Source organism: Microbacterium sp. Beta (assembly GCF_005502545.1).
Lineage (GTDB): Bacteria > Actinomycetota > Actinomycetes > Actinomycetales > Microbacteriaceae > Microbacterium > Microbacterium oxydans.
This window is the reverse complement of sequence record NZ_SCOG01000021.1, coordinates 1-56,268: the sequence shown is the minus strand read 5'-3', so window position 1 is coordinate 56,268 and position 56,268 is coordinate 1. Positions and strand designations below refer to the sequence as shown.

At 68.6% G+C, this 56,268-nt stretch carries 52 protein-coding genes, 1 tRNA gene and 1 pseudogene (1 of these 54 only partly in view); 28 read left to right on the top strand and 26 right to left on the bottom strand.

The genetic code is table 11. The features are described from left to right. The 4 genes in view from FFS56_RS16325 to sdhC are tightly spaced (at most 17 nt apart) and all read right to left on the bottom strand, a layout consistent with a single transcriptional unit that may run on beyond the window. On the bottom strand, positions 1-381 hold the start of the coding sequence (locus FFS56_RS16325; protein ID WP_058631793.1) for a succinate dehydrogenase iron-sulfur subunit. It extends 387 nt beyond the left edge of the window; 381 of the gene's 768 nt are visible here — the first part of the coding sequence; its start codon is at positions 379-381; the stop codon falls past the left edge of the window. Positions 382-383: 2 nt separating this feature from the next. Continuing rightward, a complete protein-coding gene (sdhA, locus tag FFS56_RS16320; RefSeq protein ID WP_046748937.1) occupies positions 384-2,210 on the bottom strand; it encodes a succinate dehydrogenase flavoprotein subunit in 1,827 nt (608 codons plus the stop codon). Positions 2,211-2,227: 17 nt separating this feature from the next. Continuing rightward, complete coding sequence (locus tag FFS56_RS16315) at positions 2,228-2,677, bottom strand: succinate dehydrogenase hydrophobic membrane anchor subunit (protein ID WP_046748938.1); 450 nt, start codon at positions 2,675-2,677, stop codon at positions 2,228-2,230. Continuing rightward, a complete protein-coding gene (sdhC, locus tag FFS56_RS16310; protein ID WP_072591539.1) occupies positions 2,677-3,111 on the bottom strand; it encodes a succinate dehydrogenase, cytochrome b556 subunit in 435 nt (144 codons plus the stop codon). Before sdhC ends, FFS56_RS16315 begins: the two co-directional genes overlap by 1 nt. Positions 3,112-3,262: 151 nt before the next feature. Here sdhC and FFS56_RS16305 point away from each other — a divergent pair, with 151 nt between their 5' ends. From FFS56_RS16305 to FFS56_RS16260, 10 genes are all read left to right on the top strand, one after another. Continuing rightward, positions 3,263-4,378: a mannose-1-phosphate guanylyltransferase gene (locus tag FFS56_RS16305; RefSeq protein ID WP_127011952.1), complete on the top strand. Its 1,116-nt coding sequence runs from the start codon at positions 3,263-3,265 to the stop codon at positions 4,376-4,378. Positions 4,379-4,538: 160 nt separating this feature from the next. Beyond that, on the top strand, positions 4,539-5,660 hold the full coding sequence (locus FFS56_RS16300) for a BMP family ABC transporter substrate-binding protein (protein ID WP_058631796.1): 1,122 nt from the start codon (positions 4,539-4,541) through the stop codon (positions 5,658-5,660). A gap of 131 nt (positions 5,661-5,791) precedes the next feature. Next, on the top strand, positions 5,792-7,306 hold the full coding sequence (locus FFS56_RS16295; RefSeq protein WP_046748941.1) for an ABC transporter ATP-binding protein: 1,515 nt from the start codon (positions 5,792-5,794) through the stop codon (positions 7,304-7,306). Then, positions 7,303-8,622, top strand: a complete 1,320-nt coding sequence (locus tag FFS56_RS16290; protein ID WP_046748942.1) for an ABC transporter permease — start codon at positions 7,303-7,305, stop codon at positions 8,620-8,622. The genes FFS56_RS16295 and FFS56_RS16290 overlap by 4 nt, the downstream gene beginning before the upstream one ends. After that, positions 8,619-9,905 carry an ABC transporter permease gene (locus FFS56_RS16285; protein WP_046748943.1) on the top strand — a complete coding sequence of 429 codons (1,287 nt, stop codon included), beginning with the start codon at positions 8,619-8,621 and terminating at the stop codon, positions 9,903-9,905. Before FFS56_RS16290 ends, FFS56_RS16285 begins: the two co-directional genes overlap by 4 nt. A gap of 27 nt (positions 9,906-9,932) precedes the next feature. Continuing rightward, positions 9,933-10,331 (top strand): cytidine deaminase, encoded by a 399-nt coding sequence (locus FFS56_RS16280; RefSeq protein ID WP_029262551.1) that lies wholly within the window; start codon positions 9,933-9,935, stop codon positions 10,329-10,331. Continuing rightward, the gene (locus FFS56_RS16275; protein WP_046748944.1) at positions 10,328-11,641 is read left to right on the top strand and encodes a thymidine phosphorylase; all 1,314 of its coding nucleotides are present in this window, start codon (positions 10,328-10,330) and stop codon (positions 11,639-11,641) included. The genes FFS56_RS16280 and FFS56_RS16275 overlap by 4 nt, the downstream gene beginning before the upstream one ends. 50 nt (positions 11,642-11,691) lie before the next feature. After that, complete coding sequence (locus tag FFS56_RS16270) at positions 11,692-12,807, top strand: adenosine deaminase (RefSeq protein ID WP_127011953.1); 1,116 nt, start codon at positions 11,692-11,694, stop codon at positions 12,805-12,807. Between the two features lie 2 nt (positions 12,808-12,809). After that, the gene (locus FFS56_RS16265; protein ID WP_046748946.1) at positions 12,810-13,919 is read left to right on the top strand and encodes a polysaccharide deacetylase family protein; all 1,110 of its coding nucleotides are present in this window, start codon (positions 12,810-12,812) and stop codon (positions 13,917-13,919) included. Positions 13,920-13,946: 27 nt separating this feature from the next. Next, the gene (locus tag FFS56_RS16260; protein WP_127011954.1) at positions 13,947-14,852 is read left to right on the top strand and encodes a PfkB family carbohydrate kinase; all 906 of its coding nucleotides are present in this window, start codon (positions 13,947-13,949) and stop codon (positions 14,850-14,852) included. Between the two features lie 3 nt (positions 14,853-14,855). Here the strand turns inward: FFS56_RS16260 and FFS56_RS16255 are convergent, their stop codons facing one another. The 8 genes from FFS56_RS16255 to FFS56_RS16220 all read right to left on the bottom strand — a co-directional run bounded on the left by FFS56_RS16255 (position 14,856) and on the right by FFS56_RS16220 (position 22,562). Then, positions 14,856-15,545, bottom strand: coding sequence for an alpha/beta hydrolase (locus FFS56_RS16255; RefSeq protein WP_113681707.1), 690 nt, complete (start codon positions 15,543-15,545; stop codon positions 14,856-14,858). A 133-nt stretch (positions 15,546-15,678) separates the two neighbouring features. Continuing rightward, positions 15,679-16,971 carry an NAD(P)/FAD-dependent oxidoreductase gene (locus FFS56_RS16250; protein ID WP_046748949.1) on the bottom strand — a complete coding sequence of 431 codons (1,293 nt, stop codon included), beginning with the start codon at positions 16,969-16,971 and terminating at the stop codon, positions 15,679-15,681. A gap of 100 nt (positions 16,972-17,071) precedes the next feature. Then, complete coding sequence (locus FFS56_RS16245) at positions 17,072-18,229, bottom strand: mannitol-1-phosphate 5-dehydrogenase (RefSeq protein WP_046748950.1); 1,158 nt, start codon at positions 18,227-18,229, stop codon at positions 17,072-17,074. Further along, on the bottom strand, positions 18,226-18,660 hold the full coding sequence (locus tag FFS56_RS16240; protein WP_127011955.1) for a PTS sugar transporter subunit IIA: 435 nt from the start codon (positions 18,658-18,660) through the stop codon (positions 18,226-18,228). Before FFS56_RS16240 ends, FFS56_RS16245 begins: the two co-directional genes overlap by 4 nt. Next, on the bottom strand, positions 18,657-20,288 hold the full coding sequence (locus FFS56_RS16235; protein ID WP_046748952.1) for a PTS mannitol transporter subunit IICB: 1,632 nt from the start codon (positions 20,286-20,288) through the stop codon (positions 18,657-18,659). The genes FFS56_RS16240 and FFS56_RS16235 overlap by 4 nt, the downstream gene beginning before the upstream one ends. Beyond that, positions 20,285-21,970, bottom strand: a complete 1,686-nt coding sequence (ptsP, locus tag FFS56_RS16230; protein ID WP_046748953.1) for a phosphoenolpyruvate--protein phosphotransferase — start codon at positions 21,968-21,970, stop codon at positions 20,285-20,287. Before ptsP ends, FFS56_RS16235 begins: the two co-directional genes overlap by 4 nt. Continuing rightward, a complete protein-coding gene (locus FFS56_RS16225; RefSeq protein ID WP_046748954.1) occupies positions 21,967-22,248 on the bottom strand; it encodes an HPr family phosphocarrier protein in 282 nt (93 codons plus the stop codon). The genes ptsP and FFS56_RS16225 overlap by 4 nt, the downstream gene beginning before the upstream one ends. Further along, the gene (locus tag FFS56_RS16220) at positions 22,245-22,562 is read right to left on the bottom strand and encodes a hypothetical protein (protein WP_046748955.1); all 318 of its coding nucleotides are present in this window, start codon (positions 22,560-22,562) and stop codon (positions 22,245-22,247) included. The genes FFS56_RS16225 and FFS56_RS16220 overlap by 4 nt, the downstream gene beginning before the upstream one ends. Positions 22,563-22,730: 168 nt before the next feature. Here FFS56_RS16220 and FFS56_RS16215 point away from each other — a divergent pair, with 168 nt between their 5' ends. After that, the gene (locus tag FFS56_RS16215) at positions 22,731-24,653 is read left to right on the top strand and encodes a PRD domain-containing protein (protein ID WP_046748956.1); all 1,923 of its coding nucleotides are present in this window, start codon (positions 22,731-22,733) and stop codon (positions 24,651-24,653) included. 9 nt (positions 24,654-24,662) lie between these two features. On the opposite strand, the gene FFS56_RS16210 is transcribed toward FFS56_RS16215, so the two are convergent. The 3 genes from FFS56_RS16210 to FFS56_RS16200 are packed head-to-tail and all read right to left on the bottom strand — an operon-like array spanning position 24,663 to position 27,444. Beyond that, positions 24,663-24,926 carry an HPr family phosphocarrier protein gene (locus FFS56_RS16210; RefSeq protein WP_046748957.1) on the bottom strand — a complete coding sequence of 88 codons (264 nt, stop codon included), beginning with the start codon at positions 24,924-24,926 and terminating at the stop codon, positions 24,663-24,665. A 2-nt stretch (positions 24,927-24,928) separates the two neighbouring features. Next, a complete protein-coding gene (locus FFS56_RS16205) occupies positions 24,929-26,614 on the bottom strand; it encodes a phospho-sugar mutase (RefSeq protein ID WP_127011956.1) in 1,686 nt (561 codons plus the stop codon). Continuing rightward, the gene (locus FFS56_RS16200) at positions 26,611-27,444 is read right to left on the bottom strand and encodes a purine-nucleoside phosphorylase (RefSeq protein WP_046748959.1); all 834 of its coding nucleotides are present in this window, start codon (positions 27,442-27,444) and stop codon (positions 26,611-26,613) included. Before FFS56_RS16200 ends, FFS56_RS16205 begins: the two co-directional genes overlap by 4 nt. A 48-nt stretch (positions 27,445-27,492) precedes the next feature. Here FFS56_RS16200 and FFS56_RS16195 point away from each other — a divergent pair, with 48 nt between their 5' ends. Then, complete coding sequence (locus FFS56_RS16195; protein WP_046748960.1) at positions 27,493-28,941, top strand: NAD(P)H-quinone dehydrogenase; 1,449 nt, start codon at positions 27,493-27,495, stop codon at positions 28,939-28,941. 64 nt (positions 28,942-29,005) lie between these two features. On the opposite strand, the gene FFS56_RS16190 is transcribed toward FFS56_RS16195, so the two are convergent. Further along, the gene (locus FFS56_RS16190; protein ID WP_046748961.1) at positions 29,006-30,772 is read right to left on the bottom strand and encodes a biotin carboxylase N-terminal domain-containing protein; all 1,767 of its coding nucleotides are present in this window, start codon (positions 30,770-30,772) and stop codon (positions 29,006-29,008) included. A gap of 78 nt (positions 30,773-30,850) precedes the next feature. Continuing rightward, complete coding sequence (locus tag FFS56_RS16185) at positions 30,851-31,489, bottom strand: Maf family protein (RefSeq protein ID WP_046749078.1); 639 nt, start codon at positions 31,487-31,489, stop codon at positions 30,851-30,853. 23 nt (positions 31,490-31,512) lie between these two features. Between FFS56_RS16185 and FFS56_RS16180 the strand changes: the two genes are divergently transcribed. From FFS56_RS16180 to FFS56_RS16160, 5 genes are all read left to right on the top strand, one after another. Next, complete coding sequence (locus tag FFS56_RS16180; RefSeq protein ID WP_137772196.1) at positions 31,513-32,760, top strand: TRAM domain-containing protein; 1,248 nt, start codon at positions 31,513-31,515, stop codon at positions 32,758-32,760. Positions 32,761-32,801: 41 nt separating this feature from the next. Then, positions 32,802-33,461 (top strand): response regulator transcription factor, encoded by a 660-nt coding sequence (locus FFS56_RS16175; protein WP_046748963.1) that lies wholly within the window; start codon positions 32,802-32,804, stop codon positions 33,459-33,461. Next, positions 33,451-34,686, top strand: a complete 1,236-nt coding sequence (locus FFS56_RS16170; protein ID WP_127011958.1) for an ATP-binding protein — start codon at positions 33,451-33,453, stop codon at positions 34,684-34,686. Before FFS56_RS16175 ends, FFS56_RS16170 begins: the two co-directional genes overlap by 11 nt. After that, positions 34,683-35,675, top strand: a complete 993-nt coding sequence (locus FFS56_RS16165) for a hypothetical protein (protein WP_233437392.1) — start codon at positions 34,683-34,685, stop codon at positions 35,673-35,675. The genes FFS56_RS16170 and FFS56_RS16165 overlap by 4 nt, the downstream gene beginning before the upstream one ends. Before the next feature lie 357 nt (positions 35,676-36,032). Continuing rightward, a complete protein-coding gene (locus FFS56_RS16160) occupies positions 36,033-37,232 on the top strand; it encodes an ROK family transcriptional regulator (RefSeq protein WP_061018229.1) in 1,200 nt (399 codons plus the stop codon). 328 nt (positions 37,233-37,560) lie between these two features. Here FFS56_RS16160 and FFS56_RS16155 read toward each other — a convergent pair whose 3' ends face one another. The 5 genes from FFS56_RS16155 to FFS56_RS16135 all read right to left on the bottom strand — a co-directional run bounded on the left by FFS56_RS16155 (position 37,561) and on the right by FFS56_RS16135 (position 42,318). After that, positions 37,561-37,800, bottom strand: coding sequence for an acyl-CoA carboxylase subunit epsilon (locus FFS56_RS16155; RefSeq protein ID WP_061018231.1), 240 nt, complete (start codon positions 37,798-37,800; stop codon positions 37,561-37,563). Then, positions 37,797-39,395 (bottom strand): acyl-CoA carboxylase subunit beta, encoded by a 1,599-nt coding sequence (locus FFS56_RS16150; protein ID WP_046748966.1) that lies wholly within the window; start codon positions 39,393-39,395, stop codon positions 37,797-37,799. The genes FFS56_RS16155 and FFS56_RS16150 overlap by 4 nt, the downstream gene beginning before the upstream one ends. Positions 39,396-39,467: 72 nt before the next feature. Next, a complete protein-coding gene (locus FFS56_RS16145; RefSeq protein WP_046748967.1) occupies positions 39,468-40,451 on the bottom strand; it encodes a hypothetical protein in 984 nt (327 codons plus the stop codon). Positions 40,452-40,531: 80 nt separating this feature from the next. Next, positions 40,532-41,224: an NTP transferase domain-containing protein gene (locus tag FFS56_RS16140; protein ID WP_046748968.1), complete on the bottom strand. Its 693-nt coding sequence runs from the start codon at positions 41,222-41,224 to the stop codon at positions 40,532-40,534. Positions 41,225-41,403: 179 nt separating this feature from the next. Then, complete coding sequence (locus FFS56_RS16135; protein WP_127011960.1) at positions 41,404-42,318, bottom strand: hypothetical protein; 915 nt, start codon at positions 42,316-42,318, stop codon at positions 41,404-41,406. Between FFS56_RS16135 and FFS56_RS16130 the strand changes: the two genes are divergently transcribed. The 3 genes from FFS56_RS16130 to FFS56_RS16120 are packed head-to-tail and all read left to right on the top strand — an operon-like array spanning position 42,308 to position 45,229. After that, a complete protein-coding gene (locus FFS56_RS16130) occupies positions 42,308-43,381 on the top strand; it encodes an ABC transporter ATP-binding protein (RefSeq protein WP_137772195.1) in 1,074 nt (357 codons plus the stop codon). The genes FFS56_RS16135 and FFS56_RS16130 overlap by 11 nt on opposite strands. After that, complete coding sequence (locus FFS56_RS16125) at positions 43,357-44,922, top strand: hypothetical protein (protein ID WP_113681220.1); 1,566 nt, start codon at positions 43,357-43,359, stop codon at positions 44,920-44,922. The genes FFS56_RS16130 and FFS56_RS16125 overlap by 25 nt, the downstream gene beginning before the upstream one ends. 40 nt (positions 44,923-44,962) lie before the next feature. Then, on the top strand, positions 44,963-45,229 hold the full coding sequence (locus tag FFS56_RS16120; RefSeq protein WP_026049764.1) for a DUF3039 domain-containing protein: 267 nt from the start codon (positions 44,963-44,965) through the stop codon (positions 45,227-45,229). Between the two features lie 2 nt (positions 45,230-45,231). On the opposite strand, the gene FFS56_RS16115 is transcribed toward FFS56_RS16120, so the two are convergent. Continuing rightward, entirely contained in the window at positions 45,232-46,557 is a 1,326-nt protein-coding gene (locus FFS56_RS16115) for a nicotinate phosphoribosyltransferase (RefSeq protein ID WP_127011962.1), read from the bottom strand. Between the two features lie 63 nt (positions 46,558-46,620). Between FFS56_RS16115 and murI the strand changes: the two genes are divergently transcribed. From murI to FFS56_RS16095, 4 genes are all read left to right on the top strand, one after another. Continuing rightward, the gene (murI, locus tag FFS56_RS16110) at positions 46,621-47,451 is read left to right on the top strand and encodes a glutamate racemase (RefSeq protein WP_046748971.1); all 831 of its coding nucleotides are present in this window, start codon (positions 46,621-46,623) and stop codon (positions 47,449-47,451) included. A 52-nt stretch (positions 47,452-47,503) separates the two neighbouring features. Then, on the top strand, positions 47,504-48,241 hold the full coding sequence (gene rph, locus FFS56_RS16105; protein WP_046748972.1) for a ribonuclease PH: 738 nt from the start codon (positions 47,504-47,506) through the stop codon (positions 48,239-48,241). A 2-nt stretch (positions 48,242-48,243) separates the two neighbouring features. Next, entirely contained in the window at positions 48,244-48,837 is a 594-nt protein-coding gene (gene rdgB, locus FFS56_RS16100; RefSeq protein ID WP_046748973.1) for an RdgB/HAM1 family non-canonical purine NTP pyrophosphatase, read from the top strand. Between the two features lie 102 nt (positions 48,838-48,939). After that, positions 48,940-49,860 carry a cation diffusion facilitator family transporter gene (locus FFS56_RS16095; RefSeq protein WP_046748974.1) on the top strand — a complete coding sequence of 307 codons (921 nt, stop codon included), beginning with the start codon at positions 48,940-48,942 and terminating at the stop codon, positions 49,858-49,860. Positions 49,861-49,880: 20 nt separating this feature from the next. On the opposite strand, the gene ligD is transcribed toward FFS56_RS16095, so the two are convergent. Continuing rightward, positions 49,881-51,899 carry a non-homologous end-joining DNA ligase gene (gene ligD, locus FFS56_RS16090; RefSeq protein WP_127011963.1) on the bottom strand — a complete coding sequence of 673 codons (2,019 nt, stop codon included), beginning with the start codon at positions 51,897-51,899 and terminating at the stop codon, positions 49,881-49,883. A gap of 57 nt (positions 51,900-51,956) precedes the next feature. Here ligD and FFS56_RS16085 point away from each other — a divergent pair, with 57 nt between their 5' ends. Then, positions 51,957-52,766, top strand: a complete 810-nt coding sequence (locus FFS56_RS16085) for a Ku protein (RefSeq protein ID WP_046748976.1) — start codon at positions 51,957-51,959, stop codon at positions 52,764-52,766. A 10-nt stretch (positions 52,767-52,776) separates the two neighbouring features. On the opposite strand, the gene FFS56_RS16080 is transcribed toward FFS56_RS16085, so the two are convergent. Then, on the bottom strand, positions 52,777-53,556 hold the full coding sequence (locus FFS56_RS16080) for a VTT domain-containing protein (RefSeq protein WP_164734143.1): 780 nt from the start codon (positions 53,554-53,556) through the stop codon (positions 52,777-52,779). Positions 53,557-53,652: 96 nt separating this feature from the next. Then, positions 53,653-53,734: transfer RNA gene (locus FFS56_RS16075), tRNA-Leu, on the bottom strand. A 153-nt stretch (positions 53,735-53,887) separates the two neighbouring features. Here FFS56_RS16075 and FFS56_RS16070 point away from each other — a divergent pair. The 3 genes and pseudogenes from FFS56_RS16070 to FFS56_RS20700 all read left to right on the top strand — a co-directional run. After that, positions 53,888-55,078 (top strand): ATPase, T2SS/T4P/T4SS family, encoded by a 1,191-nt coding sequence (locus FFS56_RS16070; protein ID WP_046748978.1) that lies wholly within the window; start codon positions 53,888-53,890, stop codon positions 55,076-55,078. Further along, positions 55,075-55,932: a type II secretion system F family protein gene (locus FFS56_RS16065; RefSeq protein WP_046748979.1), complete on the top strand. Its 858-nt coding sequence runs from the start codon at positions 55,075-55,077 to the stop codon at positions 55,930-55,932. Before FFS56_RS16070 ends, FFS56_RS16065 begins: the two co-directional genes overlap by 4 nt. Then, positions 55,929-56,268 (top strand): annotated as a pseudogene (locus FFS56_RS20700) (type II secretion protein F); the annotation flags it as partial. The gene FFS56_RS16065 and the pseudogene FFS56_RS20700, both read left to right, overlap by 4 nt.

The following is a 56,268-nucleotide window of genomic DNA, read 5'->3' as shown; positions in this document are numbered from 1 at the left end:
CGGCTCCATGTCGACGACGAGGTCCTTCTCCAGCGGCAGACCCTTGATGGCCTCGACGTAGATCGGCTTCGAGATGTCGAGGTCCTTGATCAGCGTCTTGCAGGCCAGACGGTTGCGTCCGTTGATGCGCATGGCGTCGGAGCCGCAGATGCCGTGGGCACAGGAGCGGCGGAAGGTCAGCGAGCCGTCGACCTCCCACTTGATCTTGTGCAGGGCGTCCAGCACGCGGTCGGTGGAGTAGAGCTCCACGTCGTAGTCGACCCAGTGCGGCTCGGAGTCGACCTCGGGGTTGAACCGGCGGATGTTGAAGGTGACGATGAAGGACTGGATGCCGGTCTCTTCGGTGGTGTCGGCAGGTGCCTCTGCGATGGCGGTCGACATGCTCAGTACTTCCTCTCCATCGGCGGGTAGTTGAACTCGCCCTGCTCGTTCTTCGTGAAGACGACGGGCTTCCAGTCGAGCTTGATGTGATCGCTCGGCGTGGACGAGTGCGGGTCGCCGGTCAGGTAGGCCATGGTGTGCTTCATGTACTTCTCGTCGTCGCGCGTCGGGAAGTCGTCGCGCATGTGTCCGCCGCGGCTCTCCTGGCGGTTCTGCGCGGCGTAGACCACGACCTCGGCGATGTCGAGCAGGAAGCCCAGCTCGACGGCCTCGAGCAGATCGGTGTTGAACCGCTTGCCCTTGTCGTCGACGTGGACGTTGAGGTAGCGATCGCGCAGTTCCTTGATGACGCCGAGCACGTGCTCGAGCGACTCGTGCGTGCGGAACACCTGCGCGCCCTTGTCCATCTCGTCCTGCAGCGTCTTGCGCAGCACCGCGATGCGTTCGGTGCCCTGGTTGTTGCGCAGACCCTCGATCATGCCGGACACGAAACCGGCCGGGTCCTCCGGCAGCGGCACGAACTCGGCGGTCTTCACATACTCGACGGCCTTGCGACCAGCGCGCTTGCCGAACACATTGATGTCGAGCAGCGAGTTGGTGCCGAGGCGGTTGGCGCCGTGCACCGAGACGCAGGCACATTCGCCGGCGGCGTACAGGCCGGGAACGACGGTGTCGTTGTCGGCGAGTACTTCGGCGTCGTTGTTCGTCGGGATGCCGCCCATCGCGTAGTGCGCGGTCGGCATCACGGGGACCGGCTCGACGACGGGGTCGACGCCCAGGTAGGTGCGGGCGAACTCGGTGATGTCCGGCAGCTTGGTCTCGAGCACCTCGGCACCGAGGTGCGTGCAGTCCAGCAGCACGTAGTCCTTGTGGGGACCGGCGCCGCGGCCCTCCGCGACCTCCTGGACCATGCAGCGCGCGACGATGTCACGTGGGGCGAGGTCCTTGATCGTCGGGGCGTAGCGCTCCATGAAGCGCTCGCCCGAGGCGTTGCGGAGGATGGCGCCTTCTCCTCGCGCTCCCTCGGTGAGGAGGATGCCGAGTCCGGCGAGGCCGGTCGGATGGAACTGGAAGAACTCCAGGTCCTCGAGCGGGAGGCCCTTGCGCCATACGATGCCGACGCCGTCGCCCGTGAGGGTGTGCGCGTTCGAGGTGGTCTTGAAGATCTTGCCGAAGCCGCCGGTCGCGAAGATCACGGCCTTGGCCTGGAAGACGTGCAGCTCGCCCGTGGCGAGGTCGTAGGCGACGACACCGGAGACCTGCGTCTTGCCGTCGGCGTCCTTCACCGTGAGGAGGTCGAGCACGTAGAACTCGTTGAAGAAGTTGATGCCGAGCTTCACGCAGTTCTGGAACAGCGTCTGCAGGATCATGTGGCCGGTGCGGTCGGCGGCGTAGCACGCGCGGCGGACCGGGGTCTTGCCGTGCTCGGCCGTGTGACCGCCGAAACGGCGCTGGTCGATCTTGCCCTCGGGGGTGCGGTTGAAGGGGAGGCCCATGTTCTCGAGGTCGATGACCGCGTCGATGGCCTCCTTCGCGAGGATCTCGGCTGCGTCCTGGTCGACGAGGTAGTCGCCGCCCTTGACGGTGTCGAAGGTGTGCCACTCCCAGGAGTCCTCCTCGACGTTCGCGAGGGCCGCCGCCATGCCGCCCTGCGCCGCACCGGTGTGCGATCGCGTCGGGTAGAGCTTGGAGATCACGGCGGTCTTCGCGCCGGGGCCGGCCTCGATGGCGGCGCGCATGCCCGCCCCACCGGCTCCCACGATCACGATGTCGAACTGGTGGTAGTGCACGCCGTCTCGGACGACGGAATCCTGCGTCTCGGTAGTCACTTCTCGTATGCCTTCTTCTAGTTCCCGACGATCGCGGCGCATTCGGACCAGAGGACGCTGTCCTCGGTCACACCCAGGCACGGGTCGAACGTGAAGACCACGAGCGTGCCGAGGATGATGAGCAGGCCGGCGGCCAGCCCGAGCGCCCAGACCAGCGACTTGCGCGCCGTGCTGTTCGTCACGTAGTCGTTGACGATCGTGCGCATGCCGTTGGCGCCGTGGATGAGGGCGAGCCACAGCATGAGCACGTCCCACCACTGCCAGAACGGCGTGGCGAACTTGCCCGCGATGAACGCGAAGTCCAGTGCGTGGATGCCTTCGCCGACCATGAGGTTGACGAACAGGTGGCCGAAGATCAGCACGACGAGCACGACGCCCGAGACGCGCATGAAGATCCAGCCCCACTTCTCGAGGTTGACCCCGCGGCGACGGCGGGCCGGAGCGGCGGCGACGGTCTGTGCGGACATCAGTGTCCCCCTCCGAATCCGGCGAACGCGAGCATCAGGTGGCGGGGCACGAAGCCGGCCATGATGATGCCCCACACCAGCAGGACGCCCCAGAACAGCTGACGCTGGTACTTGGCGCCCTTCGACCAGAAGTCGACGGCGATGATGCGCAGACCGTTCATCGCGTGGAACACGATGCCGGCCACGAGCACGACCTCGCCGAGGGCCATGATGGGGTTCTTGTACGTGCCGATGACGGCGTTGTACGCCTCCGGCGACACCCTGATCAGCGCCGTGTCGAGCACGTGCACCAACAGGAAGAAGAAGATGGCGACTCCGGTGATGCGGTGAAGCACCCACGACCACATGCCTTCGCGACCCCGATAGAGGGTGCCGCGGGGGGTCTTTGACGTGGTTTCCGAAATCGACGGTGTCAAGCGGGCGCTTGTGGACACGGTCGTCCTCCCTGGATCGATGTGAACCGGTCGCGTGCGCTCAGGCACGCCCGATCGGTGTCCATCCTATTCCTGTCAGATCACTGGGAGCGACGAAGGGGAGCCTAAGTGTCTCGATGTCGAGATGTTCCGTGCGGCTACCCTGGGCAGGGTGAGTGCACCCATCGAGGATTTCTACGCAGTGATTCCGGCCGGCGGTATCGGCAGCAGGCTCTGGCCGCTGTCCCGGGCCGATGCGCCGAAGTTCCTGCACGACCTGACCGGCTCGGGGCATTCGCTGCTGCGTGACACCTGGGATCGGCTCATCCCGCTCGCGGGGGAGGAGCGGATCGCGGTGGTCACCGGGCGCGCCCATCGAGCCGCCGTCGAGGCGGAGCTGCCGGGGATCCCCGATCTGAACGTCTTCCTGGAGTCGGAGCCGCGTGAGTCCGCGGCTGCGATCGGACTCGCCGCGGCGATCCTGCATCGCCGGAATCCCGACGTCATCATCGGCTCGTTCAGCGCTGACCACGTGATCCGGGGGACGCGCGTGTTCGAATTCGCGGTCCGCGACGCCGTCGAGGTCGCGCGGGAGGGCTACATCTGCACGATCGGCATCACCCCGACCGAGCCGGCGATCGGGTTCGGCTACATCAAAATGGGGCCGGAACTCGTGGTCGACGGCGCGCGCGAGGCCGCTCTCGTGGCGAACTTCGTCGAGAAGCCCGACCTCGAGACGGCGAAGGAGTACATAGCCGACCGCGGCTACCTCTGGAACGCGGGCATGTTCATCGCCAAGGCCAGTGTGCTGCTGGACGAGCTCGCCGCGAACGAACCGGAGCTGCACGCCGGCCTGCTCGAGCTCGCCGAGGCCTGGGACGACCGCGAACGTCGAGGGCCGGCTGTCGACCGGATCTGGCCGCGTCTGAAGAAGATCGCCATCGACTACGCAGTCGCCGAGCCCGCCGCGCGGCGCGGACGTCTCGCCGTCGTCCCCGGTCACTTCGACTGGGACGATGTGGGCGATTTCGCGTCGCTCACCAAGCTCATCACCAATGGCCGCAAGAACGATCTCGCGGTGCTCGGCCCGAATGCACGCGTGCTCACCGACGGCGCGAGCGGGATCCTGGTCAGTCAGACGACACGCGTCATCAGCCTGGTCGGGGTGCAGGACATCGTCGTGGTCGACACCCCTGACGCCCTGCTCGTCACCACGGTGCAGCACGCGCAGCGGGTCAAGGGCGTCGTCGAGTCGCTCAAGCTCACGGGACGCGGTGACGTGCTCTGACACGTGCTCCGATGAGCAGGTGCTCACGCTCATCGGCTGTCTTGATTTCAGCTTGGTAACCATTGGCCAGCACGTGCGGCGCCGGCGTGCACAAATACCGAAACACTAGGTAACTTTGATCGATCCGCGATGGCCGCGGTTTCGTTGAGGGAGGCATCAGTTGACCATCTCCACCACCAAGAAGCTGCTCGGCGTCACCGTCGCCGCTGGCGTCGTCTTCGCACTCGCCGGTTGCGGCCAGGCACCGACCGACAAGCCCGCCGGCTCCGGCGAGCCGGTTGCCTCCGACTTCCTGCCCTGCCTCGTCTCCGACGCCGGCGGCTGGAACGACAAGTCGTTCAACCAGTCCGCCAAGGAGGGCATGGACAGCGCCGCCGAGGAGCTGGACATCAAGCCGCTCGAGTTCGAGTCGGCCAATGACAACGACTACGCGCCGAACCTGGAGACCGCCGTCTCCGAGGGCTGCTCGCTGATCGTCTCCGTCGGCTTCAAGCTGTCGGCCGCCACGGTCGAGTCCGCGCTCGCGAACCCCGAGATCGACTACGCGATCATCGACGACTGGGCCGACAACGACTTCGACGGCAACGTCGACGCTCCGAACATCAAGCCGCTGGTCTTCGACACGGCTCAGGCCGCCTACCTCGGTGGCTACGCCGCTGCGGCCTGGTCCGCGCAGAGCGGTGTCAACAAGGTCGGCACCTTCGGTGGAATGCAGATCCCGTCGGTCGCCGTGTTCATGGACGGCTACCAGCTCGGTGTCGAGAAGTACAACGAGGACAAGTCGGCCGCGGTCGAGGTCTTCGGTTGGGACGAGGCCACGCAGAAGGGCTCCTTCACCGGTGGCTTCGACGCGAACGACACCGCCAAGCAGACCGCGCAGGGCGTGCTCGACCAGGGCGTCGACGTGATCCTCCCGGTCGGCGGTCCCGTGTACCAGAGTGCCGCGGCCGCGATCGCGGACAGCGGCAAGGACACCCTGATGCTCGGTGTCGACAGCGACCTCGCCGTCGCCGACCCGCAGGTCGCCGACATCACGCTCGTCTCGATCATGAAGGCGATCGACGTGGCTGTGAAGGACGCGACCCTCGCCGCTGCGAAGGGCGAGTTCGACCCGGCTCCCTACGTGGGCACGCTCGAGAACGAGGGCGTGAAGCTCTCCGGCTTCGGCGACTTCGAGTCGCAGCTTCCCGACGGCCTGATGGACGAGCTCAAGACCCTGCAGGAGCAGATCGTCTCGGGTGACATCAAGGTGGAGTCCCCGAACTCCCCGACGGCCAAGTAGATCCGTCGCAGTTCCCGCACGGGGCGAGTGGTGAGCAGTACGCCACTCGCCCCGTGCCGTGGGCGGACGACGAATCCGTCCACGACTCCTCTGGATAATCTTCTGGATACTCTTCTGGATAAGGTGCAGATATGAAGCTCGAACTTCGCGGCATCACCAAGCGCTTCGGCACCCTCGTCGCCAACGATCACATCGATCTCGTTGTCGAACCGGGGGAGATCCATGCGCTGCTCGGTGAGAACGGCGCAGGCAAGTCCACCCTCATGAATGTGCTCTACGGCCTGTACCAGGCCGACGAGGGCGAGATCCTCCTCAACGATGAGGTGCAGCGCTTCCGCGGTCCCGGAGACGCGATGGCTGCGGGGATCGGCATGGTCCACCAGCACTTCATGCTCGTCCCCGTGTTCACGGTGGCGGAGAACGTGATGCTCGGTCACGAGCAGACCAAGGCCCTCGGCAGGCTCGACATCGCGAAGGCGCGAGAGCACGTGCGCTCGGTCGCCGCCCGCTTCGGCTTCGACATCGACCCGGACGCCCTCGTCGGCGACCTCCCCGTGGGCGTGCAGCAGCGTGTCGAGATCATCAAGGCGCTCTCCCGCGATGCCAAGGTGCTGGTGTTCGACGAGCCGACGGCCGTGCTCACCCCACAGGAGACCGACGAGCTGATGGGCATCATGCGTCAGCTGCGTGACGAGGGCACGGCGATCGTCTTCATCACCCATAAGCTTCGTGAGGTCCGCGAGGTCGCGGACAAGATCACCATCGTCCGCCTCGGCCGCGTCGTCGGCGAGGCTTCGCCGACGGCGACCAACGCCGAGCTCGCCTCTCTCATGGTGGGACGAGCCGTCGAGCTCACCGTGCACAAGGAACCGCCCCGCCTGGGCGAGGGCGGTTTCGAGGTCAAGAACCTCCGCGTGCTGACTCCCGCGGGCGCGATCGTCGTCGACGGTGTCGACTTCGCCGTCCGCCCAGGGGAGGTGCTCGCGATCGCCGGCGTCCAGGGCAACGGGCAGACCGAGCTCGTCGAGGCGATCGTCGGTCTCGCCGCCCGCGTCGAGGGCAGCATCGAACTGGATGGCAACGAGCTGGTCGGCAAGAGCGTGCGGGCGATCCTCGATGCCGGTGTCGGCTTCGTGCCGGAGGACCGCACCGAGGACGGCCTGGTCGCCGGGTTCTCGGTCGCGGAGAACCTGATCCTCGATCGTTCGGACGACCCCGCGTTCAGTCGGGCCGGGACCCTGCGCCGCGGGGTGCTCGACGAGTTCGCCCGCGCGCGCATCAAGGAGTACGACATCCGTACCCAGGGGCCGGAGACGCCGGCGGGCACGCTGTCCGGCGGAAACCAGCAGAAGGTCGTGATCGCCAGGGAGATGAGCCGAGAGCTTCGTCTTCTCGTCGCGGCACAGCCCACCCGTGGTGTCGACGTCGGCTCGATCGAGTTCATCCACAAGCGCATCATCGAGACGCGAGACGCCGGTGTGCCGGTGATCGTCGTCTCCACGGAGCTCGACGAGGTCGCAGCTCTCGCCGACCGGATCGCGGTCATGTACCGCGGCACGATCGTCGGCATCGTCCCCGGCGACACGCCTCGGGAGACGCTCGGACTCATGATGGCCGGAGCGGCCGAAGGGGAGGTGGCCGCGTGAGCGGAGCGACACCCGGCGCAGGAGACGTGACCAAGGGGATCCCGCCGCAGGAGCTCGCCACGAGCACCGGCACGGTTCCGCGCGACCCCAGCGATGTCCCCCCGCCTCCGCGCGGCAACGTGATCCTCAAGGAGATCCTCCGGGGGAGTGCCGTCACGACGATCCTCGCGATCGTCCTGGCCCTCATCGTCGGCGGCATCCTGATCGCCCTGACGAACGAAGACGTGCAGGCGGCCTCCGTCTACTTCTTCGCGCAGCCCGGCGACACCTTCGTCGCCGCCTGGAACGCGGTGTACAACGGGTACGAGGCGCTGTTCCGCGGGGCGATCTTCAACGCCCGCGGAGCCGACTTCGCCGCGCAGATCCGTCCCCTGACGAACACGCTCGGCTTCGCGGCACCGCTCATCGCGGCCGGTCTCGGCGTCGCACTCGCGTTCCGCGTCGGTCTGTTCAACATCGGTGCCCGCGGCCAGATGCTCATCGGTGTCGCCGTGGCGGCCCTGCTGACGTTCTCGCTCGACCTGCCGATCTGGCTGCACATCCCGGTCACGCTCATCGCGGGAATCGCGGGCGGTGCACTCTGGGGTGCGATCGCGGGGCTCATCAAGGCGCGCACCGGTGCGCACGAGGTGATCCTCACGATCATGCTCAACTACATCGCCTACTACCTGCTGCTGTGGATGATCCGCACCCCCGGACTCCTCCAGAAGCCGGGGACCAACCAGGCCCTGGGTTCCGCGACTCCGGAGAGCGCGCAGTTCCCGACCCTGCTCGGTCCGCAGTTCCCGCTGCTCGACCTCGGTTTCGTGATCGTGATCGTCGCCACGCTGTTCGTGTGGTGGCTCATCGAGCGCTCGTCCCTCGGCATGCGCATGCGCGCAGTGGGTGAGAACCCGCATGCGGCTCGTGCGGCGGGCATCAGCGTGCAGCGCATCTACGTCTACGCGATGCTCTTCGCCGGCGGTCTGGCCGGCCTCGCCGGCATGAACCAGATCCAGGGCGCCGTCACCACGGGTGTGACGGAGACCATCGACGCCGGCATCGGCTTCGACGCGATCACGGTCGCGCTCCTCGGACGCAGCCGCGCCTGGGGCACGTTCGCGGCCGGCATCCTGTTCGGTGCGCTCAAGGCGGGTTCGTTCTCGATGCAGGCGCAGAACATCCCGGTCGACATCGTGCTCGTCGTGCAGTCGCTCGTGGTGCTCTTCATCGCCGCACCGCCGCTGCTGCGCACGGTGTTCTTCCTCCCGAAGACCGACATCGAGAAGGCGGCGAGGCTCAGAGCCAAGGCCGCGAAGAAGGCGGTGGCGGCATGATGTCCCTCGTGCAGACCCAGGCCGCGGACGGCACCGTGCAGCTCGCGACCGTGAAGGAGCGGCACCTCAAGGCGCCGATCGTGCTCGCCGGAGCCACCGTGCTCCTCGCGCTGTTGTTCCTGCTCGTGCCGCGCGACGGCATCAGCACGTTCCGGCTCTCCGACCAGTCGTCGGCACTCGCCCTGCCCGACGTCGCCCTGCCGACCGCCTCGACCTTCTGGGTCGTCTTCGGCATCCTGGTGGTCCTGACCGTCGGAGCGTTCCTCCGCGCCTGGACCTATCGCAAGCCGTCGCTGTGGCTCGTGGTGGCCTACGGCGTGCTCGCCGTGTTCGCCTTCCTGGTCTGGGCTGCGGCAGGCGGGCTCGTCCCCGTCACCAGCCTGCTGTTCGGCGCGGTGTCGCTCTCGGTGCCGCTGGTGTTCGGCGCGCTGGGTGGTGTCATCGGCGAGCGTGCCGGTGTGGTCAACGTCGCGATCGAGGGCCAGCTGCTGCTGGGCGCCTTCTCCGCCGCGCTGCTCTCCAGCATCACCGGCAACCCGTTCGTCGGCCTTGTCGGCGCGATGATCGGCGGCGTCCTCGTGGCGAGCGTCCTCGCCGCGTTCGCGATCAAGTACCTCGTCGAGCAGGTCATCGTCGGTGTCGTGCTCAACGTGCTCGTCACCGGCCTAACCGGGTTCCTCTACGGCGCCCTGCTGGCCCCGAACGAGGCGACGCTGAACGCCCCGGTGCGGTTCCCGCGCTTCGAGATCCCGCTGCTCAGCGACATCCCCATCATCGGCCCCGTGCTCTTCAACCAGACGTTCATCGGGTACCTGATGTTCATCACCGTCGCGGTGGTGGCATGGGGCCTGTACCGCACGCGCTGGGGTCTGCGGCTGCGTGCCGTCGGCGAGCACCCGCAGGCGGCCGACACGGTGGGCATCAAGGTCAACCCGACGCGATTCTGGAACGTGCTGCTGGCCGGCGCGATCGCGGGCATGGGTGGCGCGTACTTCACACTCGTCTCGGTACCGCAGTTCGGCAAGGACATGACGGCGGGACTCGGCTTCATCGCCCTCGCCGCGGTGATCTTCGGTCGCTGGGATCCGATCCGTGCGACCCTCGCCGCCCTGCTGTTCGGCTTCGCCACCAACCTGCAGAACCTGCTGTCGATCCTGAAGACGCCGATCCCCGGCGAGTTCATGCTGATGCTGCCGTACGTCGTGACGCTGCTCGCGGTCGCCGGGTTCGCCGGCCAGATCAAGGCGCCTGCCGCCGACGGCAAGCCCTACATCAAGTCGTAGCCCTGCCGGGAAGAGAGAAGCATCGCAATGACGGACATCGACTGGGATGAACTGCGCCAGGTCGCGACCGACGCCATGACCAAGGCCTACGCGCCCTACTCGCGCTATCGCGTGGGGGCTGCGGCCCTCGTGGGCGACGGTCGGATCGTGGCCGGTTGCAACGTCGAGAACGCCTCGTACGGTGTGACGCTGTGCGCGGAGTGCGCTCTGGTGGGCGACCTGCACATGTCGGGCGGCGGCCAGCTCGTCGCCTTCGTGTGCGTGAACAACGACGGGCAGACGATCATGCCGTGCGGGCGCTGTCGCCAGCTGCTGTTCGAGCATGCGATGCCCGGGATGCTGCTGGAGACCGTCTCCGGCATCCGCACGATCGACGAGGTGCTGCCCGATGCGTTCGGGCCGCGCGACCTGGAGGAAGCACGATGACCGCTGGACAGGCTCAGGGAGCCATCGAACCGTTCGATGCGATCGATGTGATCCGCGCCAAGCGCGACGGCGGTGCGGTGCCCGAGCCCGCGCTGCGCTGGATGGTCGACGCCTACACGCGGGGCTACGTGTCGGACGCGCAGATGGCATCGTTCGCGATGGCGATCTTCCAGCGCGGCATGGAGCGCGACGAGATCCGGGTGCTGACGGATGCGATGATCGCGTCGGGGGAGCGGATGAGCTTCGCCTCGCTCGGCAAGCGCACCGTCGACAAGCACTCCACCGGTGGTGTCGGTGACAAGATCACGCTGCCGCTCGCGCCTCTGGTGGCATCCTTCGGTGTGGCGGTGCCGCAGCTGAGCGGTCGCGGTCTCGGTCACACCGGCGGCACGCTCGACAAGCTCGAGTCGATCCCCGGCTGGCGCGCGGCTCTCAGCAACGAGGAGATGTTCGCGCAGATGCAGGGCGACGTGGGCGCGGTCATCTGCGCCGCCGGCTCCGGGCTCGCTCCCGCCGACAAGAAGCTCTACGCGCTCCGCGACGTCACCGGCACCGTGGAGGCGATCCCGCTGATCGCCTCCAGCATCATGTCGAAGAAGATCGCGGAGGGGACGGATGCCCTCGTGCTCGACGTCAAGTTCGGATCCGGCGCGTTCATGCAGGACATCGACCGCGCTCGCGAGCTGGCGCGCACGATGGTCGCCCTCGGCACCGACTCCGGCGTCGCGACGACCGCCCTGCTGACCGACATGAACGTCCCGCTCGGCCTCGCGATCGGAAACGCGAACGAGGTGCGGGAGTCGGTGGAGATCCTCGCCGGTGGCGGACCCTCCGATGTGCGCGAGCTGACCATCGCCCTGGCGCGCGAGATGCTGGCCCTCGCCGGACAGCCGGACGCCGACGTGGAGGCCGCGCTCGACGACGGGCGTGCCATGGACACCTGGAAGGCGATGATCCGCGCGCAGGACGGCGATCCGGATGCCGAGCTGCCGACGGCACGGGAGACGCACCAGGTGCTGGCACCGGCCGACGGCGTCGTCACGCGCATGGACGCCCTTCCGTTCGGCGTCGCCGCCTGGCGTCTCGGCGCGGGTCGCGCCAGGGCGCAGGATCCCGTGATCTTCGAAGCGGGAATCGATCTGCACGCGAAGCCCGGCGATCGCGTCGTCGCCGGTCAGCCGCTGTTCACCCTCTCCGCCGCAGACGATGCTCGTTTCGGCCGGGCGCTCGACGCGCTCGATGGCTCGTGGGAGATCGGGGACGAGGCGCCGGTCACCGGTCCCATCGTCCGCGAGCGCATCACCGCGTGACGTCGGACCGCTAGCCTGATCTGAGCACATCCGCGACCGAGAGGATCACCATGTCGATCGATGCGAACGGCGACGTCACGCTTCAGGGCGTCTCCCTGCGGAGCCTGCCCAAGGTGTCGCTGCACGACCACCTCGACGGTGCGGTACGGCCCGCCACGATCATCGAGCTCGCGGATGAGATCGGACTGGACGTTCCCGAGTCGAAGCCTGCTGCTCTGGGTTCGTGGTTCGCGAAGCAGAGCGACTCGGGTTCTCTGGTCGAGTACCTCAAGACGTTCGACCTCACCACCGCCGTGATGCAGACCCAGGAGGGGCTCACCCGCGTCGCGCGCGAGTTCGTGCAGGATCTCGCCGCCGACGGAGTGATCTACGGCGAGGTGCGCTGGGCACCAGAGCAGCATCTGGCTCGCGGTCTCACGCTCGAGCAGACCGTGGAAGCCGTGCAGCAGGGCATCGAAGAGGGAGAAGACCTCGCCGACGGCTCCGGACGCAGCATCCGGGTCGGGCAGCTCATCACCGCGATGCGCCACACCGACCGCGCCCTCGAGATCGCCGAGCTCGCGGTCGACTTCCGCGGTCGCGGTGCGGTGGGCTTCGACATCGCGGGACCGGAGGACGGATTCCCGCCGTCGAACCACCGCAAGGCGTTCGACTACCTCGCCGAGAACTTCTTCCCCGTCACCGTGCATGCGGGCGAGGCGGCCGGCCTGGCCTCGATCCGCTCGGCGCTGCTGGACGGGCGCGCCCTGCGCCTCGGTCACGGCGTGCGCATCGCGGAGGACCTCCAGGTCATCACGCAGGAGGGCGACGAGGTGCAGGTGCAGTTCGGCGACCTCGCTCGCTGGGTGCGCGACCGTGAGATCCCGCTCGAGCTCTCGCCGTCGTCGAACCTGCAGACCGGGGCGATAGCCGCGTGGGGCGACACGATGGTGGATCACCCGTTCGACCTTCTCTACCAGCTCGGGTTCGCGGTGACCGTGAACGTCGACAACCGCACCATGAGCGCCACGTCTCTCACACGGGAACTCGCCCGGCTGGTCGAGACGTTCGAGTACGACCTCGACGACCTCGAGACGTTCCAGTTCAATGCGGCTGCTGCGGCATTCCTGCCCGTCGAGGAGCGCGAGGAGCTCGTGGAGATGATCGCCGAAGGCTTCGACGCCTGATCATGGCTTCCGGGGGGAAGAAACGGGCCGCACGAACCGCCGTCATCCTCGGCACGATCGCGGCGGCCGTCGTGGTCGGAGGAGGCATCGCCGCCTTCGCCTGGATGAACCGCACGCCGGAGAACACCGTCCCGAAGGCGCAGTCCATGGCGATCGAGCATCCGCTGACTCCCGCGGAGCAGATCGTCGCCGATGCGGACGACCCGCGCGCCTGCGCTGTCACGTTCTCGGGCGAGGGTGCGCCCACCGATCCGATGCTGCAGTTCCAGGACGACCTCTACCAGGGATTGCCGATCCCGCAGCTCGACGGCAGGGTGTTCGCCGGCTGGTACGCGAGCGCGGCGGACGCCGGGGCGCTCACCGTCGCCGCGCGTGTGAACGGCGCAGACCCCGTGGTGTGCGCCGATCAACAGGTCGAGCTCTTCGCGGCCTGGCGGACGCCGGAGGAGAACGCGGCCGAGAACGTGCGGGTGCCCATCCTGATGTACCACCAGTTCACGGCGAACCCGGAGGGGGAGAAGGGCTGGTTGCGGGGCAACTACGCCTACATCGGCGACTTCGACGCGCAGATGAACCACATCGCGACGACGGGGTTCTACCTGCCGACGTGGGACGAGCTCAGCGCCTTCATCGACGGTCGGCTCTCGCTTCCCGCCAAGAGCGTGATCATCACCGATGACGACGCCGACCAGTCGTGGTTCGATCTGGCGGTGCCGGTCGTCGACAGGTACAAGCTGCTCAGCACGTCGTTCATGATCACGGCCTACCGGCAGGATCCCGCGCCCTCGATCTACGTGCAGCGTCGCTCGCACACGCACGACATGCACCAGGCCGGAGACAACGGCAAGGGCCGGATGGTCAACTGGACGGCCGATCAGATCGCGGCCGACCTCGCCACGTCGGCCGGCGTGCTCGGCGTGGGGCAGGTGGTCGCCTATCCGTTCGGGCACTACAACGACACGACCAAGCAGGGGGTCGCGCAGGCCGGATTCGAGATGGGACGCACCATCGAACCCGGTTACGTGACGATCGGCACCGACAAGCTCGCTCTCCCCGTCGTGCGCATCGACTACGGCATGGGGCTCGACGCGCTGGTCTCGCGCATCGGCTGAGGGCGGAGCACGCGGCAGGATGGTGCCATGCCCTCCTCGTCAGAGTCCGCCTCCGTCGTCATCGTCGGGCCGGCGTCATGGAACACGATCGTCGTGCTCGATCGTCTGCCGGAGCCGGTACCGCACATGCAGTTCGCCGAGAGCGCCTGGGAGACGGTCGGAGGCACGAGCGCGGGCAAGGCGCTCAGCCTGACCGCGCTGGGCAGGTCGGTCCGGCTCCACGCCACCGCCGGGGTGGACAGGGAGGGCGTACACGTCCGAGAGGCCCTACGTGCCGCGGGGGTGCCGGTGGACTGGCATGACGGTGTCACGGAGCGGCATCTCAATCTGATGACGCGCGCGGGTGAGCGGGTCTCGCTCTACCTGGCCACGCCGGGGGAGACGACGGGTGAACACGACCGGCGTGCGCACGGGGAGATGGCGGCAGCCGACGCCATCGTGCTCGACCTTGCGGCCGAACCCCTGCGCCTGCTGCCCCTGGCCCGGTCGACCGGTACGCCGATCTGGGTCGACGTGCATGACTACGACGGGTCGGCGGACTACCATCGGCCTTTCCTCGACGCAGCCGACGCGGTGTTCTGCAACGCCGACAGACTCGACGACCCGATCGGGTTCCTCCGATCACGCATCGTGGCGAGAACCCGTCTGGCCGTCTGCACTCTGGGGGCGGACGGTGCCGTCGCGGTCGACGAACACGGCGCCGTCCACCGGGTTCCTGCAGAATCCGTCGATGTCGTCGACACGAACGGGGCGGGAGACGCCTTCCTGGCTGGGGTGCTCGATGCACGGCTCGACGGAGCCGACGTCCCCACCGCCCTCCGGGCGGGAGCCCGGTCAGCGGCGACGGCGCTGCGAACGCGACACCTGCATCCGTTGCTCGACTCCGTGCTCGACCCCGTGCTCGACTTCGGGTTCGAGCCTGTGGGGGAGTGAGGCTCAGGGAGCGAGCGGGGCGAGGAAGTCTCCGGCGAGACGCGTGACCTCCGCATGCATGTCGTCGCTCGAGATGGTCGGGGTGCCGTCGCCGTCCTGTGGGCCGTAGTCGCCGAAGGAGGCGTGAGATGCGCCCTCGATCTCGACCAGGTCGGCATCGCCGGGCAGCTCGGGCCGGGCATCCGCGATCTTCTGGGGCGTCGACAGCCCGTCCTCGCTCCCCGCGAGGCTCAGAACGGGCAGGTCGCTTCCGGAGAGGTCGTTCGCGCAGTAGGACGCGAACAGCACCAGCGCGTCGGCATCGGACGCGAGCTGACAGGCACGCACCCCGCCCAGTGAGTGGCCGCCGACGCTCCATACGTCGATTCCGGGGGCCGCGGAGGTGAACGCGTCGAGACCGCGCGGGTCGAAGAATGCCAGGTTGAGCCATGGGCGCGTGATCACGACGGTGACCCCGTCCTCGGCCAGGCCCTGCAGGATGGCCGCGTATGCCCACGGGTCGACCTTGGCTCCGGGGATGAACACGAGGCCGAGGTCCGAGTCTCCGTCCGCGGGAGCGAGCACGATGCCCTGGTCGGCGTCGGTCACCGTGATCGCCGGGTTCTCGCGCACGGCCGCGAGCGGTTCCGGCTCCGCGGACATGACGCCGATCTGACTCCAGGCGAGTACACCGCCGACGGCGAGCACGAGCACGATGGCGATGCTCCACAGCACGCGCCTCAGGATCCGGTGGGACTTCTTCTTCACGGGACAACGCTACTGCGCGCGGTGACCCGGTGATGCACGACGGCGCTCTCGCGACGGCGACCCGCGACGGCGGCTGCGCTCAGGCCGGCACCTCGAGTGCGCCCTTCTCCCGTCGCACGGCCGTGCGGTAGGCGTCCTTGTTCACGTAGTAGGCCATCCGGTCGAGGCCCAGGTAGTGGTAGCCGCCGGTGACATCCGGCCACGGGGTCTCGGTCACGCGTCGGCGGAAGCGTGCGGCGCGCGTCGGGTCCTCCTCGGCGGCGCTCAGATAGGCCGCCAGCAGCTCGGCCTGCTCGTAGCGGCCCTGCCAGCCGATGCCGGAGGCTTCGATCATGCCCATCACGTAGAGACCGTTGAACGACGACGGGAACACGTTCAGGAACAGTCGCGGCGAAGCGCCTCGCCAGTGCAGGTGCGCCCTGTCGACGAACGGATAGTCGAGGGTGTACCCGGTGGCGAGCAGCACGAGGTCGTAGTCGTCGGCGCCGCCGTCGCGGAAGTGCACGGTCGGCCCGTCGAACCGGTCGACGTCGGCGCGGATCCGCAGATCGCCCTGCCCGAGGTGGTTCAGGATCAGGGTGTTCACGATCGGGTGCGACTCGTAGATGCGGTAGTCGGGCTTCGGGAATCCGAAGCGCACGGGGTCGCCCGTGAAGGCGCGCAGCACGCGGCTGTCGAGCGCCTGCTTGATCCTGGCGGGCAGCGGGCGGCCCTGGTTCAGGGTGTCGCTGGGTCTTCCGAACAGGTAGCGCGGCACGAAGTAGTAGCCGCGCCGCACGCTCATGTCGACGGACACCGCATGATGCACGGCGTCCACCGCGATGTCGCAGCCGGAGTTGCCCGCGCCGATCAGCAGCACCCGTCTGGACTTCAGCTGCTCCGGCGACTTGTAAGCGCTCGTGTGCAGCAGTTCGCCCGTGAACTCGCCGGAGAAGGAGGGAACGTTCGCCCGGGCGAGCGTTCCGTTCGCCAGCACGACACCCGTGTACCACCGGGTCTCGACGCCGTCGGGGCCGGTGCTCGTGAGATCCCATCCGCCATCGCGCGGTTCGAGCCGCGTCACGCGCGTGTCGAACCGGAACAGAGCGGTGAGGTCGAAGTGGGCGGCGTAGTCCTCGAAGTACTCCTTGAGAACGCGGTGACCCGGGTAGTCGACCGAGGAGCGCATGGGGAACTCGGTGAACTCCGTCGTGGTCCGCGAGGAGATGAGGTGAGCCGACTCGTACATCGTGCTGCGGGGATTGTCGATGTCCCACAGGCCGCCGACGCCGTGCGAGGCCTCATACCCGTCCACGCCGATCCCGCGCTTCTGCAGCGCTCGTGCGGCGGCGAGGCCCGATGGTCCCGCACCGATCACGGCATATCCGTTCATGTGGCTCCCGCACCTCGCTGTCCTCCCGCACGCCGTCGTGTCGAGAAACGCCCCCGCCCACCGATGGTATCGGCAGACGGGGGCGTCTCTGAGCGAGGGGTCAGACAGCTCCCAGACGCTGTTGCCTGGCCGCGACCGCGTCCCGGATCAGCGGGAACAGCGGGTGCTCCGGGTCGAGGCCTGTCGTGGTGGTGGTGAACGCGGCAGGGTCCTCGGCACGGAGCAGCTGCTGCAGCTCGACAGACTGCTCGTCGGCGGGATCGTCGAACTCGAGCGCTGCGGACACGGCGGCGACCAAGGCGTCGGTGGGCAACCCCCGCTCTGCGGCCATGGCCGCCGGGCCAACGAAGCGCTCATGCCGTGAGATCTTCCGCAGCGGCTGACGTCCGACGCGCTGCACGGTGTCGACGAGCGCGGGGTTGCGGAAGCGCTCCAGGATCGTCGCGCGGTAGTCGGCGAGGTCTGCCGGGTCGAGCCCGTGCTCGGCGACCAGGACGGCCGACGTCTCCTCGAGCGCCGCCGAGACGCTCGAGGAGATGTCCGAGTCGGCGAGGGCGTCCGAGATGCGCTCGATGCCCGCACGCGCCCCGAAGTACGCGGTCGCCGCATGGCCGGTGTTCACCGTGAACAGCTTGCGTTCGATGTACGGCGCCAGGTCGTCGACGAAGTGCGCGCCGGGGATGTTCGGCAGCGCGCCCTCGAAGGGTCCCGACTCGATGGCCCACTCGAAGTAGGGCTCGACCGTCACGTCGACCCCCGATCCCTCCGGCTGCGCCGGGACGATGCGGTCGACGGCCGTGTTGGCGAAGACCGCGCGCGCGAGCAGCGTCTCTGCATCCGCGCCCGCTGCGGCGACGATCTCCCGCCGCAGCAGCTCCGTTGCCCCGATCGCGTTCTCGCACGCCATCACCTGCAGCGGCGCGGAGTCCGGACTGCGCAGGGCGAGTCCGGCGACGATCGACGGAGCCACGAACCGCAGCACCGTCGGGCCCACCGCGGTCGTGACGACATCCGCGGTGGCGACCTCCTCGGCCACCGCGGCCGGATGCGTCCTGCTGTTGACCGCGCGGAATCCGGTCACGACGTGATCGGTCCCTCCGGGGCCGGCCTCGTGCACCGTGTACGAGTCGACCTCGTTGATCGCGTCGACGAGCGCATCGGCGACGTCCGAGAAGACCACCTCGTACCCGCCGTCGCTCAGCAGCAGACCGACGAACCCGCGCCCGATGTTGCCCGCCCCGAAGTGGACCGCCTTCATCCTTCGTTCACCTCCGAGAGGAGGGCGTAGAGCTCGTCGGCGGTCTGTGCCGCCGACAGCCTGGCGACATCGTCCTCCTCGGAGAACAGGATGGCGATGCGGGAGAGGATCTCCAGGTGCTCGTCCCCGACGCCGGCGATGCCGATCACGAAGGTCGCGGGCTCGCCGGACCAGTCGACGCCCCCGTCATAGCGGACGACCGACAGTGCGGAGGCGAGGATCGTGTCCTTCGCTTCGTTCGTGCCGTGCGGTATGGCGAGGCCGTTGCCCATGAAGGTCGACACCGTCTCCTCACGCTGCCGCATCGCGTCGACGTAGGCCGGGGTGACCGCACCGGCGGCGACGAGGATGTCCGTCGCCTCCTGCAGAGCCTCGTCTCGTGTCGCACCACCGGGGTGGATGCGGACCTGATCCTGGGTGAGGACGCTCATTCTGTTTCCTTTCGCTGCTCGCGCACCATCTCGACGACTTCTTCGTAGCGGGGCGAGTTCATGAAGTTGTCCACGGAGACGTGGACGGAGTTCGGCGACTTCGCCTCGGCGCGCTCGGTGAGCTGCTGCTGGGTGATGACGACGTCAGCCGTTCCGTCGAGGTTCGCGATCGCCTGGTTGGTGACCGTGATGTCCTCGATGCCGGCCTTCTTGAGCTTGTTGCGCAGCACGCTCGCGCCCATGGCGGACGAGCCCATCCCGGCGTCGCAGGCGAACACGATCCGCTCGATCGGTGCGGAGATCACGGTCGCGCTCGTGGCGGTCGCGGCTTCCGGAGCCGCGGATGCCGTCGACGTGCGCAGCGCGTCCATCGCGGCGGACGACTTGCCCTTGTTGGCCTCGGTCTGTGCGATCGCGGCGCCGAAGGTGTCGCCCTCGGCCTCGAGGTCGCGCTTGCGGGAGGCCCGCAGGATCACGCCGGTGATGAGGAAGGTCACGGTCGCTGCGACGATGACCGAGAGGTAGACGACCAGGAGGTTGCCGACTCCCGGGCCGATGGCCGCAGCCGTCACGGCGATGATGCTTCCCGGTGCTGCAGGGAAGGCGAGACCCCCGCCGAGGACCATGTTCGTCGTGACCCCGGCCGCACCACCCGCGATGAGGGCGAGGATCGTGGTCGGCTTGCTGAGGGCGTAGGGGAAGTAGATCTCGTGGATGCCACCGAAGAACTGGATGATCGCCGCTCCGGGAGCGGATGCCTTCGCCGCACCGACCCCGAAGAAGGTGAAGGCGAGGAGCAGACCGAGGCCGGGCCCGGGGTTCGCCTCGATGAGGAACAGGATCGACTTGCCGGTCTCGGTCGCCTGCTCGATGCCGAGCGGGGTGAACACGCCGTGGTTGATGGCGTTGTTCAGGAACAGCACCTTCGCGGGCTCGACGATGATCGATACGAGCGGAAGCAGCTGCAGCGAGACCAGCCAGTCGACGGCAGCACCGAGCGCGGCGCTGATGCCGAGCATCACGGGGCCGAAGGCGAAGAAGCCGAAGATCGCGAGCAGCATGCCGAGGATACCGGCGGAGAAGTTGTTGACCAGCATCTCGAAGCCGGGCTTGATCTTGCCGTCCCACAGCCGGTCGACCTGCTTCATGACCCAGGCGGCGAGGGGGCCCATGATCATGGCACCGAGGAACATCGGGATGTTCGTGCCGACGATCACGCCGACGGTGGCGATCGAGGCGACGACGCCTCCGCGCTCGCCGTAGACCATGCGGCCGGCGGTGTTCGCGATCAGCAGCGGCAGCAGGTACGTCACCATCGGGCCGACCAGTCCGACGTAGGCGAGGATGTTGCCGTCCGCGCCTTCGGCCACGGCGGTCATCGCGCCCTGCCAGCCGATGATGACGGAGTCGCCGCCACCGCCGAGGATCTCGGACACGCCTGCCCAGTGCCAGCCGAACGGGCTCTCCGCGCCGAAGAACCCCTTCGGGATGAACAGCATCGTGATGAAGCCCCAGGCGATGAAGGCGGCGATGTTGGGCATGATCATGCCCGAGAGGAATGTGCCGAAGCGCTGCACTCCTACGCGCAGGCCGCCGGGTCTGGTGGCGGCAGGTGACGTCGTCGTCATGATGTCGTCTCTTTCTTGTGGAGGGGGAGTTCCGCGGCGAGGGCTGCCACGGCGTTTCGGGCGGAGGAGGCATCGTCGGCGGCCAGGGCGGCCTCGGCGAGACTCCGCGCCTCGGACGGGGTGCGCTCGGACAGCGCATGACGGACATCGGCCAGGGCGGAAGGCGCCATCGACAGGCTCGTCGCGCCGAGACCGACCAGCACCACGGCGAGCAGCGGATCGGCCGCGGCTTCGCCGCAGATCCCGACGGGTTTGCCGAGTCGGGCACCTGCATCGCCGACCTCGCGGACGAGGCGGAGGACGGCAGGGTGCCAGGGGTCCTGGAACCCTGCGACCGAGCCGAGCATCCGGTCGGCAGCCATCGTGTACTGCGTGAGGTCGTTGGTGCCGATCGAGGCGAAGTCGGCGTGCGCGAGCACGCGATCGGCGAGCAGAGCGCTCGCCGGGATCTCGACCATCACTCCCGCGGTCTTCAGCCCGTACTCGCGTGCGAGTCCCGTGAAGTAGACGGTCTCCTCGACCGTTGCGACCATGGGAGCCATCACCCAGAGATCGGCCTCGGTCACGGCGGCGGCCTCGGCGAGTGCGGTGAGCTGCTCCCGCAGGATGTCCTCGCTGGCGCGCAGCGCCCGCAGACCCCTGAGCCCGAGCGCCGGGTTCTCCTCGTGTGCATCGTTGAGGAAGGCCAGAGGCTTGTCAGCGCCGGCATCGAGCATCCGCACCACGACCTTCCGGCCGGGGAAGGCCGCGAGCAGCTCGCGGTACGACTCGCGCTGCTGAGCGATGGTGGGCGCCTGGGCGGAGGAGAGGAACAGGAACTCGGTACGGAACAGCCCGACGCCCTCGGCCCCCCGAGCGACCGCGTCGGCCGCATCTGCAGGCTTCCCCAGATTCGCGAGCAGCGCGACAGGCGTGCCGTCGGCGAGAGCGCCGGGAGTGGTTGGGGCCGCGTCGGCCGACCGCCGAGCGGCAGCGCGCTCGGTGGCGCGAGCCTTCTCGTCATCCGTCGGTTCGCGCGTGACCACGCCGCTGGCTGCATCGACGATCACGGTCTCGCCGGTGGTCAGCATCTCGCCGTCGGCGACGCCCACGATCGCGACGATGCCCTTCTCCCTGGCGAGGATCGCCGTGTGCGAGGTTGGGCCGCCGTCGGTGGTGATCAGTGCCAGGACCTGATCCAGATCGAGGAGTGCGGTGTCCGCCGGCGCGAGGTCGCGGGCGACCAGCACGAACGGGTGCCCCGGGTTCGGGACCCCCGGGGCGTCGACGCCGCGAAGATGCGCGAGCACTCGCTGCGCGATGTCGTCCAGGTCCGCGGCGCGTTCGCCGAGGTAGCCGCCGACCGCCTCGAGCGTGGCGCGGAACCCGGCGAATGCGTCGTGCACGGCCCACTCGGCCGTCGCCCCCGCGTCGATTCGTGTGTCGACCTCGTCCTGGAGCGTCGGGTCCTCGGCGATCATGGCCTGCGCCTCGAGGACCTCCTGCGCGGATCCTCCGGCTGCCTCGCCGCGCTCGTTCAGTTCCTTCGCCACGACCGAGACGGCGTCGCGGACCCTGGCTCGTTCGGCGTCAGCCCCCGCGGTGCTCGGCGTGTTCTCCGGGGCCGGCATCGCCTCGGCCATACGGACGATCGGCCCCTGGGCGACCCCGAGACCGATGCCCACTCCGCGCAGCTCGCTCATCCGGCGGCGTCCTGGTCGTGGTCGGTGGTGAGGAGCTCGGTGAGGGTGTCGAGCACGTTCTCCGCGCCGTCGCCGTCCGCCGTGAGCGTGACGTAGTCGCCGTGCTCGATCGCGAGGGCGATGACGCCGAGGATGCTCGCCGCGTTGACGGGTTTTCCGGAATCCTTGGCGATCGTCACGGCGATGCCGGAGTCCTTCGCCGCCTGCGCGAACAGCTTGGCTGGACGGGCGTGGAGTCCGTGGGAGGAGCCGATCCGGACGGTGCGGGTGGCGGTCATGATGTTCCTTTCGGGGTTTCGCCGGCAGCGGCGAGGAGCGAACGGGCGAGGACGAGCGTGCGCGAGCCGTCGAGATCGGAGAAGACGTCGTCCGGGAGGATGGCGACCGGCGCGTTCGAGCTCTCGCGGATGGCGTCGAGGCGGTCGGCCAGGTGCGGGCCGACCAGGATCAGGTCGTGGTCGGAATCCGAGGCGGCGCCCTCCGTCCCGGCGGATGCGTCCCAGGCCAGACCGGCCGTCTCCGCGGCACGGCGGAGCCGCTGCGCGACGAACGTGCTCGATGCTCCCGCACCGCACACCACGAGGATCCTCATCGATGCCCACCTACTTCCTGAGAACAGTCTGGGAACCAGGAAGGGGTGCGCGCCAACACGATCCTTTCCGCCCCCGCGGAACGGCGCCTTCCGCCCCGAGGCGCCGGCCACCTGACATCATGGAGAGCACGTCGAGACGGTGCAGTCAGCACGCGGGAGGGGAGGATCATGTCGCGCCAGCGTCAGGACCAGCTCCTCGCCGCGCTGCTGCGTCAGGAGGGCTGGGCTACGGCCGCGAGCCTCGCCGACCTCATGGGGGTCACCCCGCGCAGCATCCGTTCCTACGTCGCGGCGCTGAACGCTCGCACGCCCGGAGCCGCCGTGATCGAGTCGGGTCCCGCGGGGTATCGCGCCGGATCCGGCGCACGGGGTGCGATGCGCATGCGTCAGGGCGGGGAATCGGCCCCTCGCGATCGCCTGCACACCCTGGTGCGACTCCTGCTCGATGAGCCGGCTGGCATCGATGTCTTCGACACCGCGGAGGATCTGCACGTCAGCGAGGCGACGCTCGAAGCGGATCTGGTGCGCGTGCGCGGCCTGCTCGACGGCACCGACCTGACGCTCGAGCGCGAGCGCGAGATCGTGCGTCTGCGCGGCAATGAGACAGCGCAGCGCCGTCTGCTCAGCAGGCTCGCCCACGACGAGATGGATGATGCCTCCTTCCATCCCGAGACGTTCCGGCGCGCGCTGTCCGGATCGGCGGTGGACGCAGGCGCGGTCGGTCCCTTCAAATCGGCCCTGGTGCGCGAGTTGGGTGAGCTCGGCTACTACGTGAACGAGCTCGCGATCTCCGACGTGCTGCTGCACATCGCGATCGCCGCGGAGCGGGTCGCTGCGGGACACACGCTCGAATCTGCACCGGCGGGCACGCGCGAGGAGATCCCGCGCGTGGGGGCGGTCATCGCCCGCCTGGCCTTCGAGCACTTCTCGGTGGTCCTCGGCGATGGCGACAGCGGCCACCTCGCCTCCCTCGTGCTGACGCGCATCGTCGCGCCGGGGGAGGCGACGACACGCGAGGTCGCCCGCAGCGGCGTCGACCCGATGGTCGAGGCCGCCGTCCGTGCGGAGATCACGCGTGCGGCCGAGGACTTCGAGGTCGACCTCGTCGATGAGACCTTCGTCCTGCGTCTCGCCCTGCACGTGCAGAATCTGCTGCGGCGGGCGGAGGAGAGCGCCCTCACGCGGAACCCGCTCACCCGGTCGTTGAAGGCGACGTACCCGATGATCTTCGAGGTGGCCGTGTCGATCGCGAGCGGCCTGCACGACCGCGTCGGCACGCCGATCCACGACGACGAGATCGCCTACATCGCCATGCACGTGGGCGGCCGTCTCGAACGCAGCCGCAAGGCGGAATCCATCCTCACCGCCACGATCGTGTGCCCGGGGTATCACGAGCTGCACGAACTGCTCCGCTCCAGCGTCGACCGTTCCCTCGGGACGGCCATCGAGGTCACCACCGTCGTCACCAATGTCGATCCGGACTGGTCGTCGTTCGATACCGATCTGGTGCTCAGCACCATCGAACCGGGATCCTCCGGCGACCGCTTCGTACGCATCCAGCCGTTCCTGACCGATGCCGACGTCGACCGCATCCAGCAGGCGGCGGCGCGGGTGCGGCGGGGACGGCGTCTCACCCGCCTCCGCGGTGAGCTCGCCCGCTACTTCCTCGCGGACGCCTACGTGTTCCCCCTGCCGGATGAGGGGGAGGAGGCGATCATCCGGCGTCTGGGCGGTCTTCTGGTGCAGGCGGGCCTGATCGGCGAGGACTACATCGAGAACACCATCGTGCGGGAGCGGATGTCGTCGACCGCCTTCACGGATGCGCTCGCCGTGCCGCACGCGCTCCAGATGACCGCCACTCGCACGGCCATCGCCATCGGCGTCGCGGACGGCTCAGCGGCCTGGGGCGGAGGGCGAGTGCAGGTCGTCGCCCTCGCGGCGTTCAGCGAGAGCGACCGTGCGGCTTTCCAGACCGTGTTCGAGCAGCTCGTCGAGGTGTTCAGCGAGCGCGAGAGCGTGCAGCGGATCGTCCGGAAGGGGACGACTTTCGAGGCGTTCCTCGACGAGCTCGTCGCCGTGATCGACGGGTGAGGGTCGCGGTCAGCCGCGGGGAGCGAGAACCTCCGCGAGCTGATCGAGGACGGCCTCGGACGTCGGAGACGGTGCGGTCTCGATCTCGACCGGATCTCCTGTCGCGATCCCGAGGTCCATCACGGCCAGCACGCTGCTCAGGTCGACGGTCGTGCCGTCGGCCGTGCGGAGGGTGACCGGAGACCCGTGCGACTGCGCGAGTCGCACGAGCTCGGCCACCGGACGAGCGTGCACGCCGTTGTGCGCGCTGACGATGATGCGTCGGATCGGCATGCTCAGGAGCGTTCGTCGAGCAGGGCGCGCACCCCGGCTTCGAGTTCGGCGACGGCCTCTCGCGCGCGCTCGGCGGAGTCCGCCTTCGCGTCGATGTAGACCTTCAGCTTCGGCTCGGTGCCGCTGGGACGCACGATCACGCGGGACCCGTCCGTCAGCCGGTAGCGGAGCACGTCACCGGACGGCTGCCCCTGGCCCGCCTGCAGCAGGTCCTCGGCTGAGGCGATCGACCGACCGGCGATGTGTGTCGGCGGAAGCGTGCGCAGGGCGAGCATCACGGTACCGATGATCGAGAGGTCTTCGACGCGCACCGACACCTGACCGCTGGCGAAGTGCCCGTAGGTCTCGCCGAGTTCGTCCAGCAGGTCGCTGAGCGTCGCTCCACGGTCGCGCGCCTCTGCCGCGAGGCCGAGGACCGCGACGGCGGCCGACACGCCGTCCTTGTCGCGCACGGTCTCCGGGTTCACGAGGTAACCCAGAGCCTCTTCGAAACCGAAGACGATGCCAGGGGCGCGCGAGATCCATTTGAAGCCCGTGAGCGTCTCGTGGAAGTCGAGTCCGTGGTGGGTCGCGACGGCGCCGAGGCCGGGGGAGGAGACGAGTGAGCAGGCGAGTGATGCCCCTGGCGTGCCCGCCGCCGCACGTGCCGCCCTCGCGCCGAGCAGGAGTCCGACCTCGTTGCCGGTGAGGCGACGCCAGCCGTCCGCTGCCGAGTCGTCGGGGATCGCGACGGCCAGGCGGTCGGCGTCGGGGTCGTTGGCGAGGATGAAGTCCGCCTTGACGCGCCGAGCCCTCGCGAAGGCGAGATCCATGGCACCGGGCTCCTCCGGGTTCGGGAAGGACACGGTGCGGAAGGTGGCGTCGGGCGTGAGCTGCTCGTCGACGACGAACGGCTGCGGGTATCCGGCGTCCTTGACGATGCGGGACAGCGTCTCCCAGCCCACGCCGTGCATCGCCGTGTACACCCAGCGCATCCCGGTGGTGCCGGCGGGGGCGGGGGCGACGGCGGCGGTCGCTGCGATGTAGGCCTCGACGACGTCCTCGCCTGCGACCTCGTATTCCGTGGAGCGCGGCAGTGCCGTCACCGGTCCGGCGTCCGCCATCCGCTGGATGTGCGCGGCGATCTCCGCATCGGCAGGAGCGACGATCTGCGACCCCTGATCCGCGCCGCCCAGGTACACCTTGTACCCGTTGTCGTTCGGCGGGTTGTGGCTCGCGGTCACCATCACGCCGGCATCGGCTCCCAGGTGGCGCACGGCGAACGCGAGCACGGGGGTGGGGAGCAGACGGGGGAGCAGGACCGCGCGCAGTCCGGCTCCGGCGAACAGCTCGGCGGAGTCGGTCGCGAACACGCGGGAGTTGCGACGCCCGTCGTATCCGATCACCACCGTCGGCGTCTGGCCGTCCGACTTCTGACCGTTCGACTTCTCGCGCAGGTAGGCGGCGAATCCCGCCGCGGCCTGCGCGACCAGCACCCGGTTCATCCGGTTGCTCCCGGCGCCGAGCTCGCCGCGCAGACCGGCGGTGCCGAAGGCGAGACGCGTGCGGAAACGGTCGTCGAGGTCGGCGATCGCGTCCGCATCCCCGGCGGCGGCCCGGGTGATCACACCGGCCAGTTCGTCGCGGGTCTCGTGGTCGGGGTCCTGGCGCAACCAGGCGCGGGCCTGCGCGAGCCGCTCCTCGCTCACAGGGCCTCGACCACCCTGGCCAGAAGCGCGGAGATCACGGGCTCCGCCTCCCGTCCGGCCTCGATCACCTCGGCATGGCTGAGCGGGGTCTGCTGGATTCCCGCGGCGAGGTTGGTGATCAGGGAGAACCCGAGGATCTCCATGCCGGCCTCGCGCGCGGCGATCGCCTCGAGCGCGGTCGACATGCCGACGATGTGGCCGCCGATGTGCTTGGCCATCTGCACCTCGGCCGGGGTCTCATAGTGCGGGCCGCGGAACTGGGTGTAGACGCCTTCGTCGAGTGAGGGGTCGATCGAGCGGGCGACGTCCCGAAGACGCTTCGAGTACAGGTCGGTGAGGTCGACGAACGTGGCGCCCTCGAGCGGCGAATCGGCCGTGAGGTTGATGTGATCGCTGATCAGTACGGGCTGGCCAGGGGTCCAGGTCTCGCGGATGCCGCCGGCTCCGTTGGTCAGCACCATGATCTTGGCGCCCGTCGCGGCTGCCGTGCGGACGCTGTGCACGACGCGGCGTACGCCGTGGGCCTCGTAGTAGTGGGTGCGCGCGCCGATGACGAGGACGTTCTTGCCGCCGGGGGTGCGGATGCTGCGCAGTGTGCCGACGTGGCCTTCGAGCGCGGGCTTCGAGAAGCCGGTGACCTCGGTCGCGGGGATCGTGGCGACGGTCTCGCCGATGATGTCGGCCGCCTTGCCCCAGCCGCTGCCGAGGGTGAGGGCGATGTCGTGGTTCTCGACGCCGGTCAGACGGGCGATGTCGGCTGCGGCCTGCGCGGCCACCTCGAACGGGTTCGCGGTCGGGTCGTCGAGGGGGTTGCTGTGCGTTTCGGGCATGGATCCACTCTAGGAAGGTGCAGGCTCGGGTGCCAGGATTGCGCGAGAATGGATTCCATGTCTTCCACCACTTTCGAGCGCACTCAGCGCGTCGCCGTGCTCGGCGGCGGTCCCGGCGGCTACGAGGCGGCCCTCGCGGCCGCCCAGTTGGGTGCCGAGGTCACCCTGGTCGAACGGGTGGGAGTCGGCGGATCAGCCGTGCTCACCGACGTCGTGCCTTCGAAGAGCCTGATCGCCACCGCCGATGCGGCCGTCGCCATCTCCGAGGCCAGCGACCTCGGCGTGAACTTCTATGCCAAGGGCGACCACTCCCGCCCCCTCAAGCCCGAGATCGCGATCAACCTCGCCGCCGTGAACAAGCGCCTCCTCGCGCTCGCCGGCCAGCAGTCCGAGGACATGCGCGCGACGCTCCTCGAGGCCGGTGTGCGCATCCTGTCCGGCCACGGACGCCTCGAAGGGCCCACGGCGATCATCGTCTCGACCGGCCAAGGCGGCACCGACTTCGACCGGGTCGAGGCCGACACCATCGTCGTGGCCGTCGGCGCCTCGCCGCGCGAGCTGGACTCCGCGAAGCCCGACGGCAAGCGCATCCTGACGTGGACGCAGCTGTACGACATGAAGGCGCTCCCCGAGCACCTCATCGTGGTCGGATCCGGTGTCACCGGAGCGGAGTTCGCCTCCGCGTACATGAACCTGGGCGCCAAGGTGACCCTGATCTCCAGCCGTGAGCAGGTGCTCCCCGGCGAGGACAAGGACGCGGCTGCGGTGCTGGAGAAGGTCTTCAAGCGCGGGGGAATGCAGGTGCTCTCCAAGTCGCGCGCCGACAAGGTGGAGGTCACGGACGACGGCGTCACCGTCACGCTGTCCGATGGGCGCACGGTCGAGGGCAGCCACTGCCTCATGGCCGTCGGGTCCATCCCGAACACCGCAGGCATCGGTCTGGAGGAAGCCGGCGTCGAGCTCGACGAATCCGGGCACGTCCGGGTGAACAAGGTCGCTCGTACCTCGGTCCCCAACGTGTACGCCGTCGGCGACTGCACGAACTTCTTCCCGTTGGCCTCCGTCGCGTCGATGCAGGGGCGCACCGCGGTGTTCCACGCCCTCGGCGACATCGTGATCCCGTTGGAGCTGATCAAGATCACCTCCAACATCTTCACCGCGCCCGAGATCGCCACGGTCGGCTACGGCGTCAAAGACGTCGAGGATGGCGTCGCGGACGGCATGGTCTACAAGTTGCCTCTCGCGGCGAACCCGCGCGCGAAGATGATGGGCATCAAGGACGGCTTCGTGAAGCTCATCGCGCGGAAGGGCTCCGGTACGGTGATCGGCGGTGTGATCGTCGCTCCGAAGGCCTCGGAGCTGATCTACCCGATCGCGGTCGCCGTCGAGCGCCGCCTCACGGTCGATCAGGTCTCGCGGGTCTTCGCCGCCTACCCCTCGCTGTCCAGCAGCATCACCGACGCGAGCAGGGCGATGCACCTCGTGAACATCTCCTGACGCCCGTAGGCACAGCAAAGGCGCCCCACTTCGGTGGGGCGCCTTTCGCGTGTCAGCGGGAGGATCAGCTGATGGTGAGCAGCTGGTGTCCCGCGGAGACCGTGGCGCCGGCATCGGCGTTGATGTTGCCGACGACGCCGTCCTTGTGCGCCTGCAGCGGCTGCTCCATCTTCATGGCCTCGAGCACGACGACCAGATCGCCCTTGACGACCTGCTGTCCGTCGGCGACCGCGATCTTCACGACCGTGGCCTGCATGGGGGACTTGACGGCATCCCCCGAGGCTCCGGCGTTGGCCGTTGTGGCATGGCTGCGGCGCGACGGTGGAACCGCGGCGGGGCGACCGGCGGTGCCTGCGGCGACGGCGACGCGGTCCGGCAGGCTCACCTCGAGGCGCTTGCCGGAGACCTCGACGACGACCGTGTGCCGGGCTTCGGAGGCAGCCGGCGCCTCGAGCTCTCCGTCCCAGGCCGGGATGTCGTTGACGAACTCGGTCTCGATCCAGCGCGTGAAGATGCCGAACTCGCCGCTCTCCGCTGTGAACGCAGGATCGCGCACGACCTTGCGGTGGAACGGGATGACGGTGGGAAGGCCGGCGACCTCGAACTCGTCGAGGGCACGGCGCGAGCGCTCGAGGGCCTCTGCCCTGTCCTTGCCGGTCACGATGATCTTGGCGAGCAGCGAGTCGAAGGCACCGGAGACCGAGTCGCCCGCAGTGACACCGGAATCCAGACGGATGCCGGGGCCTCCGAAGGTCTTGAAGACGTGGATCGGGCCCGGCTGGGGCAGGAATCCGCGACCGGGGTCCTCGCCGTTGATGCGGAACTCGATCGAGTGGCCCTGCGGCTTCGGGTCGTCGTAGTCGATGGTGCCGCCGGCCGCGATACGGAACTGCTCTCGTACCAGGTCGATGCCGGTGACCTCCTCGGAGACCGGGTGCTCGACCTGCAGACGTGTGTTCACCTCGAGGAAGGAGACGGTTCCGTCGGCTCCGATGAGGAACTCGCAGGTACCGGCGCCGACGTAGCCGACCTCCTTGAGGATGGCCTTGGAGGCGGCGTAGAGGAGGTCGTTCTGCTCCTGCGTGAGGAACGGGGCCGGCGCCTCCTCGACGAGCTTCTGATGGCGGCGCTGCAGCGAGCAGTCACGCGTCGAGATCACGACGACGTTGCCTTCGGCATCGGCCAGGCACTGGGTCTCGACGTGACGCGGCTTGTCGAGGTACTTCTCGACGAAGCACTCGCCGCGGCCGAAGGCGGCGACGGCCTCGCGCGTGGCGGACTCGAAGAGCTCGGCCACCTCGTCGAGCTCACGCGCGACCTTGAGGCCGCGTCCGCCGCCGCCGTAGGCGGCCTTGATGGCGATCGGGAGGCCGAACTCCTTCGCGAAGGCGATGACCTCGTCTGCGCCCTCGACCGGTCCCGGCGTTCCGGGGGCGAGGGGTGCGCCGACCTTCTCGGCCACGTGACGCGCGGTCACCTTGTCACCGAGGGCCTCGATGGCTTCGGGGGAGGGGCCGATCCAGGTCATCCCCGCGTCGATGATGGCGCGGGCGAACTCGGCGTTCTCGGCGAGGAAGCCGTAGCCGGGGTGCACGGCGTCGGCGCCCGCACGGCGGGCGATCGAGAGGATCTTCTCGATCTGGAGGTAGGTCTCGGCGCTGGTCGAGCCGCCGAGCGCGTAGGCCTCGTCCGCGAGGCGGGTGTGCAGGGCATCACGATCCTGGTCGGCGTAGACGGCGACGGAGGCGATCCCGGAGTCACGGGCGGCGCGGATGATGCGGACGGCGATCTCGCCGCGGTTGGCGATGAGCACCTTGGCGATAGCAGGCATGCTTGCCAGCCTAGCGAGAACGACCGCGATCCCTTTGACGACTCCCCACAAGAAAGTCGGGAAAACGTCGATGGGAGTCTACGACCAGAGGTCGGTCCAGCGAACGCCGAGCTCCGCGGCGAGACGGCGGACGGTGGACAGGGACATGCCGACGACCGTGGACGGGTCGCCCTCCACGCGGGTGATGAAGGCTCCCCCCAGGCTGTCCACGGTGAAGGCCCCCGCCACGAGCAGCGGTTCGCCTGAGGCGACGTACGCGGCGATCTCGGCGTCGGTCACGTCGGAGGCGAACGTCACAGCGGCTTCGGCGACGGCGGTGGCTTCCGTGGGCTCGGCACCGGGGGCGACCCGGAAGACGGAGTGGCCGGAGTGCAGGATGCCCGTGGCTCCGCGCATCTCTCGCCAGCGCCTGGTCGCTTCCTCCGGAGTGTACGGCTTGCCGTAGACGCGCCCGTCCAGCGCGAACATCGAGTCACCGCCGATGACCAGGCCGTCGAACCCGCCGTCCTCGACGAGGCTGTGCGCCACGGCGGAGGCCTTCGCGCGGGCGAGCAGCAGCACCAACTCCTCGGGCGCCAGGGGCTCGCCCCTTTCCGCCTCCGCAGCGGCGGCGACGGCGTCCTCGTCGACGTCCGGTGACACCGTGAGCGGCTCGATGCCCGCCTGACGCAGCAGCATGAGTCGGGCGGGAGAGGTCGAGGCGAGGCAGACGCGCATGTCCACCACCGTATCCTCGAAGGATGACTTCCTCCCCAGCCGACGTGCTCGAACTCGACATCACCGGCATCGCTCACGGGGGCACGTTCATCGCGCGGCACGAGGGACGAGTGGTGTTCGTGTCCGACGCGATCCCCGGTGAGCGCGTCCGTGCCCGACTGATCGCTCCGCAGGAGGGGGCCGATGCCGACACCCGCAGTTTCTGGCGGGCCGAGACGATCGAGGTGTTGGACGCGTCGGAGCACCGCCGTCCCCACATCTGGGCGGAGGCCGACGTGTCGCGCGATCCCGCTGATCGTCCAGGAGGAGCTGATCTCGGGCACATCGATCTCGATCACCAGCGTGAGCTCAAGAGGCGCGTGCTGACCGAGGCCCTCGACCGCTTCGCGGGAAAGGGTCTCGTCGCGCCCGAGATCGAGGCCGTGGAGTCCGGAGACGGTCGAGGATGGCGCACGAGGGTGACGCTGCACGTCGACGACGCGGGAGTGGTGGGGCCGTATGCCTCACGCAGTCACCGTGTCGTGCCGGTGACGTCGTACCCGCTGGCGCGGCCGGCGATCGCCGCGGCAGCGCTCGCGCTGCAGGGGGAGGCTCCCGGTCGCATCGAGCTCGTGGAGCCCGCCGACGGCACCGTGCGCGTGATCCGTCGTGAGGAGACCGAGCGCGCCCCGCGCGTGCAGAGGGGCTTCCGCAAGCGCCCGGCGCCCGAGGTGATCCAGGAGATGGTCAACGACCGCCGCTTCGACGTCGACTCCACGGGCTTCTGGCAGGTGCATCCGCGCGCCGCCTCGGTGCTCGATGCCGCGGTCTACGGCATCCTCGACGGTCACGTCGACGAGGAGAAGACCCATTTCGACCTGTACGGCGGGGTCGGGCTGTTCGCGGCGACCCTGGCCGACCTCGGGGGCACGGACATCGTGACGGTCGAGTCGAGTGCACGTGCCACTCAGCATGCTGCGGCGAACCTCGCCCCTCTCGAGATCGACGCGGTGACAGCCCGAGTCGATCGGTTCCTCGCCACGCGCAAGGGCGGCGGTCGGGCCGGGGCCGTCGTGCTCGATCCGCCGCGGGCCGGAGCGGGGCGTCAGGTGGTCGAGGCGATCCACGGGCTCGCCCCCGACGCCATCGCCTACGTCGCCTGCGACCCGGTGGCGCTCGCACGCGATCTCGGCACGTTCCGCACGCTCGGGTGGAATGTCGACCGTCTTCGCGGCTTCGATATGTTCCCGCACTCCCACCACTTCGAGGTCGTGGCACTGCTCACACGATGAGTGATCCACGGCCTTCCGAGGGGACTCAGTAGGCTGAGGGGATGAGCACGGTCGCACTCATCGACGATCACGAGTCCGTTCGCCTCGGTCTCGAGGCCGCGTGCGAGCGGGATTCGCAGACCGTGGTCTTCTCCGGGAGCACCGTGGTGTCGTACATCGACTGGCGGAAGGCGACGGGGGCCGCGCCGGCCGATGTGGTCGTGCTCGACCTCACGCTGGGAGACGGCACGACCGTTACTGAGAACGTGACCGCCCTCGTGAACGACGGCGCCAGCGTGGTGATCCACAGTGTGGCGGATCGTCCTGCAGCCGTGCGGGAAGCCCTCTCCGCCGGTGCGGCGGGAGTGGTGAGCAAGTCGTCAGCACTCGACGACGTGCTGGACGCGATCCGCACGGTCGCACAGGGCGAGGCCCTCAACAACGTGGAGTGGGCGAGCGCTGTCGACGGAGACCGCGCGTTCGCCGACGCGCAGCTCGCCACCCGCGAACGGGAGGTCCTGCGCCTGTACGCGACGGGTCTGCCGTTGAAGGCCGTGGCCGAGAAGCTGGGCGTCGCGTACTCGACCGCCAAGGAGAACATCACCCGCATCCGCGTGAAGTACGTCGAGGTCGGGCGCCCGGCGCCCACGAAGGTCGACCTGCTCCGGCGAGCGATGGAAGACGGGATCGTCACAGCCGACGAGGCACTCGGTGGCCGCTGAGCCGCTGAGCATCCGCGACGCCTGGAGCAAGATTCCGTCTCCGGGCAGCACGGAGACAGCATACGAGCGCTTCACCGGCAAGCGCATGGAGCGGATCCTCGCCATCGTGGTCGCGATCGGCTCGGCTGTGCTCGGCGCCCAGGCGCTGGTCTCCGCGATGGCATCCCTGTCGGACGCGGACCCTGCGCATGTGGTCGCGTTGTGTGTGGTGTTCGTGCCCCTGCTCGGGATGCTGGTGGCGTGCCTGATCGGACGCGGGGTGCGCACCTTCTCCGGCATCTTCGCCGTGGTGTACGTGCTGGTGCTCGCCGCGTGGCCGACGATCGTCGACCCCTCCGACAAGGGGGCCGGAGAGCAGCCGTGGATCTTCTTCCTCGTCAACGTCGGTGTCGTCGCGGCCATGCTCGCCTTCCCCCTGGCGCTGCAGTTCGTCTGGGCGGCGGGAGTGCCGTTCGTGTACGGCTATGTCCGTCTCGTCCAGGGCGAGTTCTCGCGCGATTTCTGGGTGACGACCGCCTTCGACGTCTCGTTCACCCTCATCCTCGGCGTGGTGATCGTCTCACTCGGCTGGATGTTCCGCTCGGTCGCCGCCGGGGTGGACGAGGCCAGGGGACAGGCGGTCGCGTCGTACTCCACTGCTGCGGCAGCGGCGGCGGCCGAGGAGGAGAGGGCGGCGATGTCGGCCCTGATGCACGACAGTGTGCTGGCCGCTCTGATCGCCGCGGAGCGTGCCGAGGGCGAACGCGCCAGGGAGCTGGCCGTGGCGATGGCGCGAGAGGCTCTCACGCGCCTCGCGAACACCGAGGCCGCCGTCGCACAGGAGGGGAGCGACGAACCGGTCGGAACGGTGCAGATCGTTGTCGAGCTGCGTCGGGCGCTGTCCGAGCTCGGCGCCGATGCGATCGTGGAGGAGCGCGGAGGCATCGGACTCATCCCCGGACGTGCTGCCCGCGCGCTGGTGCTCGCGGCACGACAGGCGATCGGCAACGCGGTCTCGCATGCCGGCGGGCGCGGACTCCACATCATCGTCGAAGGGCACGGGGACGAGGGCATCGGCGTGACCATCTCCGACACCGGACCCGGATTCGACGTCGAGTCGATCGGCGTCGATCGACTCGGGATCCGTGCGTCGATCTTCGCGCGCATGGCGGGGGTGGCCGGCACCGCCGACATCCTCTCCGACGGGCACGGGACCACTGTCGTCCTGGGGTGGGAGCGCTCGTGAACCGCACCGTGCGGAGTGTCGCCACCTCCCTCGCCGTCGGCTTCGCCCTGTACTTCGTCGCCAGGGGGATCTGGTGGATCGAGCAGCCGACCGCACCGCTGGTGATGGTGCTCGCGATCGGGTTGTACCTCGTGGTCGTGAACGTCGCGATCCTCGGACACGGCGCCGTCGTCAGGATGCCGATGTGGTCGGCGATCCTGGCGCTGGTGGCGAGTGCGCTCATCCCCATCCTCGTCACCTCGTCGCTCGACCCGGCGGATCGGACGGCTCCCTTCGCCACGTGGTACATCGGGGCGCTCGGACTGCTCGGCGTCGTCTGCGTCGTCCGGAGGCGCCCTCTGATCGGCGTTCTCGTTCTCGGGGTGCTCGTCGTCACCGCGTCGGCCTATCTGGGATTCGTCGTCGCCCTCAACCTCGGACTCGTCGGCTCCATCATGTGGGTGGTGGTCGCTGGGCTCCTGGTGATGTTCTGGGACCGCGCCGTGCGTGACACGGAGCGCCTCGCCGAGATCCAGCAGGCCGTGTCCGCGTGGCATGCGACGCAGCGGGTGCGTCAGCGGGAGCGGCGCCTGCGCACGCAGTTCGCGCTGGCCGTCGCCGGTCCCGTCCTCAGCAGAGTGGTGGCCGCGCGGGGTGTGCTGGACGAGCAGGAGCGGATGGACGCCCGCCTCGCCGAGGGCAGGCTGCGTGACGAGTTGCGCGGAGCCGATCTCCTCAACGACGCCGTGCGCAACGCGATCGAGGCGGCACGACGCCGGGGGGTGGTGGTCACGGTCTTCGATGAGGGCGGTTTCGACGGGATCGACGAGACACGGCGAGAACTGATCAGGGACGAGCTGGCCGTCGTGCTCAGTCGCGCGCAGACCGCTCGTCTGATCATCCGCTCGGCGCGTGATCCCCGTGTCGCCGTCACGGTGGTCGGCCGCGCCGGCTCACGGGCGTCCGGCGACGATGACGCCGTCGACCTCTGGCACGAGATTCCGCGCTGACAGGCGGGCACAGGGCTGACGGGTGAGGTCAGGGCTGGCAGGCGGGGACAGCGGACGAACGCATGCGTCCTCGGCTCCGGCCTGGGGAGATGACCGGAGTCGAGGATGGTGAGAGTGGGAGAGGGGCGGCGAATTCGCCTGCCCCTCTCCGTGCGGACAGTTACCCGAAAACCGTCCGCTGGTGGCCGATCAGCGTCTGTCTACCCTGGGACAGAGAGACCAGCCGAACGCGAAGCGTCCCCCTCAGTCTGATGGTTCGCGCGAACATTGTCTGTAGGTATTTTGGGGGACACGATTTCACCCCCGATAGGCCATCATTGGACGATGGCAACGCGTCGTGGCACCAACCTTCCGCGCATGGGCGACTTCAATCAGTCCGTGATCCTGGAGGCCATCCGGCAGTCCGGCGAAGGGCTCAGCAGGATCGAGCTGTCGACGGCGACGCGCCTGTCGGCGCAGACGGTCACGAACATCACCCGCAGACTCCTCGATGACGGCTTCATCAGGGAAGCGGGTCGAACGATCAACGGACCAGGCAAGCCGCGGGTAACCCTGCGGCTCGTCGCGGACAGCCGCTTCGCCGTGGGGGTCCATCTGGATCCCGCGCTGATGACTTTCGTGCTGTTGGATCTGGCCGGCGCGGTCGTCCGTCGTCTGAGCGTGCGAACCCCTGCCGAGGATCCCCACCGCATCGTCGAGGCCATGGCGTCGACGATCGATGCGTTGATCGTCGGTTCGGGCGTCGACCGCTCCCGGATCGCCGGGGTGGGGGTCGCGGCTCCCGGCCCGCTCGACGCGGAGCTGGGGACGGTGATCGACCCGCCTAAGCTCGCAGGCTGGCACCGTGTGCCGTTGCGGGCAGTGCTCGCGGAGGCGACGGGGTTGCCCGTGGTCGTGGAGAAGGACACGACCTCGGCTGCAGTGGGCGAGCTCTGGACGAGGCGGGAATCGGCGGACGACTCCTTCGTCTTCGTCTATCTGGGGATCGGTATCGGCGCGGCCATCGCACGTGATGGAGAGGCGGTCCGGGGGAGCACACGCAACATCGGCGAGATCGGCCACATCATCGTCGACCCCGACGGACCGTCCTGCGCGTGCGGGGCACGCGGATGCGTCGAGGTGGTGTGCACCCCGCAGGCGATCATCGAGCAGGCGGAGAGGGCAGGGGTGTTCGACGACGAGCATCAGACGAGCGACGCCGCGGCAGTCGACCAGCGATTCGGGCAGCTGTGCGAGCGAGCGGCTGCCGGGGACGAAGCCGCGGGGGAGGTGCTTCGGCGCTCCGCCGCGCACATCACGGTGCTGACGGCGGTGCTTACGAACATGCTCGACGTCGACCGCGTCGTCTTCGGTGGGCCGTTCTGGTCGCGGCTCGCTGATGTGTACCTGGCAGAGATCCCCGACCTGCTCGATCGGGCCAGCGCCACCAGGGCGATACGCACCCTCCCCGTCGACGGCACGGTGGTGGGCGACGATGTCGGTGCGGTGGGAGCGGCGTGCGTCGTCCTCGACTCGGTCCTGAGCCCGCGTGCCTCCGACCTCCTGCTCGACAGCTGAGTGCTCGACAGCTGAGTGCTCGACAGCTGAGTGCTCGCGGGTCACCTTTGCGAGCATAAGTCGAATCGATATAGTATTTGGGTTTCGTCCTTCGGACAGATCAGCGGAGTCCGCCTTCTGCTGTGCGCACGGCACCGTCGCACGCCGCGGAGCACGCAGGTCTTCACGAGGGGGGATCCGTCCGGCTCTCGAAGAAGGGCGGACGAGGCGGCGACGGGGACGCGGCCGCGCAGGGCGCTGGGGGTCCTGCGACGATCGTCGACGTGGTTCGTGAAGCGGAGGGTTCGCGGACCACGCCGACGGCGTTCTTTCCGTGTTCCGAGCGGCGTCAGCCGGAGAAACGGCCCCACGGTATGTCGCGACGGAGCGGGCGACGCAACGGACGCTGCGTCCTGGCCCAGGCGGAGACGGCGGGCTCGTCGGCCACGGCTGCGGCCTCCTCGGTCGCGTACGCCTCGCTGATCACCGCGATGAGAGCGGCGAGCTCCTCTTCGGTGGCCGCGCCCCGGGTGATGTCGAGCAGCGGCGCGTCCGAGGAGGGGCCGCCCTGCGGGTTGTGCTCGGTCACAGCGGGATGTTCCCGTGCTTCTTCGGGGGCAGCTCCGCGCGCTTTCCGCGCAGGGCGCGCAGGGCCTTCGCGATCGAGACGCGGGTGTTGGCCGGTTCGATGATGCCGTCGAGCTCCCCGCGCTCAGCTGCCAGGAAAGGAGACGCCACGTTGTAGGTGTACTCGTTCGCGAGCCGGGTACGCACGGCGGCGACGTCCTCGCCGGCCTCCTCCGCCTTCTTGATCTCACCGCGGTACAGGATGTTGACCGCACCCTGACCGCCCATGACCGCGATCTCGGCGGTCGGCCACGCGAGGTTCACATCCGCGCCGAGCTGCTTCGAGCCCATCACGATGTACGCACCCCCGTAGGCCTTGCGCAGGATGACGGTGACGAGGGGCACGGTGGCCTCCGCGTAGGCGTAGAGCAGCTTCGCACCGCGGCGGATGACGCCGGTCCACTCCTGGTCCGTGCCGGGAAGGTAGCCGGGCACGTCGACCAGCGTGACGATCGGGATCGAGAAGGCATCGCAGAATCGCACGAAGCGACTGGCCTTCTCGCCTGCCTCGATGTTCAGGGTGCCGGCCATCTGCGACGGCTGGTTGGCGATGATGCCGACCGAGCGACCTTCGACACGACCGAAGCCGATCACGATGTTGGGCGCGAACAGCGGCTGCACCTCGAGGAAATCGCCCTCGTCGACGACGTGCTCGATCACCGTGTGGATGTCGTAGGGCTGGTTGGTCGAGTCGGGGACGATCGTGTTGAGCACGCGATCGGCGTCTGTCGTCTCGAACTCGAACGCGCTCTCGTACGACGGGAGTTCCGCCATGTTGTTGTCCGGGAGGAAGCTCAGGAGCGTGCGCGCGTAATCGATGGCGTCGTCCTCGTCTTCCGCGAGGTAGTGCGCGACACCGGATCGGGTGTTGTGGGTGTAGGCGCCGCCCAACTCCTCCATCCCCACGTCTTCGCCGGTCACGGTCTTGATCACATCGGGACCCGTGACGAACATCTGGCTGGTCTTGTCGACCATGATGACGAAGTCGGTCAGAGCGGGGGAGTACACCGCACCACCCGCGGCCGGGCCCATGATGATCGAGATCTGCGGGATGACACCGGAAGCGCGGGTGTTCAGGCGGAAGATCTCACCGTACTTGCCGAGCGCGACGACGCCCTCCTGGATGCGCGCGCCGCCGGAGTCGAGGATGCCGATGCAGGGCATCCCTCCGGCGAGGGCGAACTCCATGATCTTCACGATCTTCTCGCCGGCGACCTCGCCGAGCGAGCCGCCGAAGGTGGAGAAGTCCTGCGAGTACACCGCGACGGTGCGCCCGTTGATGGTGCCGACGCCGGTGACGACGGAGTCGCCGTAGGGGCGGGAGCGATCCATGCCGAAGGCCGTGGTGCGGTGGCGTACATACTCGTCGAACTCGACGAAGCTTCCCGGATCCACGAGCAGCTCGACGCGCTCGCGGGCGGTCATCTTGCCCTTCGCGTGCTGCTTCTCCTTCGCCTTCGCTTCCGCGTCGACGACGGCTTCCGTGTAGCGAGCGCGCAGGTCCGCGATCTTGCCGGCGGTGGTAAAGAGGTCGGGCTTGTCCGTCACGGATTCCACCCTATCGTCGGCTCGCCCCCCGCTGTTGGATGCTCGCCACAACGGCTCAGCGGATCCTTTGGCGACCTGCGCTCAGCGCTCTTCGCGCTCGTCGCCGGGGTTCGAGGGCAGGGAGTGGTCGCCGGTGCCGGCCTCGAGCTCGTCGGACGGGCTCTCTCGTCGGCGACCTGCACGTCCGCCGACACGGTGCCCGACCCACTCCGCGCCTCGTGCCACGGTGCCGGCGGCACCCACCACCGCGTTCCCGGCGTAGCGGGCGCCCCGGAGCATCCGCAGCTCGAGCTTCTCGGCCCCGGGGACAGGCTCCAGCTCGAGCGGCAGGTCGATCGGCGCAGAGCCGAAGGCCTTGTGTGAAGTGGTCAGCACGCGGCGGCCGAGGATGTTGTTCCCCGCGCCTCCGATCGCGGCGCCGATGCCGAACGGGAGAGCCTTGCCGATGACCGACGCGCCTCCCTTCGCCGCGAACTGCTTCACGAACATGCTCTTGAGCTGGTCGACGAGGGGGCCGACTGCGGCACGGGGGAGGGATTTCGTGACGAGCTCACCCCAGTACGAGGACCTGCTGCCGCCGCGCCCAGCGACCTGGCCGGCGAGCTGTCCGACGAGGTCGACGCCCTCCTTGCCGAGCATCAGCGTCATCACCAGGGCGCGGGCGCGATCCGGGTTCGCCACGGCGATCCCGTGCACCTCGGCGACCGACTGGGCGAACAGGGCGGTGGACTCCACGAAACCCACGGTCTCGACCCCGGAGAGGGCGAGGGTGACACCGGTGCCGATGCCCGGCACGACGGCGGTCGCTCCCACCGCCGCACCTCCGGTCGTCACGGCCGCGAGGTAGCGCCGCTCGAGGATGCGGATGAGTTCCGCGGGTGAAGCCTGGGGATTGCGCAGCCGGATGCTGCGGATGTGCGCGAGGACGAGTGGGCGCTGGATCGCCAGCACGCGATCGAGACCACGCACCATCATCGGGTGCTCCGCCGAGCCGGCGGGGGGAACGCCCTTGTCCCACGGAGCGTCGTCCGGGAGCGAGTGGATCTTGTGCACCTTGGGGGCCATGCAGAGATCCTATGGAGACAGCCCGCGAAAACGCCGAAAGCCCGGTCCCGCGAGGGGGACCGGGCTTTCGTGTCGTTCGATCAGACGAAGAGGTTCGCGCGCTCCAGGTCTTCGGCGAAGTCGACCTCGACCGCGTACAGGTCGGAGACGTCCATCGGCTCGAGCAGCAGGCCGTCCTCGGCGATCGCGAGTTCGAGGCCGCGCTCGAAGTAGTCCTGGTCCTCCACCCGCTGCAGCTGGCGCATGAAGGCCTTCTTCTGCGCGGAGGAGATGTAGTTGATGCCCACAGCCTCGCCCAGTCCGCCCTTGACGGTCTTGGACAGTTCGTTGATGAAGCCCTCGGCGGTGACCGTGTACTTCACCTCTTCGTCGCTGACCTTGGAGGTGTTCACCGTGACGAAGGACTGGTCGCGCTCGATGTATTCGAGAGCCCGGCCGAGGATCATCGGGTCGAAGACGACATCGCCGTTCATCCACAGCACACCGCCGCGACCGGTGGCACCGAGGGCGCGCAGCAGGCTCTTGGACGTGTTGGTCTCGTCGTAGCGCTCGTTGTGGACGTAGTTCACGTGCGGGAAGGCATCGATGATGGTCTCGGCGCGGTAGCCCACCACGGTCGTGATTCGGGCGTCGGAGCCGAATGCGGCCCGGATGTTGTCGTGCTGCTGGCCCATGATCGTGCGGCCGTCGCTCAGTTCGGTGAGCGGCTTCGGCAGCGCGCGGCCGAGGCGCGAGCCCATTCCGGCGGCGAGGATGACGGTCTGAAGAGTCACGAGTGCTCCTAAAGGAAGTTGTGTTCACGGTCGATTAACCGACCAGACACTTCGTCGTGCCGCGTTCATGGTATCGATTCCGCCTGGGAACCTCAGGGCCAGGAGGGCCCCGTTGTCATTTCGTGATCGACTACACACGTGATGCACAGGCTTGCGACCACCCTGCAATCCCTGTGAAGTCACAGCACCCGAGGGCAGTTTATTGCGCGGCGGCCTTGGCGCACAGCCGCCCGTTGATACCGTAGGACGGTGACTGCCTCCCCTGACGACCGCACCGCCCAGGTGGACCTGACCGAGACCGCGCAAGAGAAGACGTCGGCGAAGCGCCCGCCGGTGAAGAAATCGAGTTCCGACGAGGCATCGGCGGCCGGGACGACGGCGAAGCGACCTGCAGTGAAGAAGCCGGCCGTGAAGAAGCCCGCCGTGAAGAAGCCCGCCGCGAAGCGTCCGGCCACGAGCGGAACCACGACTGCCGCGAAGACATCGACCGCGAAGACATCGACCGCGAAGACGTCGACCGCGAAGGCTGCGGCGGAGAAAGCCGCACCGACTGCCGACATCGTCGTGGAGCCTTTGGTCAAGGCGTTGCCCGACCAGAACGGAACGCCCGCCGCTGCCGCGCGCAGCGGCGCAGCCAGTCGCACCACCGCAGCGAAGAACACCGCCGCGAAGAACACGGCAGCGAAGTCGACGACGAAGACGGCTGCCAAGGCGACGACGGCCAAGGCGACGGCGGCGAAGACCACGGCCGCGAAGACCACGGCCGCGAAGACAGCTGCCGCGAAGACAGCTGCCGCGAAGGCGACGGCTGCGAAGTCGACGGCGGCGAAGTCCACGGCCGCGAAAGCTTCGGCGGCGAAGACGGTCGCGGCGAAAGCGGCCGCCTCCAAGGCTGCAGCGACGAAGTCCACTGCTCGCGCGGCCGCAGCCAAGTCCACGGCAGCGAAGACAGCGGCGGCGAAGGCCGCGGCAGCGAAGAATGCTGCAGCGAAGAAGGCCGCCGATGAGGCGGAGAAGGCGGCGGCGGACGCGGCGAAGAACGCCCCGGAGTCTCCGAGCACCGAAGCGGCTCCGGTGGACCCGATGCGTGCCACCGAGACAGCCGCAGTATCGGTGCTGCCGGTCGAAGTCACCTCGGCGCCGGAGCCCGTGGCTGAGCCTGCTCCGGAGCATGATGCGATCGCCGAACCCGAACCCGAACCCGAGCCGGTTGCCGAGCCCGTCGTTGCACCCGCCCTCGCGGCGGAGGTCGCCCGCGCCGAACCGGTCGAGGCCGAGCCGATCGTCGAGGAGCCGATCGAGTCGGGAACGTCCGCGTCGGTCGAGGTCGTCGAGGCTGAAGGGGGTTCGGACGACGCGGCTTCCGAGGTCGTGGATCCCGTGGACGGACTCTCCGGGGGCGAAGCGATCACCATCCGCGGCCTCGTCAAGCAGTTCGGAGACAACCGCGCCGTCGACGGCATAGACCTGACCGTGCCGGCTGGATCCTTCTACGGGGTGGTCGGCCCCAACGGGGCGGGAAAGACCACGACTCTCTCGATCGTCGCCGGGCTCCTGCGCGCAGACGAGGGCAGCGTCGTGATCTGTGGCATCGACCAGGCGAAGCAGCCGCTGGCCGCGAAGAAGCTGATGGGCGTGCTGCCGGACAGGTTGCGCACGTTCGACCGCCTCACCGGTCGTCAGCTGCTGTACTACTACGGGCTGCTGCGCGGCCTTGCGGCTGATGTGATCGAGAAGCGCGCGGCAGATCTCGCTCGGGCGTTCGACCTCGGCGATGCGCTCAGCCGCGTCGTCTCGGACTACTCGGCGGGCATGACGAAGAAGATCATGCTGGCAGGGGCGATGATCCATTCCCCGCGCGTGCTCGTGCTCGATGAGCCGTTCGAATCGGTCGATCCCGTCTCCTCAGCAGTGATCCTCGACATCCTCCGTGCGTATGTGTCGCACGGTGGCACGGTGATCCTCTCCAGTCACGGCATGGATCTGGTGGAGCGCGTCTGCTCCCGCGTGGCCATCATCGTCGGAGGGGAAGTGCTGGCCGAGGGGACCGTCGACGACGTGCGCGCAGGGCAGACGCTCGAGGCGCGCTTCGTCGAGCTCGCCGGCTCCAGCGGAGAGGTGGAGGGGCTCGAGTGGCTGCACACGTTCTCCGACTGAGGCTCGCGCTTCTGATCGGAACTCTGCGCGGCGACCGTCGGGTCCGTTCGATCATCTCGTTCGTCGCTGTCGTCGCGATCACGTCCGTGGTGTGCATCGCGGTCTTCAGCCTGTCGTCCGCTCCGGTGCCGGTCGCCCGTGCGGTCACCGTCCTCGGTGGCGCTGCTCTTCTCGTCGGTTTCCTCGTCGGACCGCTCCTCGTCGGGGCAGTCGACCAACTCGATCCTCGCCGCTTCGCGGTCTTCGGCGTCGATGAGCGGCAGATGCCGTGGGTACTCACGCTGGCCGCATTCGTGAGCGTGCCCAGCCTCGCGCTCCTCGCCGTCTACATCAGCGTCTGTATCGTCGCGATCGATGCCGGGACGCCATGGCCTCTCGCGATCCTGATGACGGTCGTCGGCGTCGTCACGACGATGCTGGTCTCGCGGATCGGAATGGCGCTCAACGCCCTGCTCCTTCCCGAGCGTCGATCACGAGAGCTCACCGCGCTGTTCGCGCTCGCCCTGATCGTGATCGCGTTCCCCGTGGCTGTGTTCTTCGGCTCCCTTCGCTGGGACGGCCTGGTGCCCCCCTCGCTGGCGACCCTTTCCAGCGTCTTCGGCTTCAGTCCGTTCGCGGCAGCGCCGGCATTCCTCTTCGACTCCGCGGCAGGGGCGACTGCTTCGGCGTGGGTCACCGGGATCATCGCGGTCCTCACCGTCGTGCTCCTCGGGATCGCGTGGGCATGGCTCGTCCGGCGACTCCTCACGACGACCGAGCGCCCGGTCGCCTCGCGGGAGCGCACCGGGCTCGGCTGGTTCGGGCTGCTGCCGTCGAACGCCTTCGGGGCGATCGCCTCGCGAAGCCTCGTGTACTGGCTCCGCGACCGTCGCTACATCATGAACATCATCGTGGTCCCGGTCGCCGGTGTGCTCACGGTGCTGCCGCTCATCGTCGCCGGTGTCCCGGTGGAGATCGCCGCGCTGGTCCCCGTTCCGGTGATGGCACTGTTCTTCGGGTGGTTGCCGCACAACGACGTCGCCTATGATTCGACGGCCCTGTGGACGCACGTGGCGAGTGGCGTCCGGGGGCTGCCCGATCGTCTCGGTCGCCTCGTGCCCGTGCTGCTCGTCGCCATTCCGGTGCTCGCGATCGCTGTGCCGCTGAGCCTCCTCCTGGTGGGGAACTGGAGTCTCCTGCTGCCCATGGGCGGTGTGGCCGCCAGCCTCCTCTTCAGTGCACTCGGCATCTCGAGCATCGTCTCCGTCGTTGCGCCCTACGCGGTCTCACGGCCCGGAGACAGCCCGTTCCAGCAGCCGCAACGGCCGACATCCCGCGGGATCTACGGACCGGCCGCGACGTTCCTCGGGGCGATCGTGCTGAGCGCGCCCACCATCTGGCTGTTCGCTGCCACGATCCTCGAGGGGTCGGCGTATGCACCGGCCACCTTCTGGGTCGGGCTCCTCGTCGGCCTCGGAGTGCTGGTGCTGGGTGCCGTCATCGGCGGCCGCATCTTCGAGCGCAGCGGAGAGCGTCTCATGGAGTTCGTCGAGACGGCATGACGACCACCCGCGAGGCTTTCGACGCGGCTAGACTCTCGGGATGAGTACTCCGCTGGACAGCCCCGATCAGGGCGGCGTGGCAACGCTTGATCGCGAACTGGAAGAGCTCCTCCGCGAGGAGAACCTCGAACCGGGCGACCATGAGCGCTTCTCGCATTATGTGAAGAAGGACAAGATCCTCGAATCCGCGATCACCGGCAAGCCGGTGCGCGCGCTGTGCGGCAAGAAGTGGACCCCGGGGCGCGACCCGGAGAAGTTCCCGATCTGCCCCACGTGCAAGGAGATCTACGAGTCGATGATCGGCTGACCTCAGTCGGCTTCGACGTACACGGTGGGGATCGCAGGGTCGGATTTGCTCAGCGCGAGAGCCCGCACCGGCAGTTCTTCGCGCACTCGAAGGTGATGAGCGCGAGCGGCCGCGGTACCCGCGACTCCCTCGTACGACGTATCGATGTCGCCGGCCTCGACGAAGGTGACCTGCAGCGGTCGGCCGTCGGGGTGGTCGGCTGCCGTGTCGAGCTGCTCGAAGCCGTCCGAGACGACGACCGTCTCCGCCGTGGCGACTCCGTCCGCAAGGGTGCGGAACGCCGACTTGCGTCCGCCGTGTGACGCCTTGTCCGCCGATGCCTTGGCGACGCCGACCCACGACCCGGCGGCATCCTGGCGCGCCACGAGCTTGTAGACCATGCTCGCTGTCGGGTATCCGGAGCCGGTCACGACCGATGTGCCCACCCCGTACGCATCGACCGGCGAAGCGGCGAGAGCGGCGATCGCGTACTCGTCGAGATCGCTGGTCACCGTGATGCGCGTCGATGTGGCACCGAGCTCGTCCAGCTGCGCCCGGACATCGGCGGCGACGATCGGGAGGTCGCCCGAGTCGATCCGCACACCACCGAGCTCCGTTCCGGCGACGCGGATGGCGGTCTCGACGCCGGTGCGGATGTCATACGTGTCGACGAGCAGGGTCGTGCCGGAGCCCAGACTCTCGACCTGGGACCGGAACGCCTCCTCCTCGGTGTCGTGCAGCAGCGTCCAGGAGTGCGCGGCCGTGCCCATGGTGGGGATGCCCCAGCTTCGTCCCGCCTCGAGATTGCTCGTGGCGCCGAAGCCCGCGATGTACGCAGCGCGCGCCGCCGCGACCGCGGAACGCTCGGCGGCCCGACGGGAGCCCATCTCGGCCAGTGGACGCTCGCCGGCGGCGATGCTCATGCGCGACGCGGCAGTGGCGACGGCGGAGTCGTGGTTGAGCACGCTCAGCGCGAGCGTCTCGAGCACGACCGCGTCCGCGAACGTTCCCTCCACGGTGAGGATGGGGGAGCCCGGGAAGTACAGCTCGCCCTCGCGATAGCCCCGGATCGAGCCCGTGAACCGGTAATCCTCGAGGTGCTTCAGCGACGCCGGGTCGACGACCTCCTCGTCGCGCAGGAAGCGCAGCTCGTCCTCGCCGAAGCGGAAGTCGCGGAGGAGGCCGAGAAGCCGGCCAGTGCCGGCGACCACACCGAAACGGCGGCCACCGGAGAGGCGTCGGGAGAACAGCTCGAACACGCTGGGGCGGAAAGCAGTGCCGTCCCGAAGGGAGGCGGCGAGCATCGTCAGCTCATAACGGTCGGTGAGCAGCGCCGTCGACGTGGTCATGCGCTCAGTTTAGTGAGCGCCCCGATGCGCGCGGCGGGCCACGCGCAGGTAGGCTGGGGAGTCATGAACGACGCGCCGATCGGGATCTTCGACTCCGGTGTCGGCGGGCTCACGGTGGCGCGGGCCATCCGCGCCCAGCTGCCCCGAGAGTCGTTCGTCTACATCGGCGACACCGCGCACTCGCCGTACGGGCCGAAGCCCATAGCCGATGTGCGCCGCTACTCGCTCGAAGTGCTCGACACGCTCGTCGACCAGGGCGTGAAGATGCTGGTGATCGCGTGCAACACCGCCTCCGCGGCCATGCTGCGCGATGCTCGGGAGCGCTACGACATCCCCGTGGTCGAAGTGATCGGTCCCGCGGTGCGCCGTGCCGTGTCGACGACCCGCAACGGTCGCGTCGGCGTGATCGGCACGGTCGGCACGATCGGCTCGCGCGCCTACCAGGACATGCTCGAGGTGAACGAGCGGCTGCAGGTGTTCACCGCCGCATGCCCGCGCTTCGTCGAGTTCGTCGAAGCCGGTATCACCGGCACGCCCGAGGTGCTCGCGGTGGCCGAGGAATACCTTGCCCCCCTCCGCGATGCAGACGTCGACACACTCGTGCTGGGCTGCACGCACTATCCCTTCCTCCGTGGTGCCATCAGCTACGTCATGGGTGAGGGCGTCACGCTCGTCTCCAGCGACGATGAGACCGCCGGCGACGTCTATCGTCAGCTCGTCCGCGGTGACCTGCTCGCCTCACCGGATGCGACCGCAAGTTACGTGTACGAGGCCACGGGGGCCGCGACCGACGATTTCACCGCGCTGGCCAACCGACTGATGGGGCACGAGGTGCGCGATGTGCAGCTCGTGCAGACCGGCGTCATCACCCTCCCCGACACCGCCTTCGAGTAATCCCGATCGTCTCGCTCCGACGCGATCAGCCATCCTGACCTGAGAGAAGCACATGTCCGAAATCGTCCGCGTCGACGGCCGTTCCACCGATCAGCTGCGCGAGATCACCATCGAGCGCGGCTGGAGTGCTCACGCCGAGGGATCGGCTTTGATCAGCTTCGGCGGCACCAAGGTGCTGTGCACCGCGTCCTTCACCAACGGCGTGCCGCGGTGGCTGACCGGCAAGGGCAAGGGATGGGTCACCGCCGAGTACTCCATGCTGCCGCGCGCCACGAACAGCAGGAACGACCGCGAGAGCGTCAAGGGTCGCATCGGCGGACGCACGCACGAGATCTCCCGGCTGATCGGCCGCGCGCTCCGCGCGGTCGTCGACACGAAGGCCCTCGGCGAGAACACCATCGTCATCGACTGCGATGTGCTCCAGGCGGATGGCGGCACCCGTACGGCAGCCATCACCGGTGCCTACGTGGCGCTCGCGGACGCGATCGAATGGGGTCGGGAGAAGAAGTTCATCGGTAAGAACTCCACCCCGCTGCTCGACTCGGTCGCCGCGGTGTCCGTGGGCATCATCGACGGCGAGCCCATGCTCGATCTGGCATATGTCGAGGATGTGCGCGCGGAGACCGACATGAACGTCGTGGTCACCGGCCGTGGACTCTTCGTGGAGGTGCAGGGGACTGCGGAGGGAGCGCCGTTCGACAAGCGTGAACTCGACGCGCTCCTCGAGCTGGGGCTGGGCGGATGTGCCGATCTGAAGGACGCGCAGCTGGCCGCACTGGCGGGGGAGTGACGATGCAGGTCGTGCTCGCGACGCACAATCCGCACAAGGTCGCGGAGTTCCAGCAGATCGTGGAGCGGACACGTCCTGATCTCGAGATCATCGGTTACGACGGCCCTGAGCCCGTCGAAGACGGCGTGACATTCGCCGAGAATGCGCTGATCAAGGCGCGGGCGGCCGCAGCGCACACGGGGCTTGCGGCCCTCGCCGACGACTCCGGCATCTGCGTCGACGTCCTCGGCGGCTCTCCGGGGGTCTTCTCCGCGTACTGGGCCGGGCAGAAGAAGGATGCGACCGCGAACCTCGAACTGCTGCTGGACCAGCTGCGCGACATCGCCGACCCGCACCGCGCCGCGCACTTCACCTCCACCATCGCCCTCGTGCTGCCGGACGGCCGCGAGCAGGTCGTGGAGGGGCGGTGGCCGGGTCGCCTGGCGCACGCGGCGTCGGGAACGGGCGGCTTCGGCTACGACCCGATCTTCGTGCCGGATGGCCAGCCTGCAGGGGAGGAGCGCTCGGTGGGCGACTTCTCCTCCGCGGAGAAGCAGGAGCAGTCGCATCGTGCACGCGCCTTCGCCGAGCTCGTTCCGCTCCTCGCAGCACTCTGACGCGTCGGCCGCGGAAAAGTGCTGCTGAAGCTGAGAATCGTTACCCTTCCCGACTAGCCGCAAGACGCCTTCCCAGGCTGTTTCCCGGTCTAGCCTGGTGGCATGCACGATCACGCACCCGCGCCCGGCGGCATCCGTTCGGCCAGCAGCAGACGCCTGCTCGCGATCTCTCTGTCCCTCACGGCGACGGTGATGGTCGTGCAGGTCGTGGGCGCGCTGCTCTCCGGGTCGCTCGCGCTGCTCGCAGACGCCGCGCACATGTTCACGGATGCATCCGGCCTCGTCATCGCCTTGATCGCCGCGACAGTGGCAGCGCGCCCGGCGGATGACCGGCGCACCTTCGGGTATCAGCGTGCCGAGGTCTTCGGTGCGCTGATCAACGCGATCATCCTCATCGCCCTGGCGACGTGGGTCGCGATCGAGGGCGTAGGGCGTCTGATGAATCCGGGGGAGGTCGAGGTCGCCGGCGGACTCATGCTGGTCGTCGCGGTCGTCGGTCTCCTGGCGAACGCCGTCTCGATGTGGCTGCTGAGCCGCGCGCAGCGCACCAGCATCAACGTGCGAGGGGCCTACCTGGAGGTGATGGGCGATCTGATCGGGTCGGCTGCCGTGATCGTGGCCGCTGTCGTCATCCTCCTCACCGGCTGGATGCCCGCGGATGCGATCGCGTCCCTCTTCATCGCGGCGATGATCATCCCCCGGGCCATAGCGCTGCTTCGGGAGGTGTTCTCCGTGCTCGCAGAGTCGGCCCCGAAGGGCACGGCGGTGAGCGAGATCCGTACACACCTGCTCGGATACGACGGCGTCGTCGGTGTGCACGATGTGCACGTCTGGCAGCTGACTCGCGGAGCGCCCGTGTTCACCGCCCACGTCAGCGTGGAGCCGGCGCTCTTCGCCGACGGACGCTCGTCGCAACTGTTGACCGAGATGCAGGCGTGTCTCGCCGACCACTTCGACGTCGAGCATTCGACCTTCCAGATCGAGCCCGCCGAGCAGTCCGACTGCGAACCGCACCACGCCTGATCCGGTGCCGTGATCTCGGCTCAGGTTTCAGGAGTCGACGGGACCTCGACGGGGGTCTCGACAGTGATCTCCAGAGGACTCTTGTCCGGGCGGAGGCCTCGCCAACGGGCATGGCGGAGCACTCCGTCGGGCGTCCAGTTCGCGAACTCGACCTCGCCGACGACTTCGGGGCGCACCCAGAGCGCGTCGGAGGCATCAGGGGCGGGGACGCCGTCGAGGGGGGCATCGTCCACGCGAAGAGGGGTGAGCCGTGCGAGGAGGTCGCGCAGGATCCGATCGGTGAATCCGGTACCCACACGGCCGACGTAGCGGAGCCGTCGCCGTCCCGATGAGGTGTCCGGAACGGCGAGAAGCAGCGATCCGAGCGTGCTCTCCCTGTCGCCTTTGCCCGGTCGGATACCCACGATCACGGCTTCCTGCATCCGGGTGTGCTTGAGCTTCAACCACGAGGGTGAGCGCTGCCCCGGACGGTAGCGCGATCGCGGGTCCTTGACGACGACGCCCTCGAGACCGAACTCCCGGCTCGCGATGAGTGCCGCGTCGACGTCGTCGAACACGGGAGGGATCTGCACGGGAGCGTCGAGGCCGGCGACCACATCCTCGAGAAGTGTCCGTCTCTCCCGGAGCGGCAGGCCCGTGAGGTCGTGCCCATCGAGGCGGAGCAGGTCGAACAGCATGTAGACGATGGGGGTGCGGATCACCTCGCGCTCGATCTCGCGGGGGCGGGTGAGGTGCATCCGGTTCTGGAGGCGCGAGAAGCTCGGTCGGCTGTTGGCGTCGAACGCCACGATCTCCCCATCGACCACCGCGTCCTTCACCGGGAGGAAGGGGGCGCCGTCGGCGGTGAGCTCGGGGTAGCGGGCGGTGATGTCGGTGCCTCGACGCGCGTGCAGGAGCATCCGTCCGTCCACCCACGTGCCCACCGCGCGGATGCCGTCCCACTTGACCTCGACCCAGGAGGGATCGCTCAGCGCGCGCGCGGTTCCGGGGGTGCCGTTCTCGGCGAGCATCGGCGCCACCGATGCCACGGATGCCACGGATGCCACCGATGCCACGGATGCCGCGGATGGCGGGGCGGCGGGTGCGGCTGAGCTCCGGGGATATCGGTGGGAGCTCCGCGTCTTCGCGGGTTGCGGCAGCGGAGCCGTCATGGACGGGCGGAGCGTGGCGAGCGGATCGACTCCCGCGGCGGCGCGCTCGAGCACCTCGTCGAGGTCGAGCTGGGCGAGATGCGGATCGGCGAGCTCGTCCCAGGTGCGAGGAGCGGCGACCCACGGCCGCGCACGGCCGCGGAGCGAGTAGGGGGAGATGGTGGTCTTCTTGCCGTTGTTCTGACTCCAGTCGAGGAAGACCTTGCCACCCCTGACCGCCTTCGCCATGACGCTGGTCGCAAGATCGGGGTGGTCGTTCTCGATCATGCGGGCGAGTTCTTTCACGACGGCGGAGACCTCGTCGCTCGTCTGCTCGCCGGGGAGCGAGGCATAGAGGTGGATGCCCTTGCTGCCACTGGTGACCGGCAGTGGATCGAGACCCATGTCCGACAGGATTCCACGGGCGATGCGGGCGACCTCGGCGCACTGCGGCAGTCCGACTCCCTCACCGGGGTCGAGGTCGAGGACGAGCCGATCAGGGTTTCCGGGAAGGCCTTCGGAGGAGAACCGCCACTGCGGCACATGCAGCTCGATCGCGGCGACCTGCGCGAGCCAGACGAGGGTGGGGACGTCGTCGACGAGCGGATACTCCTTGGGCCCGTCCGAGTGCTGGATCGCCTGCCGCGGGATCCACGACGGTGCCCCCGGTTCGAGCTGCTTCGTGAAGAACGCGTCAGCCGGCGCTTGCGCTGTTCCGACACCTTCCACCCATCGCTTGCGGGTGACGGGGCGGCCGTCGAGGAGGGGGAGCAGCAGAGGTGCGATGGCCGTGTAGTACGCAATGACCTCGCCCTTGGTGGTGCCGGTCTCGGGGTAGACGACCTTGTCGAGGTTCGTCACGCGCAGGCGGCGGCCGTCCACCTGGACGATCTGCGCATCTCCCACCATGGAGCCAGCGTAGTCAAGGGCTGGTCGTGACGGCTGTGGCTGGTGTCTACTGGTGTGATGAGGACGATCTGGAAGGGCGCACTGACGTTCGGGCTCGTGAACGTCCCGGTCAAGGTGTACTCCGCGACCGAGGACCACGACGTGCCGCTGCATCAGGTGCATGAGAAAGACGGCGGTCGCATCCGCTACCAGCGCACCTGCGAGGTCTGCGGAGAGACCGTCGCCTACGCCGACATCGACCGCGCGTACGTCGAGGAGGGCCAGACCGTCGTCCTCACGAAGGACGACCTCGCCGCGCTCCCCGCCGAGAAGAGCAGGGAGATCGACGTCGTGGAGTTCGTGCCTTCCGACCAGGTCGATCTGCTCACGCTCGACAAGCCGTACTACCTCGAACCCGATTCCAAGTCACCGAAGGCGTACGTCCTCCTGCGCAAGACGCTCGAGCAGACCGACCGCACGGCGATCGTGCGGTTCACCCTGCGGCAGAAGACGAGGCTCGCCGCGCTGCGCGTGCGGGGGAAGGTGCTCGTGCTGCAGACGCTGCTCTGGGCCGACGAGGTGCGCGAAGCGGCGTTCCCCGCGCTGGACGAGGATGTGCGGATCTCGAAGAAGGAGTTGGAGCTCTCGGCGTCGCTCGTGGACAGCTACTCGGCGGACTTCGATCCCGAGGAGTTCGTCGACGAGTACCAGAAGGAGCTCCGCACGCTGATCGACGCGAAGATCGAGGCAGGCGAGACGTTCGACGTCGCGGAGACCTTCGGCGAAGCCGAGAAGGCGGCCGAGGGCGGCGAGGTCATCGATCTCATGGAGGCTCTGCGTGCGAGTGTCGCCCGCTCGAAGGAGGAGCGCGCCAAGAACGCGGGCTGACCGACCGCGGTCAGTGCTTGCCGTCGCCGTCCAGGTCGGGAGCGCGGTCGAACACGTCGGCGTCGAGCACGAGCTCCTGCGCCTCCTCAGCGTCGGTGACGACGTCTTCCCCTGCCGCGGCAGCCTTATTCGCCTTGTGGCGCTCCGACAGGTAGTGCCACAGCGTCACCAGCGCCGTGCCGCCGACGGCCGCGAGCAGGATGAGGTCGATGTAGTTCTCCACGAACGTCGCGACCGGCGGGATGAACCCGATGAGGTAGCCGAACATGGTGAGCCCGAAGCCCCACAGGATCGCACCGATCAGGTTGTAGAGCGTGTACTTGCGCCACGGCATGTGACCGACACCGGCGGCGACCGGGGCGAACGTGCGCACGATCGGCACGAAGCGCGCGAGGATCACGGTGATGCCGCCGAAGCGCTCGAAGAACGCGTTCGTGCGCTCGACGTTCTTCTTGCTGAAGAGTCCCGACTCCTTGCGCTCGAACACGGCCGGTCCGCCCTTGTGCCCGATCACATAGCCGACCTCGCCGCCGACGAAGGCCGCGAGGCCGATGAGCAGGGCGACCCACCAGACGTTGATGCCGAAGACACCGTGCTCGGAACCCGCGATCGGGTGCGAGAGAAGGCCCGCGATCACGAGCAGCGTGTCGCCGGGAAGCAGGAAACCGACGAGCAGACCGGTCTCCGCGAAGACGATGAAGCACACCACGAGGAGCGCCCACGGCCCGGCGGTCCCGATGATCGTGGCGGGGTCCAGCCAGGGGATGAGAGCGGTCGGTGCGTGCAGCATGGTTTCGAGCACTGGGAGAGTCCCGTCGGTCGTGATTGGTCGGCGGTGTAACAGAGCGATGTCATGGCGACCTGAGAAGGCTGCCGTCGTCTCTCGTGCGGAAGGTGGGACTTGAACCCACACGCCCTGGGGCACAGGAACCTAAATCCTGCGTGTCTGCCAATTCCACCACTCCCGCGCGGTGGGATAAGTCTACTGATCGCCGAATCCGGGTATCTGGGGATCCGCCCGCAGTTCGCGCCGGGCCGGGACTCTGCGGAGGGGATGGGACTCCAGGTCGGCTTGTGGATAACTTCGGAGGCCGCGCGTCGAATGTTGCGAGGATGCCTGAGTGATTCGTCCGTCCGCCCTCGTCGCCGAGCGTGTGCGTTCGCGTCTGCGCGCCGAGGGCATCGACCCGTCGATCGATCCGGACGGGGCCTGGCGCATCGCCCACGCCGAGGTCCGCCGACACGACGATCTCGCCCTCGCCCGCGGCGAGGCGTTGATCGACGATGAGGCCGCATGCGTGCGGGAGGTCCTGGCGACCTTGAGCGGATTCGGCGCGCTGCAGCCGCTGCTCGACGATCCACAGGTCGAGGAGATCTGGCTGAACGGCGCAGGGCACGTGCACGTCGCGCGCGAGGGCACGGCCGAGCGGACCGACGTCGTGCTCGATGAGGTGTCGGTGCGCGACCTCGTCGAGAGGATGCTCCAGTCAACGGGGCGGCGCGTCGACATCAGCCAGCCGTTCGTCGACGCTTCGCTGCCGGACGGGTCCCGTCTGCACGTGGCCATCGCCGATGTGGTGCGCGGTTCGTGGGCTGTCAACATCCGCAAGTTCCTCCCGAAGTACCGATCCCTCGCATCGCTGACGGATCAGGGCATGATGCCTCGCGGTGTCGCGGATCAGCTGCGCGTGGCGATGGACGCCGGCCGCAGCGTGATCGTCTCCGGAGCGACGCACGCAGGCAAGACGACGATGCTCGCCGCGCTGCTGGCTTCCTGCGCCGACACCCAGCGCATCGTGACAGTCGAGGAGACGTTCGAGCTGGCCGTTCACGGACCCGATCTCGTCTCACTCCAGGGACGCCAGGCGAGCCTGGAGGGTACGGGGGAGATCACGTTGCGGCGACTGGTGAAGGAGGCGCTGCGTATGCGACCGGACCGTCTCGTCGTCGGCGAGGTCCGGGACGCGGAAGCCCTGGACCTCGTGCTCGCCCTCAACACGGGGGTTCCCGGCGCCTGCACCGTGCATGCGAACTCCGCGGCGGAGGCGATCGAGAAGCTGACGATCCTCCCGCTCCTGGCCGGGCGCAACATCGACCGCGCGTTCATCGCGCCCGCGCTCGCCGCGTCGATCGACCTGGTCGTGCACTGCGTTCGAGACCGGGCAGGTCGGCGATACGTCCAAGAGGTCATCGCACCGACCGGTGACGTCGACGAAGGCAGAGTCCGGACCGAGCAGGTGTACCGGGTGGCAGACCGCAGGGATGTCGTCGTGGAGCGCATCGCCGCTCGCCGGGTCGGAGCCTCATCGTGACGGTCTTCGTCGGTGCCCTCCTCGCGGCGGGGGTGCTGCTGTGCGTCTCCCCGTGGATGTGGCCGCCTTCCGACGATGCCGTGATGACGATGAGGCAGGGGCGACTCGCCCGTCTGATCGAGGAAGCGGGCATGGAGGGGCTGTCGCAACGTGGACTCCTCGCCATCGTCGTCGCAACCGGACTGATGACGGCATCGGGTGCATGGCTGCTGACGGGGATCCCCGTGCTCTCCGTGCTGGCCGGTCTCGCAGGCGCAAGTGCGCCGATCGTGTTCCTGCGAGGGCGACGGATGCGCCTGCGACGGTTGCGTCGCCAGCTCTGGCCGGACGTGTGCGATCTGCTGATCGCGTCGATCCGCGTTGGCTTGTCGCTTCCCGACGCGGTGGCCGGTCTGGCGGAGTCCGCGCCGAAGATGCTGCGGCCGGCGTTCATCGTGTTCGCGCGGGACCTGCGGGCGAGCGGCAGGTTCGAGACCAGCCTCGATCGACTCAAGACGACGCTGTCCGACCCCATCGGCGACCGCATCGCCGAGACGCTGCGGATGGCGCGTCAGGTGGGCGGCACCGAGCTCATCAGCGTGTTGCGGGCACTCTCCAGCTCGGTGCGGGCGGACGCGGCTCTCCGTGGGGAGGTCGAGGCGCGGCAATCCTGGATCCGCGGTGCCGCCGTCCTCGGGGCCGTCGCCCCGTGGGTGATCCTCGGCCTGCTCGTGCTCCGACCGGAAGGGGCAGCGGCGTACGGCACTCCCGAAGGTGTGCTCGTGATCTGTCTGGGCGCGGCCGTCTCTGTGGTCGCCTTCCACATCATGGTCCGCATCGGTCGACTCCCCGAGCCTCGGCGGTGGTTCGGATGAGCGGGATGACGGCGCTCGCGAGCGCCGTCCTGATCGGGTGCGGCTTCGCCGCCGGGGTGTTGAGCGCGCTTTCCGCGCTTCCACGGTGGAGGGCGGCATCGCTGGCCGTAAGGATCGGTCCGTACGTGCGCGACGTCGTCGCCGATGATCGTCTGCCACGAGGTGTCCTCCCGGCCGCGGGCGCGCTGCCCGCGAGTTCGCGGACGCTGTGGGAACGCGCACGAAATGCGTTCGAGAGTCTGCTCGGCGGGGGAGAGCCCCTCCGCCGGCGTCTGGCACAAGCCGGCGTGCGGACCGACCCTGCGGCGTTCCGCGGCAGGCAGCTCGGGTGGGGCC

Excerpts from the sequence above, each read along its gene's own strand:
- FFS56_RS16280 (WP_029262551.1), top strand. The coding sequence starts at position 9,933 with ATGACGGACATCGACTGGGATGAACTGCGCCAGGTCGCGACCGACGCC.
- FFS56_RS16190 (WP_046748961.1), bottom strand. The coding sequence starts at position 30,772 with ATGCCTGCTATCGCCAAGGTGCTCATCGCCAACCGCGGCGAGATCGCC.
- FFS56_RS16130 (WP_137772195.1), top strand. The coding sequence starts at position 42,308 with ATGCGTGCCACCGAGACAGCCGCAGTATCGGTGCTGCCGGTCGAAGTC.
- FFS56_RS16215 (WP_046748956.1), top strand. The coding sequence starts at position 22,731 with ATGTCGCGCCAGCGTCAGGACCAGCTCCTCGCCGCGCTGCTGCGTCAG.
- ligD (WP_127011963.1), bottom strand. The coding sequence starts at position 51,899 with ATGGTGGGAGATGCGCAGATCGTCCAGGTGGACGGCCGCCGCCTGCGC.
- FFS56_RS16265 (WP_046748946.1), top strand. The coding sequence starts at position 12,810 with ATGGCTTCCGGGGGGAAGAAACGGGCCGCACGAACCGCCGTCATCCTC.
- FFS56_RS16120 (WP_026049764.1), top strand. The coding sequence starts at position 44,963 with ATGAGTACTCCGCTGGACAGCCCCGATCAGGGCGGCGTGGCAACGCTT.
- murI (WP_046748971.1), top strand. The coding sequence starts at position 46,621 with ATGAACGACGCGCCGATCGGGATCTTCGACTCCGGTGTCGGCGGGCTC.
- rph (WP_046748972.1), top strand. The coding sequence starts at position 47,504 with ATGTCCGAAATCGTCCGCGTCGACGGCCGTTCCACCGATCAGCTGCGC.
- FFS56_RS16270 (WP_127011953.1), top strand. The coding sequence starts at position 11,692 with ATGTCGATCGATGCGAACGGCGACGTCACGCTTCAGGGCGTCTCCCTG.
- FFS56_RS16250 (WP_046748949.1), bottom strand. The coding sequence starts at position 16,971 with ATGAACGGATATGCCGTGATCGGTGCGGGACCATCGGGCCTCGCCGCC.
- FFS56_RS16085 (WP_046748976.1), top strand. The coding sequence starts at position 51,957 with ATGAGGACGATCTGGAAGGGCGCACTGACGTTCGGGCTCGTGAACGTC.
- ptsP (WP_046748953.1), bottom strand. The coding sequence starts at position 21,970 with ATGAGCGAGCTGCGCGGAGTGGGCATCGGTCTCGGGGTCGCCCAGGGG.
- FFS56_RS16200 (WP_046748959.1), bottom strand. The coding sequence starts at position 27,444 with ATGCCCGAAACGCACAGCAACCCCCTCGACGACCCGACCGCGAACCCG.
- FFS56_RS16240 (WP_127011955.1), bottom strand. The coding sequence starts at position 18,660 with ATGAGCGTCCTCACCCAGGATCAGGTCCGCATCCACCCCGGTGGTGCG.
- FFS56_RS16220 (WP_046748955.1), bottom strand. The coding sequence starts at position 22,562 with ATGAGGATCCTCGTGGTGTGCGGTGCGGGAGCATCGAGCACGTTCGTC.
- FFS56_RS16080 (WP_164734143.1), bottom strand. The coding sequence starts at position 53,556 with ATGCTGCACGCACCGACCGCTCTCATCCCCTGGCTGGACCCCGCCACG.
- FFS56_RS16145 (WP_046748967.1), bottom strand. The coding sequence starts at position 40,451 with ATGGCCCCCAAGGTGCACAAGATCCACTCGCTCCCGGACGACGCTCCG.
- FFS56_RS16185 (WP_046749078.1), bottom strand. The coding sequence starts at position 31,489 with ATGCGCGTCTGCCTCGCCTCGACCTCTCCCGCCCGACTCATGCTGCTG.
- FFS56_RS16180 (WP_137772196.1), top strand. The coding sequence starts at position 31,513 with ATGACTTCCTCCCCAGCCGACGTGCTCGAACTCGACATCACCGGCATC.
- FFS56_RS16315 (WP_046748938.1), bottom strand. The coding sequence starts at position 2,677 with ATGTCCGCACAGACCGTCGCCGCCGCTCCGGCCCGCCGTCGCCGCGGG.
- rdgB (WP_046748973.1), top strand. The coding sequence starts at position 48,244 with ATGCAGGTCGTGCTCGCGACGCACAATCCGCACAAGGTCGCGGAGTTC.
- FFS56_RS16245 (WP_046748950.1), bottom strand. The coding sequence starts at position 18,229 with ATGAAGGCGGTCCACTTCGGGGCGGGCAACATCGGGCGCGGGTTCGTC.
- FFS56_RS16115 (WP_127011962.1), bottom strand. The coding sequence starts at position 46,557 with ATGACCACGTCGACGGCGCTGCTCACCGACCGTTATGAGCTGACGATG.
- FFS56_RS16210 (WP_046748957.1), bottom strand. The coding sequence starts at position 24,926 with ATGCCGATCCGACGCATCATCGTCAGCGCGCACAACGGCGTGCACGCT.
- FFS56_RS16285 (WP_046748943.1), top strand. The coding sequence starts at position 8,619 with ATGATGTCCCTCGTGCAGACCCAGGCCGCGGACGGCACCGTGCAGCTC.
- FFS56_RS16225 (WP_046748954.1), bottom strand. The coding sequence starts at position 22,248 with ATGACCGCCACCCGCACCGTCCGGATCGGCTCCTCCCACGGACTCCAC.
- FFS56_RS16275 (WP_046748944.1), top strand. The coding sequence starts at position 10,328 with ATGACCGCTGGACAGGCTCAGGGAGCCATCGAACCGTTCGATGCGATC.
- FFS56_RS16175 (WP_046748963.1), top strand. The coding sequence starts at position 32,802 with ATGAGCACGGTCGCACTCATCGACGATCACGAGTCCGTTCGCCTCGGT.
- FFS56_RS16295 (WP_046748941.1), top strand. The coding sequence starts at position 5,792 with ATGAAGCTCGAACTTCGCGGCATCACCAAGCGCTTCGGCACCCTCGTC.
- FFS56_RS16195 (WP_046748960.1), top strand. The coding sequence starts at position 27,493 with ATGGATTCCATGTCTTCCACCACTTTCGAGCGCACTCAGCGCGTCGCC.
- FFS56_RS16260 (WP_127011954.1), top strand. The coding sequence starts at position 13,947 with ATGCCCTCCTCGTCAGAGTCCGCCTCCGTCGTCATCGTCGGGCCGGCG.
- FFS56_RS16095 (WP_046748974.1), top strand. The coding sequence starts at position 48,940 with ATGCACGATCACGCACCCGCGCCCGGCGGCATCCGTTCGGCCAGCAGC.
- FFS56_RS16160 (WP_061018229.1), top strand. The coding sequence starts at position 36,033 with ATGGGCGACTTCAATCAGTCCGTGATCCTGGAGGCCATCCGGCAGTCC.
- FFS56_RS16235 (WP_046748952.1), bottom strand. The coding sequence starts at position 20,288 with ATGACGACGACGTCACCTGCCGCCACCAGACCCGGCGGCCTGCGCGTA.